Raw genomic sequence first — 57,671 nt, forward strand, 5'->3', positions numbered from 1 at the left:
GCATGCCGGGTGGTGTGGGAGGGGTGGAGCCTCATGGCTCCCCCCTATCCCGATTTTTAGGACATTACATCAACTGTGCTGGACATCCCCTCGCTCAGGCAGAGCGGGAGAAAAGCCGGCGTCTGGCTCCCAGCCCAAGCAAGCCAAGACCCAGCAGTGCCAGGGTAGCAGGCTCCGGTACCGGGGTGGGCGTTACCTGCTCGGCATCTCCAATTACCATGTCGTCGAAGGCGAACAGATCGCCACCGCCGGCGTTGGTAAATTCAATGCTGGTGAAGGACTGCGCCAGGTCGTAGAACCCGAAGAACAGTGTTGCCTGGGCCAAGTTGCCGATACCCAGTGAGTGAGGAACGGTCAGTTCCGTGGTGTCGCCCAGCGTGTTGGTCAACTTGAGCACCATCTGGTTGGTGACAAAGTCGCCAATGTCGATACCGTTAAAGCCGAAAGCGCTCACCGGATCGAGAAAATCGATCACGAACGAGCCGGTGCTGACTTCAAGGTATTTTGTACCGGACGTCGCAAACCGTCCAACTGCCGGGGAACCAGCAATGACGCCAGTACCTGTCAGGGTGGCACTCAGCGAGCCACTGCTACCCGGGAAGCTCAGGTTCAACGGGGAACTGCTCCCCGAGGTGAATGATTCAAAGTCCTCGTTCCCAACACCGGTCAGGTTAGCCAGAAAATCCGTGCGCGCCTGCGCGGAATTCGTTCCAAGGACCCCAGCTGTTGAGGTGTCCTCGCCAAAGAAAGTAATAGGAGCGGCCAGAGCACTGGAAGCTCCCCCCATGAGAGCAAGCGCGAGCGAAGCGCCTACAACGTGTCCACCGATTGTCATATTCCTGTTCATTGCTTTCGTCCCTTTAGTGTTTCCACGGTGTGTTTCTTGAGTCTTTATGGAGCGTCAATGCCCCTTTACACCGGTGCAAGGTGAAGGCCAACTATGAAAAGTGCATTTATAACAATCAGATAACATGTGTCTTCATGAGATCATGCCTGAAAATGTTTAATTTCCTGACATATCCTGTGCCAGCTGGCTCTCAGACTGTCAGCAACTAGACTCTGGAGTAAGCGTCAGGCAACAAGAGGAGGATGGTTCCCATGCCGCAGACCTCAGATTCGAACGAGCGTCCAGACTACGACCAGGTACTGCAGAAAATCGCGGACTATGTGCTGACCTACAACATCGACAGCGAAGAGGCCTGGACTACGGCCAGATATTGCCTGATGGACTCCATTGGCTGTGGATTGCTGGCGCTGAGGTTTCCCGAGTGTTCAAAACATCTTGGGCCCCTGGTGGAGGGCACTCACGTTCCCGATGGCGCCCGTGTCCCGGGCACACCATTCCGCCTGGACCCGGTGAAAGCGGCCTGGGACATCGGCTGCATTATCCGCTGGCTGGATTACAACGACACCTGGCTGGCGGCAGAGTGGGGGCACCCCTCCGACAACCTCGGGGCCATCCTGGCCGTTGCCGATCACCTCTCGCGTAAACGTGTGTCGGCGGGCAAGCGCCCCCTTGCGGTTCGCGACGTTCTCGAAGCGATGATCATGGCCCATGAGATACAAGGCGTGCTCGCGCTGGAGAACTCGTTCAATCGGGTGGGGCTGGACCATGTTGTGCTGGTAAAAGTAGCCTCAACCGCCGTGGCGGCCCGCCTGATGGGCGCCAGCCGGGAACAGATGCTTTCGGCATTGTCTCATGCCTGGGTAGACGGCCAATCCCTGCGGACATACCGTCACGCCCCCAATGCGGGCCCAAGGAAATCCTGGGCAGCCGGCGATGCCTCCTCCCGGGCAGTGCGGCTGGCTGACATTGCCATGCGCGGAGAAACCGGCATTCCGGGTGTGCTGACGGCGCCGCAGTGGGGGTTCTATGACGTTCTATTCAGCAAGACCAACAAGGACCAGCAACTGAAACCCGAAGACCAGCGTCAGTTTTCCCTGCCTCAGCCTTTTGGCAGCTATGTGATGGAGAACATCCTGTTCAAGATCTCGTTCCCCGCGGAGTTCCATGCCCAGACTGCCGTAGAAGCCGCACTGGCACTGCACCCTGAGGTCAAGGGCCGGTTGGCGGACATCGAGCGAATAGTCATTACCACCCATGAATCGGCCATCCGGATCATTTCGAAAACCGGAAAACTCGCCAACCCCGCAGATCGGGACCACTGCCTACAGTACATGACCGCCGTTCCACTCATTTTCGGAAAACTCGAGGCGGAGCAGTATGAAGACAGCTTCCACGAGGCCCATCCGATCATTGATGAGCTTCGGAACAAAATGGAAGTGGTTGAGGACAAGCGTTACAGCCTGGAATATCTGGAGCCGGAAAAGCGCTCCATTGCCAATGCCATACAGGTTTTCTTCTCAGATGGCTCCAGTACACAGCCCGTTGCCGTGGAGTATCCCCTGGGGCACCGGCGCCGCAGGGACGAGGGCATTCCGGAACTGGTGAAGAAATTCGAGACCAATCTGGCGACGCGATTCTCTCGCCAGCAGTGTGCCCGGATTCTTGCTGTGTGTGAGGATCAAAAGGCACTCGAGGCGGTGCCCGTTCACGAATTCATGGATGCTTTGGCTGGCTGACAGGGACCGGGCAAATTGGTGGAATCCTGTCGCTTGCGATTGCAGTAGCCTGAAATTGCAGTAAACTGCTGCTCTTGGCGCTGTATAACGCGGGATGCGTTTTTTATTGCTTGGGTAGCAAAAGGAGTTGGCGTGGCACACGTCAGATTGTTCAGACACTACATACACCTGCCTTTTGTCATTCTCGGGCTGATAGACCTGCTAGTCCTGGCACTGGTCTTCTCGCTTGCTGTTTTCTTCCGGTTTTTTGGTGATCTTCCGTTCTTCTGGGAGAACCTCGTTTTTGTCCTGCCGTCAGCGGTGGTATTCGCGGTTATCTGCCTGATTGTCATGATTGCCCTGGGGGTTCACCAGTCCCGGGTTGAGGAAGGCATGTCGGGCATGATGCTCAGAACCATCATGGCGCTGATACTGGCCATTCCCGCCCATGGCTTCGCCTATGTAATTGCCGACCAATGGCTCTGGTACATGGGCAGCTTCGGCCTGCTTACCACGGCCACGGTGCTATCGGTGTTTGCCCTCGGCGTTGCCCGGGTTCTGTTTTTCAGCATCGTTGGCAAAGAGGCCTTCAAGCGCCGGGTGTTGGTGCTGGGCGCAGGTCGCAGGGCCAACCAGTTGCTGGTGGATCTCGAAACACCCTTTAACCGGAAGGGCTTCACGCTCGACGGCTTTGTGCCACTTCCCGATGAATCGATCGAGGTGGAAGAGCAATACCTCATCAACAACCCTGCTTCGCTCCACGATTACATCCTCAGGCACCCGGTCAGAGAGATCGTGGTAGCGGTAGACGACCGCCGGAAGGGGCTGCCGATGGAAGACCTTCTCGAATGCAAGATGGAAGGTGTCCATATAATTGACGGTGCCAGTTTCTACGAACGAGAGTCCAGAAAAGTGGCTCTTGAGATGATTACCCGGGGCTGGCTGGTCTTTTCTGACGGCTTTACTGTGTCTTCGGTGTACGGCTTCGGCAAGAGAACGCTGGATATCCTGGCGGCCGGCAGCCTGCTCATTGTCAGTGCGCCCATCATGCTGCTCACGGCTTTGGCCATCAAACTGGAAGATGGATTGAAAGCCCCCGTGTTATACAGCCAGGAGCGGGTTGGTCTGAACGACAAGGTATTCCGGGTGCACAAATTCCGATCCATGCGGACAGACGCGGAGAAGGATGGCGCCGTGTGGGCGAGCAAGAACGATACCCGTGTTACCCGTGTGGGCGAATTCATACGCAAGGTGCGGATCGACGAGCTGCCACAGATCTTTAACGTGCTCAATGGCACCATGGCATTCGTGGGGCCCCGGCCGGAGCGGCCGGTATTTGTTCAGCGCCTGACGGAGACGATTCCCTTTTACGGAGAACGGCACCGGGTAAAGCCGGGGCTCACCGGCTGGGCACAGCTGTGCTTTGCCTACGCGGACAATGAAGAGGACACCCGCGAAAAGCTTCGCTACGATTTGTACTACATAAAAAATCAGAGTTTACTACTTGATCTGTTGATTATAATTCAGACAGTAGAAGTGGTATTGTTCAAAAAAGGATCAAGGTAGTTTCGGAAGCACGCCTGGCCCGAAACATGGAAATCAGCACGGACCTCAAGAGAGGAAAAACGATGTCACGGAAGTACTCCCTCCAGGGACTCATAGTCGTCCTTTTCGCAGTGGTACTGGTTTCAGGCTGTGCCACCCAGAGCGCCTCTTCGCCGGAGAAGATTCAACGAGCGCTGGCGGTTGATGCCAGCACAAGTGTCGACCAGTACATACTCGGCGCCACCGATGTTGTAAGCGTGTCGGTGTGGCGCAACGAAGACCTCAGCATTTCTGTGCCAGTGCGCCCGGATGGCAAGATTTCTGTGCCGCTTGTGGGCGATGTACAGGCCAGTGGCCGTACCCCCGAGCAGCTGGCCAGCGCCATTCGCAGCTCACTCTCCGAATACATACGAGAGCCGCAGGTGAGTGTGGTTGTTACTTCCATGGGCAGCCATGAGTTCACAGACCGCGTTCGCGTTACTGGTGCCGTACGGCAGCCGCTGTCTATCCCGCACAGGAGTGGAATGACCGTTCTGGATATTTTCCTGAATGCGGGTGGCGCCAATGAATTTGCCGCTCTGAACAACGCCATGCTGTACCGGAAGTTTGAAGGAGAGGTGGTTGCCATCCCGGTAGAACTGGGAGACATCCTGAACAAGGGGCAGGTGCGGACGAATTACCTGATGAGGCCCGGCGATATCCTGACCGTGCCCGAGCGAAGCTTCTGATATGGCCTTACCTCTTTCGCAACTTCCCGGCGAAATACTCAGGGAAGTGAGGAACCATAAGTGGATTGCCCTGTTGCTCTTCCTGGTAGTGAGCTTCGCGGTACTGGCTGCGGGTTTTGTATGGCCTTACAAGTACCAGTCGGATGTCATTATCTTTGTCGACGACCGGAACATCATAGGCCCTCTGATGGAAGGGCGGGCCGTTACTACCGAAATTAACGACCGTACCTCCGCCGCCCGTGAGCTTTTGCTCAGCAGAAGCATCGTTGAAAAACTGGCAACCGATGACACGGTGTTCCCGAACGCGGCCATGACCCCGGAAGCCGTTGAGAACAGGATTCTGGACATCCGCTCCGGCATCTCTGTAAGGCCCAGGGGCGACAGCTATTTCAGCATCGGCTACTCGGCGACTTCCCAGATGGAGGCATTCCGCGCCGCCCAGCGGCTCGGCCAGCTGTTCATCGAGGAATCCAAGGAGCGCAAGCGTACGGAAAGCCGAAGCGCCTACGATTTCATCGACAAGCAGGTCAAAAGCTACGAGAAACAGCTTGCTGAGGCTGAGGCCCGGTTAAAGCAGTTTCTTTCCGAAAATACCGATGGCACCGAGCAGGAGGCCAATGCCAGGATGGCGCAGCTGAGAAGCCAGCTGGAGCTGGCGGAGCTGGAAAAGGAAGAGCTGCAGACCCGCGTTCGTTCCCTGCAGCAGCAACTGGCGGGCATTCAGCCAACCCTCCGGCAGGGAAAAACCGAAGATGCCTACAGGGAGCGCATAAGAACCCTGGAAGAAAGACTGGATTCTCTCAGGCTCCAGTACCACGACAGTTACCCGGATATCGTGATTCTGCGTGAGCAGATTGCCGAACTTCGCAAACAGCGCGACAAGGCCGCCGAAGAGCAGGAGAGTGGCAATGTTGTCAGCGTTGAGGGTGAGGAAGCCGTCAATCCTCTTTATCAGGAGCTGAGCGCTGCGCTCTCCAAGACCCGGGCTGATGCAGCTACGGTGGATACCCGGATTGATTCGCTGGAGCGGCTGATGCGACAGCAGGAGCAACGGATGGAACGAATACAGGCCAACAAGGCCCAGTATTCCGAACTGACCCGCGACATGGAAGTAAACCGCGAGATCTACGACGACCTCCTGAAGCGTCGCGAGAAAGCCCGGGTTTCCATGCATCTGGACATCGAGGGCCAGGGCCTGAATTACCGCATCAACGAAACCGCGCAGTTCCCTCGCACACCCACCGGACCGAAATTCTCGATGTTTGCCGTGGCCGGTCTGCTGATGGGAATTGCCGCGCCTTTCGGGGCACTCGCGGGCCTGTTGCAGATCGACCCTCGCATTCGGGCAAGGAACCAGTTGGAAGAGGGCATAGGCCTGCCGGTGCTGGCGGAGATTCCCCAGGTACGGACACCCTATGAGAAACGCAGACATCGTAAAGCTACCGTCCTGATTGCCGTCCTGGCCGCTGTGGCCGCGAGCGCCTACGTCACCATCGTTGTGCTGGCGGAGTTGGGAGTGATTTGATGTCTGATTGGCAACGCAGTCAGCCCGGATCAGGGGAGAAGGAGTCCTTGGAGCAGGATCAGCAAAGGGAGCGCGCCGGCGCTTCGGAAGAACACGCCTATTTTCTTGAGCGGAAGGAACGCCTGAAGAGGGAGCTGGGGCACACCGACTCGGAAGATTCCCGCATGCTGGTGCCCAGCTCACTGGAGCTCGGGCCCGGCGCCGTTGACAAGTACGTGATCAGCAAGCAGATCGTCCGCATGCAGGAGCCCCGAAGGCTCACGCCGGATGACCTTGAGGAACGCCGCATCATCTACCCGGAATCTCCCAACCGGGCCCTGGTGAACAAGTTCCGGGATCTGCGCACGAAACTGCTTGAGCTTTCCGGTGGCAACAACTTCACCATGGTGGTCAGTGGTGCCGGTGAGGGGGCAGGCTCTTCCTTCGTTGCCCTGAACCTGGCCGCGGCTTTTGCCTTCGATCAGTCAAAAACCGCGTTGATTATCGACTGCAACCTTCGTGAGCCCTCGCTTCACAGCGTGCTGGACATTATTCCCGATCAGGGGCTTACAGATTTTCTGGACGATCCCGACTACGACATCGCCAGAATTCTGTACCCAACCGGCATTCCCAGGTTGCGCCTGATCCCGGCTGGAAGTCGGCGGGAAACGCCGTCGGAGTTCTTTACATCGTTTCGGATGAAGCAATTCATCCAGGCAGTGCGCAAGCGTTACCCGGACCGCTTCATTGTTCTGGATACCGCCCCGATTTCAGACTCGCCGGACGCCCGGATTCTCACCGAACTCTGTGATTATGGGCTGCTGGTTATCCCACACGGCAAGATTACGCCAGCCGCCGCGGAGCAGGCGGCCACGGCCTTCAATCCGGACAAGTTCGTGGGAGCAATCATCAATGGCTAGCCATGGATGGAGAGGGCGCAGAACGGCAGGCCCGGCCGGGGCGGTGCTGGCGGCAATCGCTCTGCAGGTGCCCGTGCCCGCGGTAATGGCGCAATCGGAGATCATCTACGGATTGGACACCCGCTTCACCGACAACGCCCGGAAGGCGAGCACCAACGAATCCAGCGATCTGGAAACCCGCACCTACCTGACTGCCGGCTATCAGACCGATCCGGGCCGCTGCAATGCCGATTTTCTTGGCACCCTGGGTTACGCCTGGTGGCAGGACGACTCATTCAATAGTCAGATTTTTGCAAGAATGGATTTCAAAGGAGGGTGCGAGCTAACCCGTCGGCTCCGTTGGGAGGCTACCAACAATCTGAAGCAGGTTACCCAAAATAGCCGACAAAGCAACACTCCCGACAATCGTACCCATAAAAACGTCTTCAGTACCGGGCCACGGTACCTTTTGAAACTGAACGACACCAACTGGCTCAACCTCTCTGCCCGGTACGAAAACACCGAGTACGAAGAGCCGGAAGAGACCGACAGCGAGCGGTACACCGGCTCCATAGCCTGGGATCATCTGTTCAGCTCCACCTTCACGGGCGGTGTCAGCCTGGCCCACAGCCAGACAGAGTTTGATTACGGCGCGGAAGTGGACGTAAACAGCGCCCGGCTCACGTTCCAGAACCGTTGGCCCACTACCTCGCTCTCCGGGGCTGTGGGCGTTAGCGAAATCGAGACCGATTACGCCAACACCAATCAATCAAGCGATGGCCTGGTGGGCGAGCTTAATCTTACCCGCGCGATCAATCCCACCACCGAGTGGTACGTGAATGCCTCCCGGGAGCTGACTGACCGCACCTCAACCCTGGACCTGCGTTTCGGTGAGTTTGAGTACAACCTCCGAGAGAGCATCACCGTGGAGAACACGGTGCTCTCAACCGGCATGAACAAACGGTTCTCCGATTCGTCTGCGTTGAAGGTGGATCTTTACGCCTACCGCACGGATTACCTGGATACCGAAGAGACAGAAGACAAGATTGGCTTCAATGTACGTTACTCAAGGCAACTCGCAGAGCTGACCACGGGTTTTATTTCCCTGGGCTTCGACCAGCTGAGCTACGAGAGTGACGACACCGAAGATGAAGTGGCGCGGCTTTTGATTGGTGCGGAGCACCAGGCCACACGGGATTTGAGCCTGTTGGCCAGGATTGGGCACGACACCAAGTCCAGCGATGTGGCCAGCCGGGAGTATGATGAGAATTGGGTGCTGTTAGGGTTGGAATACCGACTGCGCTGATTGACACAGGAAGTGTGAGGCAATGGCTGAGAAAGAACGCATACCGAACGCACTGACCATAGATGTGGAAGACTATTTCCAGGTAGCTGCCCTGGCAGAAGCCGTTCGGTACGACGACTGGTCTTCAATGGAGTACAGGGTAGAGGCCAATACCGACCGGATTCTCGGACTCTTTGACCAGGCAGGCGTGAAGGCCACATTTTTTACCCTCGGCTGGGTGGCAGAACGCTCGCCCCAGTTGGTGAAAAGAATTGCCCAGGCGGGTCACGAAGTGGCCAGCCATGGTTACAGCCATCAGTTGATCTACAACCAGACCCCGGACGTTTTTGCCGAAGAAACCCGGCGATCGAAGGGCATTCTCGAAGACATTCTTGGCACGTCGGTGACCGGGTACCGGGCAGCCAGCTACTCAATCACCAATCAGTCCCGCTGGGCCCTGGATATCCTGGCCGAACAGGGTTTCACCTGGGATTCCTCGATATTCCCCGTTCGCCATGATCGCTACGGCATGCCAGGAACCCCCAGATGGCCCCACAGGCTCACCACCGATAAAGGGCATGAGCTTGCGGAATTCCCACTGAGCACGCTGAAACTGCCGGGCTACACATTGCCCATCGCCGGTGGCGGTTATTTCCGCCTCTTCCCGTACTGGTTCAGCCGTTACGGCCTGGGTTCTATCAATCGCCAGGGCCGCCCGTTTGTTTTCTACCTTCATCCGTGGGAGGTAGACCCGGACCAGCCACGACTGGACGTGAAGTGGCTCTCTCGCTTCCGTCATTACAACAATCTGGACGTGTGTGAGGAGCGCCTTGCTCGATTACTCTCCGATTTCAGGTTCACCACCATGAGTCAGGTGCTGGAGAGTGAAGGGCTGCTGGCGCCAGATCCGCACCATGCAAACACCCGTTCTGTCGCAGGAATGGCATGATGGTCGGACTGTTTTGGCTGTCATTTCTGTTGTTGGCCTACATTTACTTTGGTTACCCCCTCTGCATAAAAGTACTGGCGGCAGCCCGGCCTTGGCCCGTGAAAAAACATGGTGGGTACCAGCCCCGGGTGTCCATCCTCATTGCGGCCTACAACGAGGCCAGGGACATAGAGGCTACCTTGAACAACAAGCTGGCACTCGAATACCCCACCGAGCTGCTCGAGATTCTTGTGGTTTCCGACGAGTCGGACGATGGCACGGATGAGATTGTGAATTCGGTGGCCGCAAAGGCGTCGTGTTCCGTGCGCCTGTTTCGCCAGGTACCCCGACAAGGCAAGACAGCCGGCCTCAACATGCTCAAGGAGCACGCCAATGGCGACATCCTTGCTTTCTCCGATGCCAACTCGGAATGGGAAAAGGGCGCCCTCAGGGCCCTGGTGAACAATTTCAACGATCCCTCAGTGGGCTACGTTACCGGCAAAATGGTGTATGTGAACCCGGACGGTTCGCTGCTTGGCGATGGGTGTAGCGCCTACATGAAATACGAGAACTGGCTCAGAAGCCAGGAAACCCTCGCCGGGTCGGTAGTTGGTGTTGATGGCGGTATTGATGCCATGCGCAAAGACCTCTACCAGAGCCTGCGGCCAGACCAGTTGCCGGACTTTGTACAGCCATTAAAAGTTGTGGAGCAGGGGTACCGCGTGGTCTACGAGCCGCAGGCACTTCTGAAAGAAGAAGCACTGAGTGACGGTGGCAGCGAGTTCAGCATGCGGGTAAGAGTCAGTCTGAGGGCCTTTTGGGCGTTGAAGGACATGAAGCACTTGATGAACCCTGCAAGAGATCCGCTGTTTGCCTGGCAATTGGTGTCTCACAAACTTCTCCGCTACGCGGCTTTTGTACCGATGCTGACGCTCGCCATTGCCGCGCTGTACCTCGCACCGGTGAAGGGACTTTATCTGGTGGCGGCTGTTGGGTATGGCCTATTCCTTTATCTCGCGTGGAGTGGGCACAAAAAAGAAAGCAGAGGCGAATCGCTCTCCACCCTTTACGCCCTGCCGTACTACTTTGTGTTACTCAACCTTGCGTCTTTCAGGGCCTGTATTGCCTTTTTTAAGGGAGAGAAGAAGGTGGTTTGGAATCCAAGGAAGGGGTAGTGCGTTGGAACTTACGAAAGGACCAGGAATGGTATTAAAGGAACTGGCAACGGAATATGATATCGAACCTGCCATATTTGATTCCGGACTAAATGTAACTAAGGTCGAAGCAAAGAAAGGCCATTTATATTCTTTGCGTCTAGCATTTAAGATAAGGAAGTATGATGCTTATCTGGTTTTTAATGGTGGCGTTCAGCAGGCCGCGGCTTCATTAATTGCTAAGGTTCTATTTAAGTCAAGAATAAGGGTTTATTTCTGGGATACAAATCTTCAAAACCCTGGAAAAAATATTAAGTCTACGATTAAAAAAACTATAAAGAAGCTTTTGTTTCTTAGTGTTGACTATTTCCTTGTGATGCATAAATACACATTGCCATATGAAAAAATATATGGGATCAGTAAGAGCAAGATAAAATATATTCCATTTAAAGCAAACGTTTATGATTCTTTGAGTCGATATAATCCATTGGATCATGGGTATATACTGAGTTGCGGGGCAAGTCATCGGGATTATGGTTGTTTGATAGAGGCGTTAAAAAACACCGTTCTTCCTTTAACTATAGTAATGCCTGATCCAAGTTTGGCAAGTTACCATAATACTTTTTTATTCGACAATTCCGACCTGCCAAGTAACATAAGAATCGAATACAGCGATTTTGATCCTTTTAGGTGGAATAAAAAGATTGCGGAATCCAAGTTTGTCGTAATCCCTATAAATAAGGACAGCATTCAGCCAGCCGGTATAAGTGTATATTTGTCAGCTATGGCGCTTGGAAAAGCAGTTGTCATAACTGAGGGTGCGTCTACGATAGGGTTAATTGACAATGAGCGAGCCGTTCTAGTGCCACCTAACGATCCGATAGAGTTACGACATGCAATTGAAAAGTTATACTTTGACGATGATCTAAGAGAAAGGCTTGCTGTAAGTGGAAGGGATTACGCATTATCATTGCAAGGAAACGAAAGATTAAATAGAGAAATTTTTGAATTTATAATAAAGACGCTGTCAGATAAATGAAAAAAATATTATTTGTGGCTGTTAACGTTTGTTTAAAAATATAAGAAGTTTGCTCCCGATAATACAGGGGATGGCAGTGTTTTGGCTGCTGCGCAAAAACCTTCATGCCAGCTTAATAAAATCATGTTAGTTTTTTGTTTCTGTCTGAATTGAATTAAATGGTTTTTTGTTCGTTTAATTGTTGAAAATTATAAATGAGATTGAAAATGGGTTTGAAGGTTTTGCACCTTATTGATAGCGGTGGGCTCTACGGCGCTGAACGTATGCTGATTTCTCTTGTAAGGGCGCAAATCAAACAATCGCTTTCACCAATGATCCTAAGTGTGGGCGAAACGAATTGTGCTGAAAAGGCCATCGAAGTTGAGGCAAGAGAGCAATCTCTCCCTATAAGAGCGTGGCGCATGGAGCCAGGATTAAATCTTCCGGGGGCTTGGAAGATCCTAAAGTGGGCAAAGAAAGAGGGTTTTCAGCTAATACATACACATGGTTATAAATTCAATATTTTATTGGGCTTGATGCCTCGTCTGCTGAGGAATATTCCAGTTGTTTGCACGCTTCACGGCTACGTTGGAACCTCCGGTTTCAACAAACTCTATCTATACAATTTAGTGGACCGAGTTCTTTTACGAAGACTCGATCAAATAGTTCTCGTTAGCGAACAAATGAAGGCCCTTGAAGGAATTCGTTCGCTACCGCTTGGCAAAGTCAGAGTCGTGCCGAATGGAATTTCACCCGAGGTCTCTTCGATGGGTACGATTGACGCTGATATTCAGGAGTTTATCTCTGATGCAAGCTTCAATATTCTATTGGTAGGCCGCTTGTCAGAAGAAAAAAATATCAATTCAGCTATAAAGGCGATTTCTCATCCATCGATTGCCAGCATGAACATAAAGCTCTGTATAGTAGGAGAGGGGGCTCTCCAGGGTAAATTACTTGATATAGCTAAGGAGCAGGGAGTATTAGATCGAGTTTTTTTCGCTGGCTACCGTAAGAATGTTGAAGAGTTAATGCGCTCCTTTGATATTCTGGTGATGCCCTCAATTTCCGAGGGCTTACCTATTACAATTTTAGAGGCTATGAAGGTTGGTTTGCCGGTGATCGCTAGTGCAGTGGGAGGAATACCCAGTGCTTTAGATCAAGGAAAAGCTGGGGTGGTTATTGAAAAGCCTGATGACGAGGCTTTAAAGGAGGCCATCATCGGTGTTATACAGAACGATGTTGATGTTAAAGAAGTCGTGAAACATGCTCAATATATTTTTAAAGAGCGATATACTGACATAGCCATGGCAAAAAAATACTTTGATATATATATGGCTTTTGTAAAATGAGCAAGCCCTTAATTTCAATTGTGTTGTTGACTTATTCGAGACCTTCTGAATTAAAAAGAAACATCGATGGGCTAACTTCGATTAAATATCATCGGAAAGAAATTATTGTTGTCGACAATGCTTCCAATGTCCCGGCGGCGGATGTAATTAAAAGTGCGTGCGTTGATATTGTTCGCTGTGATGAAAATCTAGGTGTTGCAGGAAGAAATGTTGGTATTCTCCGTTGTACTGGAGATATCATCGTTACGCTCGACGACGACGTATTCGGGTTCGACGATATCGCAATTGAACATCTTGTTAGAGTTTTCGATGAATTAGAGGATGTAGCCGCGATTAATTTTAAAGTGGTTGATGATGTAACAGAAGGGCAGATGAATTGGATTCACCATCGTAGGATCGAAGAATATGGAAATTGTTCCTTCGATACTTACGAGATTAGCGAAGGTGCTGTTGCATTTCGCCGCTCGGATCTTTTAAAGACATCGCTTTACCCAGATTATTATTTCATTAGTCATGAAGGTCCCGACTTAGCGTTGCAAATAATTAAGATGGGCGGTCGTATAATTTATTTCCCACAGATTGTTGTGAGACATGCCCATTCATCGGGCGGGAGAGTGAGTTGGCGCAGGTACTACTACGATGCCCGAAACCAAATATGGCTGGCGATTAGGCATTACCCATTTTTCATGGCGCTTAGAAAGTTATTTTTGGGTTTGTCAGCCCTCTTTGTTTATTCCGTAAGGGACGGATATGGAAGATATTTTTGTAAGGCTGTTCTTCATGCGATCATGAGCATTAGAAGACCCCTAAAGGAGCGGTCTCCAATAGAAGGTTTTGCGTTGATAAGGTATAAAGAAATTGAAAAAGAGAACGCGGGCTTTCTTTATATGATTAAAAAAAGGCTATTTGCTAAAGAGGTGAAAATTTAGTTTAAAAGGTACTATGCTCACTAAAAAAACGAAAGTCTTAGATAAAAGTAGGAAGGTATATTTCAAATACCGATCCCTACTCTGGCGAGTTGCGTTTTATTTCCAGAATATTCACTGCACGTTAATGTTTTCTATTCTTGATGGCCTTTTGAATAAAGGAATACCGGAATCATTGGTGATTCCATCTGCACCTGTTAGGTATAAGTACATTTGCTTTATTTCGTCATCTGTGACGGTTGGATACGTACCTATAATTTCCGTCGGTGACCAAGATTCTATTTTTAAAAATTCAAGCTTGGTAACCTCATTCAGAGTGGGGGCATTCCCGACTTCTACCCTTGCGGCGGAATTAGACCCCAAGGCTATGTATATGTCGTCATAGAGTATTCGTGTGCCACCACTCATAGATCGCACCCAACCGGGAAAATTCATTTGCCGATAAGCCTTCGGTGTGACTCCGTCCGCATCAAAAACCGGAACATTATAATTCCGCCGCTTATACCCTTTATCGGCGGATAGTGTCTCAAACATCACCTTGCCTGGAGCAGTAGGGTCTTCGGGGTTGGCTTTCAGCCAGAAAGTAATACGCATCCAATTATCCCAGCTCCACCACTCATTGCCGACATCGTAGACCATGTTGTAGTCATTACCCGCGATGTAAAACTTTCCTTTACTCCCTACGTGTGTTGGGAGGCAGACGTCTGAGCTGTCTCCTCCAACATCCTGATCGAACAACCAAAGCATTTTGTATGAGCTGTCCTCTGAAAAAGTTCGAGGAGCGTAAACCTTATCTCCGGGAAAATACTCTCCATCTAGCAGTACAGAATAGGATACGAAAACCTCTTGAGTGCCATCGAACTTCTTTTGAAGTTGTTGCATCCCCGTACTGGCGACAGCAACCACGCTGCTGTTTCCGGATTTTCCTTTTGACGCATAGGTCGGGGTGTAATAGTTGTGGATCCAAGACCAGTTGCCGGTGATTGAAGCATTCAGCGAAATCGGTTCACCGGCTAGGGCGCCAGGATTCTCGAAGCTATCGTAAAGAACCTGGTTTGGCCCTAAGCCGAAGTTGCTGCCTGTAATCGAAATAGTTCTCGACTCAATGTTTACCGAGACATCGCTTACAGTTGAGGCTGGGGAATATGCGGGAGCACCAGCGAGAACTAGGGTGATTGATGACAAAACCAAGTGCCTGAGCATAGTGGTGCCCTCCTTTTGCGATTCCCATACAGGCATTATTGGCCTTAACCAGTGTTTGTCAATGTACTTGTCCCAGCATCCCCGATACATTCGTTGGTTCAGAGACCCGAAGCACATTTTTCAGATTCGGCCAATCGAGTTTTGAGATTATAGGCAGGCAAAATGGGAGATGTTGAGCAGCCGGGAGACGAGATCGCTTTTGGAAAGCGGGAGGGATTAAAGACCCCACTTTTGTCCAGATTCTCGTTTAAAGTTAAAGGATATTTCTCTATAAATACTGGAAAATCTTACCGCTTAGTCGTGGACAACCCCCCGGTGAGGTGTAAAATTTCCGTCTTGAGGAAAGTTATGGTTTTCGAAAGGGGAATATAGGGTGTCTAAGCACCAACCGCTCGTTACTGTTATCGTCCCAGCATTCAATAGAGTTCAATATATTGATGAGGCAGTATCTTCGATAGAGCGTCAGGACTATCCGTGGATTGAGTTGATTGTAGTTGACGACGGTTCAACAGATGGCACCTATGAAGCGCTTCTAGCAATGGAAGAACAAGGGCGGCTCAAGCTTCTTACCCATTCAGGCCGTGAAAATCGCGGTCAAGCTGCTGCACTGAATGTCGGCCTTCGAGCCGCCAGAGGTGACTTTGTAGCTATCCTCGATAGTGATGATCTGTTTGCCGATGGCAAGGTTCGCGGGCAGATTGATTACTTAGTTGCTCATCCTGAGGTGGACGTGATTTATGGCAGGGGGATGGCCATTGACGAGTCTGGTAATTCGTTATTTCCGACGTTAGACGATACCCATTTTGAAACCGGTGACCCAAGCCGACTTCTACTTGATTGCTACGTAGCCTTGCCTGGCGGCAGTATGGTGAGGAAAAGGCTCTTCGATACGGTAGGCTTTTTTGAAGAGTCTTTTCGTGCTAGCCAAGACCATGATATGGCTTTACGACTGTTCGAGAATGGAAAAGTTGTCTTTTCACCAGAAATCGTATTTTTCTATCGTAAGCATTCGAATTCGATAAGTAACAATGGACTTGAAACGCGTTGGAAAATTGGTTTTGAAATATTGGAGCGCGCACAAAAGCGCTATCCTTATCAAAGGACTGTAGTGAGAAAGCGGGCCGCGGTTCTCAACTTTAGGTTAGGGCAGGTTTACTGGAATACGGATCGACGTATCGCCGCGTTACCTTTGCTGATAAAATCCTTTTGTCTTGATCCCTTCAGGGCGATCAAAGTGCTAACTGGCCAGGAGAAGGTCCAGTAGGCTGCCATCCAACGTGAGTTTGGGTATGTCTGGAAAGGAATCTATCCTCTTTGTTATTGACCAGTTTGTAAATCCTTACGCCGGCACGGAAAGTCAGTTATTCAAACTGCTTGAAAATTTGCCTCGCCTAGGGTTTGAGCCTCACCTTCTTGTCTTACGCGATTCCGAGTTTGTGCGCTCTGGAAGGATTCCCTGCTCCGTTTGCGCTCTGCCTCATCATAAGCTTCTCGACCCGCGTACGTGGTGGCATTTGTGGATGTTTGGCCGACGCATGCGTAAGAACGGGGTCCGTCTGGCCCACGTCTTTTTTAACGATGCATCCATTTTGTGCCCACCAGTTTTTCGAGCTATTGGACTACGAACGCTCATCTCACGCAGAGATATGGGATATTGGTACACACCTTTATTGATCAGATTGCTGCGTTGTACGCGTCGGTGGGTTGCTGGAGTCGTGGTTAACAGTGAAGCCGTTAGTGAGGTGACTCGGAAGAATGAAGGCTTTGGTTTGGAACATATCAGTGTGATTTATAACGGTTACGAACATGCCAAAGATCGCTCTCCCTCAAAAGGAATACCGGATCTTGAATATTTTTCGCGAAGTGGCCCCGTGGCGTTCCTGGTCGCTAACATCAGACCCATTAAGCGAATTCAGGACGCGATATTAGCTATAGCGAAGTTGAAGAAGATTGGCCGGCATCTCAACTTGGTCGTGATTGGTGGCGGGGATGCATATGATCTTAGAGCTTTTGCTCGTGAGCAGGGAATTGAAGAGCAAGTCTTGTTTGCAGGCAGCCGGCCGGACGTTAGTTATTGGCTTGTAAATGGTTTTGTAGGATTGTCGTGTTCTGAGTCTGAGGGGTATTCCAACGCTGTCGTAGAATACATGCAGGCGGGTTTGCCGGTGGTCGCTTCGGATGTAGGTGGGAATTGTGAAGCAGTGTTAGACGGAGAAACCGGCTTTCGGTTTCTTCCGGGCGACGTAGAGAATCTCGCAAAACGACTGGCGGATCTTTTAGATAACCCCGAGCAGGCGTCTAAAATGGGTGCTGCTGGTCGAAGATTAGCAGAAGAAAGGCATGGGCTAGAGAAGATGTTGCGGGCGCATGCTGATCTATACCAACGTTTGCTGGGGCCCTCGGCTGTGACTCCTTCAAAGGCAGGGACTAAGGAGAATTGGACGTGAATTTCTCATCTTTGGTTCGGCTAGCTGGGCGTTGTGGTGGTTACAGAATTGCTCGCCAGTTAACTGCGCGGCATCCGCGTATATTGATGTACCATCGGTTTTCAAAAGAGTCGGGTCATGGAGTTTGTTCAGCAACTTTCGAGCGCCAAGTCGCCTATATGGCTCGTTATTACTGTCCTATGACCGTCACGCAACTCGTTCAGGGGCACTTTCAGGGTGGCGGTGTACCAAAACACGCCGTAGCAATAACGGTAGATGATGGTTACTATGATTTTTATGAAGTCGCGTGGCCCATCCTCAAGCGGTACGGTGTGCCAGCTACATTTTATGTTACTACGGGATTTATTGATGGCGAGTTGTGGCTCTGGCCTGATCAGCTTGGTTGGTTACTCGAACATGCGCCCTCGGAATCAACTCCTTTTGAAGCACCGCTAATTCGTGTTACGCCTCCGAAATCATTGGAGGATCGAGAGCAGACATTCAACGAGCTCGTTTTTTATCTGCTAGGCGTGCCAGATGATACTAAGCACAATTTTCTGAAATCTCTAGCTTCACATTGGTCGCTAGATATCCCCCAAAATCCCCCAAAACGCGCACGCCCTGTGACATGGGAGCAGCTTGCGGAAATGCAGAGAGAGGGCCTGGAAGTGGGGGGACATACAGTTTCCCACCCAACCTTGGGGCAGGTTAGCTTGGAACAGGCCAGGCGGGAGATTTTGGGCTCTAGTGAGACTTTGGATAGACGCCTTGGCAGCCATCCTCGGTCATTTTGTTATCCAAATGGAACGCCATCTGACTTCATTGCAGAGCATGTCCCAATCGTAAAAGAAGCGGGATTTACAGCAGCCGTCATGGCTTTTTCAGACGCCCAGTCGCATGACCAGCGTTACGCGCTACGTAGACACGCCAGTTCAGAGGAAATGTTTCAGTTCTATAAAGCGGTTTCGGGATTAGAGTTGCTGGGTCATAGACTCAGACGCTCTAAGCTGGAGACGTCGTATGAGTGATTCAATGAGGATCCTCCCCGTTGCAGTAGGAAAAGGTGTAGGCAGTGGAGTCGGCAGCTTCACGTTTGTTCTTTTTTGCTACTTCCTTGTAGATTTCTTTCTTCACTTATCTGCTCGTATTCCGGGTTATGGTGCTATTCGGCCTACTTTGCTTTTGGTGCTCTCGTTAACCCTGCTTCTCTTTTTTCAGAGAGAAAGGTTTAAAGGCTGGACTAATGATTCCGTGATTAAGGCCATGTTGGCCTTTATAATATACCTTGCTCTTTCATTACCATTTGTAGAGTGGCCGGGGAGTGTTTTACGAAACAATCTCTCTGATTTTGTGAAAGTAGTGGTCTTCATTTTTTTTATTGTATTAATTATTGATAGTGATAGGAGGCTTAAAATATTTCTGGCGGTCTTTATAGGCTGCCAGCTAATACGGGTCTTTGAGCCTCTTTTTTTGAATATTACAGAGGGATACTGGGGAAGTAAAACGCATTTGGGGCATGGTGAGTTTTCGAAACGGCTTTCTGGCGCGCCATCCGACGTAATTAACCCTAATGAGTTGGGCTTTGTTATTGTCACTGTTATTCCGTTTCTTCATTATCTAGTATGGTCCGGGAACGCAAAAGCAAAACTTTTCTATTTGTTGACGATGCCGGCTCTTTTGTATGCATTAATTCTTACTCAGTCCAGAGGTGCATTACTGGCTCTTTTTGTTGTCGGATGGATGGTGCTCAAAGCCTCAAAAAATAAGGCCGGGCTCATTGCTTTGGTAATTGTGGTTGCAATTGCTGGTTGGAGTGTGATGTCGGGTGAGCAGAAAGATCGGTATCTTTCCCTAGTAGGAATGTCCGACTCTGCGAACACCGCTACGGCCGAGGGTCGCCTTTCTGGAATTATGAATGAGTTCCAATTGGGGCTGAATCGCCCGATTGTTGGACATGGACTGGGGACGACGCCAGAGGCAAAAACTAACGTCTTGGGAAAAACGCAAGCTGCTCACAATTTTTATGCTGAGTTACTGATTGAAACAGGTATCTTGGGACTAATCTTTTTCATTCGGTTTTTGGTAAAGGTCCACAATAAATTAAGGAAAAATGGGCGTTTTCTGAAAGCGGCCCCAGACGATGATCGAATTGCGTTTTACCGAAGGTTAAATCAAGCGTTAGTTGCTGTTTTCTGGATGTACGTGGTTTACAGCAGCAATTATTGGGGGCTTTCACAGTACTATTGGTATCTTTTTGCGGGTTTGACAATCGTTTTCTCTAATCGGCTTACCCAAGTGATGGGCAATAAAACTTCACAAACCTCAGTTGACATTAATGAGCATGCCGTTGGGAAACACGGCAGGCTGAAGTATGGACAGGTTCATCGTAAAAGGGAGTTGCAGTGAACATCCTCTTAACCGCGTTGCAGCCAAGTGGGGGTATTCGGACCTATTTTCGCTACATTTACGGCGACCAATGTTTTGAGAATTACCGCTTCACTTTAGTTGCGCCGGATGATGGCTTAAGTAATTTTTTGGGTCGAGTTTTACCGAAAGAACGTCTTCTAGTTGAACCTGCGAAGGCCGGTAAAATTGCCTACGTTCGGCAGATGCGGAGCCTTATTTGCTCAGGAAACTATGATCTTGTACAAGCGCATGGATTTTCAGCCGGTCTACTCACTGCTGTCGCTTGTATTGGTTTGCGTATTCCATTCGTAATCACAACCCACGATGTATTCTTGAAGGGGCGGTTTCCTGGATTTAAGGGTTGGCTCGAAAAATCACTGATTGGCAAACTACTGTCAAAAGCATCCGCGATTAATCCAGTGGGACGTGATGCTGCGGAGAACTTGGCGTCGAACTACCCAGCGCTGGAGCGGAAGATTTTCCCAGTCAGAAACGGTATTCATGTTGAGTCTTTTGAGACCTCTAATAGACGCCGCCTAAAGAGAGAATTGGAGCTCCCCAGCGATGCTGTTCTTCTTGGATTTTTTGGTCGCTTTATGGGACAGAAGGGATTTTCGACCCTCCGGGATGCAGTGGAGACATGTCTTGAGGACTCGAGCTTGCGAGGGCGACTGGCGGTTGTTTGTTTTGGCTGGGGCGGGTTTATTCGTGAAGAGCAGGCTGAACTGACGCAAAGGGGTCTAACCCCCTGGTTCCATTTTGTGGACCACACAGACGATATGGCGGAAGCCTTACGTGGTGTAGATATCGCGGTAATGCCTTCCCGTTGGGAAGCGTGCCCCCTTCTACCGATGGAAGCCATGGTTTCGGGAGTGCCTGTGATCGCTAGTGATTGCATTGGGATGAAGGAGGTAACTGAAGATACACCCGCTTTAAGTTTTGCGGTGAACCAAGTTGATGAATTGGCCTCAGCAATAAAATATTCAGTCGACAACCTTCAAGAACGAAAGCAGAGAGCGGAAGCTTTCCGCGAAACCGCAGCGCGGCGTTTTGATGCAAAAGACACTGCTAAGGCGCTACGGACCCTATTCGAATCTACTCTACGGCGTGAATGTGCCGATTCGCAGCCCGAAGGCGTTTGAGTGCAATGTTGCGCTTACTTCTAATAAATACAGGATCCAACGTCCTGCTGATGGTCGTGAAGATGGCGCTGACCTTCATCATGACTCCCATCTTGATCCACAATCTCGGGAACTACGATTACGGTCTCTGGGAGATGGTAGCCGCCGTGTTGGGTTACATGGGTATGCTGGACTTGGGCATCAAACCGGCAATCAGCCGGTTTGCCGCTAAATATAAGGCTGAAGAAGATCAACTGAATCTTCAAACTGTATTTGCTTCCACGCTGGTTTTCATGGCTGCAATTGGATTCTTGATTGCGCTGGCCTTGGCGGGTTGGGGAGTTCTCTTCAGCGGGGCAATGGCGCCTGAGGGAGAAGATCCGCTCAAGTACACTCTTTTTCTTCTGATACTCGCTGGGCAGATGCTTATCGTATTCCCCGGGTACGTCGCTGAGAGCTATCTGGAAGGTTTTCAGCGCTATAACATCAAGAACAACATCACGATAGTAAACAGTCTTATCGGAGCCGTGCTCTTCATTGCATTCGTAGCCCCTGATAATGCTCTATTACTGTTAGCAGCCGTCAATGCAGTAGGGCTGAGCGTAAAATTCCTTATTTACGGTTTCCTGCTCACCCGAGCCTCCTTTGGGCGCATTGTTTTCAATTTGGCGCTTTTCAACGGACGCAAGCTCCGTGAATTGATGGCTTTTGGCTTCAAATCTTTTGTTCAGGGCGTGGCGACACGCATGGAGAACGCCACAGACACCCTCGTAATTGGTTCCTTCCTCGGACCTGCGGCAGTGCCATTTTATAGCATTCCTCAGAACCTGGTGCGGTATATCCAGACGCTGGGATGGACACTGTCCCATGCTTTCATGCCGCTTTTCAGTGATCTCGCAGCACGCTCTGAAAACGACAAGATTCAAGGGATCTACCTGGTGGCAAGTAAGATAGTCGTTGGATTAGTGATGGCTATGGGCATCGGCGCTGCAATCGTCGGGACGCCGTTTCTGGCACTTTGGATTGGGACAGAGTACACCGAACAATCCGATATTATCTTGCTGTTATTGGTGAGCTTTACCGTTCTACCGCTGATTAACCCGTTCAGCAGTCGCTACCTCACTGCTATTGGGAAACACGGTATTTTTGCCCGGCTGATGCCTATTTCCGCGGTCGTCAATCTGGGGCTGAGTCTTCTCCTCGTTCAGTATTATGGGGTGGTGGGCGTAGCGGTGGCGTCTTTATTACCCTCACTCGTCCTTCAACCCGTGCTTCTCGTCTACTCATGTCGACAGTTGGAAGTCCCGGTAGCTACCTACCTCCGGGAAAGTCTGTTGCCCAATGTATTGCCCCTTTTGCTGATGGGCGCGGTGACCGCCTGGATGCGTTGGGGTGTTGGTATCAATAGCTATTTGTTGTTAGTGATAACCGTTCTGCTCGCTATCGTAGTATTTTGCTTGTCGTTTTGGTGTCTGTCATTTAATCCCCAGGAGCGGTCCTTTGTGCTTGAGCGCTCGCCGTTGAGAAGGAGTACTTGAGGCCATGTGTGGGATAGGCGGCATGTTGTCAACCGGTGCTCTGAGTGAAGCGGCGGAAAAGATTCTGATCGATATGGGGCAGGCTATTCATCACCGCGGGCCAGATCAGGAGGGCGTCTGGCGAGAGGGGCGGCTTGGGCTTGTTCACCGGCGCCTTTCTATTCAGGATCTTTCGTCCGCGGGCGCCCAACCGATGGCTTCGAGCTCTGGCCGTTTTGTAATGGCCTTCAACGGAGAAATTTATAACTTCCTGACCCTGAAGCAGGATTTGGAGCTACTGGGAGTCACTTTCAGGGGGCATTCCGACACCGAGGTAATGCTGGCCGCCTTCGAAGCCTGGGGTGTCGAGGAATCGCTTCATCGGTTCAATGGCATGTTTGCCTTTGCGTTAGTCGACCGTGAAGTGGAACAGCTTGTCCTGGCCCGTGACCGCATGGGCGAGAAGCCTCTCTACTATGGTTGGCAAGGCGATACTTTGCTCTTTGGTTCGGAGCTGAAGGCCATGCGTGCCCACCCGGCCTGGCAAGGGAAGATTGACCGAAATGCGCTCGCCCTCTTGCTGCGGCACAACTTTATCCCGGGGCCACACAGCATTTACCGGGATATTCGCAAGCTGCCGCCAGCTACATTGGTCCGATTTGATTTCGACGGAGAGCTCGGAAGTTGGCCCGAGCCGGAGACCTACTGGTCTCTGCCTGAAGCTTTTGCAGTTAGAAAGATCCCGACGCTTGAAGAGGCGGCGGACGAACTTGAGCGCCATCTTGCCACAGTGATTGGTGAGCAGATGATCTCCGATGTCCCCCTGGGAGCGTTTCTCTCCGGCGGCATTGATTCGTCCACCGTGGTCGCGATGATGCAAAAGCAGGCCACCCAACGGGTACGCACCTTCAGCATCGGCTTTAAGGAAGCCGGCTTCAACGAGGCGGAGCACGCCAAGGCCGTGGCAGCCCACTTGGGGACTGAGCATACAGAGCTCTACGTCTCTCCGGAGGACGGCCTGGCGCTTATCCCGAAATTGCCAACGCTTTACGATGAGCCCTTTGCCGATTCTTCCCAGATCCCAACCTACCTGGTCAGCGAGATGACACGCCAGCACGTAACCGTTGCGCTGTCGGGAGACGGTGGCGATGAGCTGTTTTGCGGTTACCCCCGGTATCCGGGCAGCGTTGACGCCTGGAATCGTCGGGGGCAGCTCAGGGCCCGCATGCGCCAATGGGCTTCAAGTTTGCCTCCGGAATTGATGGCTGGACTTGTTCAGAAACTGGTTCCGGGGCAGGGTGGGCGGGCCCGCGCCTCCCTCGAGGAACGTTTGCGTCAGGAAGCAGCGGTGGCGGGCGCCGGAACTCTGGCGGAGCGTTATCGCCAGAGCGTGAGCTTTTGGGCGGCGCCGGAGCGTCTCGTCAAGAACGGGCAGGAACCTGACTATGCTCTTACGAAGCCCGTTCCCAAAGCTGTCTCGAGCGACCCTCTCAAGACCCTGATGTGGTTGGATCTCAACTGGTATCTGCCGGACGATATCCTTGTAAAAGTGGATCGGGCTGCCATGGCATGCAGCCTCGAAACACGTGTGCCTTTGCTGGACCGACGCATCGTGGAGTTCGCTTTGGGGCTTCCGAGCGAGCTTAATTATTCGGGGGGAGTAGGGAAGCGGGTATTACGTGAGGTTCTCTACCGGTATGTTCCCAAGGAGCTGGTGGAGCGCCCCAAACAGGGATTTGCGGTGCCATTGGGCCACTGGTTGAGAACCAGCTTGAGAGATTGGGCTGAGGAGCTTCTGAGCGAGCGTCGACTCCAGGAGGAGGGTTATTTCCATCCGGAGCCCATTCGACGGCTTTGGGAAGCGCACTTGAAAGGCAAAGACGACCACGCCTATCCGCTGTGGGGTGTTTTGATGTTTCAGGCATGGCTTGGGCATGGAGGCTAAAACAGTGGAGGTTTCCGGCCCGATTGTAAGCATCGTAACGCCTACGTTTAATCGGGCGAAATACATTCGCCTTGCCGTTGAGAGCGTGCTGGCCCAGACCGAACGGCGCTGGGAGTTACTCATCGTGGATGACGGATCAACCGACGATACCGCTACCGTTTTGCAGCCTTATCTCAGTGACCCTCGCATCAACTATATTTATCAGAGCAACAGAGGCCAGAGTGCGGCAAGAAATGTGGCATTGAATAATGCCCGTGGTGCCTACGTCGGCTTTCTGGACTCTGACGATATCTGGTTTCCGGAGAAATTGGAGCGTCAGCTGCAGCTCTTTGAGCGCCACCCTGATGCGCACATCGTTCACGGTGATGAGATAACGATTGATGAAAAAGGGGACGAAATCAGCCGCAAGAATATGCGCAGGTATTCGGGCCGGATTACACCGCAACTTCTGGCCGACAACAGCGTGAGTATTACCACCGCTCTGGTTCGGCGTGAATGCTTTGATGTGATGGGAGGCTTCGATCCTAAGTACGGAGTGGCTGATGATTACGAGTTGTGGTTGCGTTTTTCTGCCCGGTATTTATTCCTTTATGACCCAGGACTGGTCGCGGGTTATCGGGTAATGCCCGATCAGATTTCGTCCGACAAACGTCGTCGCTTTGCCGCGAATGAGCGGATCATTCTGGATTTTCTGGAGCGGCACGGTGACTGCCTGTCTTCCACCGAGAGGCGTAAGGGTCTGGCTATGTTTTTTACTCGAAAGGCCCGATATTTTGCGTCCGTTGGAGAGTTCCGGACGGCCGTGAAGGCGATCTCACGTTCACTAGTCTACGCTCCCACCAACCCTGTGGTGTGGCGGGGCGTTTACCGGGTTATTCGCCCACAGAGCATTGGGTGATTGACTGCTAATGAACAATGATCAGAAAAAGTCCCCGGTTCCAGAAGACTCAATTGGCTCGATAAGGTCTGTCTCCTGGCACCCCAGGTACCGGGAGGGTGTTCTGGAACTCTTTTCAAACGTGCCGCACAAGGCGCAGCTGTGGCAATGGGAGTTCGAGAGTAACCCGTTCGGGAAAGCCTTCGATCCCGTTCTTCTCGTCGACCGGGAGGATCAGGTCGTTGGCTTTAACGGCGTGATGCCTATCGAGGCCACCGCCTATGGTGAGCCAATCGACGCGCTCTGGAGTTGTGATTTCCATGTTGTGGAATCGTGGCGAGGCAAGGGATTGGGGAGTCAAATCAAGAGCGTATTGCACGGCAAAGCCAAAGAGGTGATGGCATTTGGTATAAGCGACCATGCAAGCAGGGTGCTTCTTCATTTGGGGTGGAAGCCCGACCTCAGGGTGCGTAATTATCGTTTGCTGAGAAGTTCCCGTGGCATTCGGGAATGGGCGTTCAGGGCAATTCAATGGCTCAACCGGAGCCTTGGATTATTGGGCCCCCGCCTTTCCAATTGCACGATAACCGTACAATCAACCTTGCCTGACCAAGCTTCGGTAAATGAGTTATGGGAACGGGAGAAGAGCGGCTACTCAAGAATCGTCAAACGTTCCTTTGAGTACCTAAACTGGAAATATCAGCGCCACCCGCTTGCTCGTTACGCCTTTGTATGTGCCTGGGAGCATCAAAAGCTTGCCGCAATCATGGTGGTTCGGTTCCATGGGGAAACGCTGAAAATTGTCGATTATGCCGGCCCGGCCTCCAATGCCGCGCTTAAAAGGGCGCTGGTACGTCGTGTTCGAGACCATTGGCGACATGCTCTGCAGTTAACTGTGGTTACGTCGGATGCCCAGTTGGGGCAGTGTTTACGCAATGAGGGTTTCTTCTCTCCTCGTACTCGCCCGAGATTTTATATCCATGATTCAGTTGCTTCAGAGAACGAACCTTCCCGAAGTTGGTTCATTATGGCTGGAGACTCGGATGGGGAGTTGCTGGGCGCTGCTGCAGAGTTCTGCAGGGGTTATACAGTGTTGAATGAAACGGAATTCAATTGAAAGGGACAAACATGACCGAGGGTGCTCCAACCGTCAGCGTGATCACACCTACGTTTAATCGCGCGGATTTTATTGGCGAGACTGTCGAGAGTATTCTCGCCCAGACGTTCGGTGATTTTGAGTTATTGATCGTTGATGACGGCTCAACGGACAACACCAGGGAGATTTTGTCTCCCTATCTGTCGGATAAGCGTCTGCGTTATTTCTACCAGGAAAATCAGGGCCAAAGTGTAGCCAGGAATCGAGGGTTAACCGAGTCCAGGGGTCAATTCCTTTGTTTTATTGATTCGGACAATGTGTGGCTTCCCAACAAACTGGAGAGCCAGCTCAATTTTTTACGTGAGCATCCAGAGGTCGACATCGTTTACGGAGACATTATTACGATTGATGAGACTTCAAAGGAGATCGGGCGGGAGAACATGCGGCGTTTTAGTGGCCATATTGCCGGGGATTTGCTGCGCGATAATTTCGTGAGCATCAATACAAGCATGGTGAGACGCCATTGCTATACAGAGCTCGGAGGGTTCAACGAAAAGGATCGGCTGGCTGAGGACTATGAACTCTGGTTGAGGTATTCAACGCGTTTTAAATTTCACTATATGCCTGAATATTTTGCCAAGTACCGTGTCATGGATGATCAGATCTCCAGCGACAAATCCGCACGTTTCTGGGCGAATGAGCGAACGCTCAGGTTATTCCTGGAGGCATACCCTACGGCGGTGGATTGGAAGACCCAAAGAAAGGGATGGTCGACCTTTTTCGCCCGCAAAGCCAGATATCTGGCTGGCCAGCGAAGCGTAACCAAGGCATTGCTCACTTCCTTGCAGTCATTGGCGCAATGGCCCTTTCACAGTACCGGTTGGCGCGCCCTTTTCCGGGTCTTTTTTCCAGGCTTGAAAGATGTCCGCTGACAGAACTCTGCGTGTTTGCCAGCTCAGCGAGTCTCAATTCCAGTCTATGGCTGACGATTGGCAGGCATGTCTGGCACGCTCAGATGCGCACCCCCTGTTTATGGGTTGGCCCTGGCTTTACAGCTGGTGGCAACGATGGTCTCAGGTACTTGGGCTGCAACTCCTGCTCCTTGGCGTATATGATCGAAGCGGAGAGCTCGTTGGTATTGGCCCATTTTATCGGCGCGACCAGGTAACGCCGACCGGCCTGCGAGTGCGCCGGGTTCATTTGATTGGCAATGCCTGGCATGTTGCCCCTACCGTTCGCACCGAATATTGCAGCCTGATCACTGCCAACGAGAGATCCGATGACGTTTACCAAGCGTTGCTGGAAGCCCTGCATACGCTGCCGTGGGACGAGTGGGTTTTGTGCGATGCTCTGGAATCGGAACTTCAGCGCCTGGAACAGAACGATGGTGAGCTTGGGCCTGAAATCTACAGAGTTAACAGGGTGCGGGACGAAGGGGTGCGTATCGAGACCAGTGGCAGTTTCGACGACTGGTTAGTTGGGTTGGGTTCCAACACTCGCCTGAAAGTCTTCAATCGCCGAAAGTACCTTGAGTCCAGGGGAGACCTCAAACTGACGTCTTCCCCAACCGGTGACAGCGCGCAATTTCTGTCGAGACTGAACGCGTTCCATAAGGCTCGCTGGGGAAAGCCGGCATTTGATCACGAGGCACTGCTTTTCCACCAACACATGATAGAACGGCTAGAAAAGTTTGGCGGCCGGGTGCATCTCTCTGAGCTTTATTTTGAGAACGAGTGTGTTTCGGTTCTCTATGATGTAACGGTGGCCGGCCAAAGGATAAACCTTCAGGCCGGGTATCAGGAGGACCTGGACCCAAGGGTGGCCTTAGGGTCCTTGCATCTTGGCTATGCCATAGAAGACGCTTTTGGCGACCAGGAAACCGCCTACTACGATTTGTTGGCGGGTGGTGGGAAGAACCACGATTACAAGAAGCATTACCGCGGCCAGATCGTGGTCTTCCAGACTGTGCAGCTGGTACGCAACCCGTTTTTGAGCTCTGTATATAGGAAACAGCATAAAATGCCCGCGACTTTGAGGCGCTTCGTAAATCGCTGGTTGAAGTTGTAGTAGAGTGTTGGTTGCGATGGAATTGGCAATGTGCAAAGGGCACAATAGACACGTGCAGTTACTTCATAAGGATTGTGAAAATGGCAGCTCACCGAGGGGACATGGTAGGTGTAAAGTACCAATGGATGTCTTACCTGGTTGGATTTGCTTCACTCCTTTTGGTTCTCTGGCCCACTCTTGCCGACATCTTTGGTCGCTGGCTCAAACTGGATGAGTCTTACTCCCACGGTTTCCTGTTAGCCGCTGTTTCGCTCTTCCTTACTTTCAGGGCAGCCCGAAAGCATCCAGCCGTTCCGGGATTCTATCCTTCCTGGCTTTTACCCTTTGTGATTTGCCTGTCCGCTTACTGGGTCGGAGGGCTCATTCGCTTGCAGGCGCTTCAGCACCTGGCCCTGATTCCTCTGTTACTGAGCGCCTTTGCCGTGCTCGTGGGATGGCGGCAGGGCAAGTGGTTCCTGGTACCTTTGGGCATACTCTTTCTGGCGATACCGGTTTGGGATTTTCTGTCCTGGCCACTGCAGTTGGTTACCGTTGCGGTTAATCAGGCATTGCTGGGGCTATTCGACATTGAATTTGAGGTCGAAGGTGTATTTGTTTACCTGATCGGTGTTGGTGCCTTTGAGGTGGCAAACGGCTGCTCCGGGCTTCGCTACCTTCTGGTGGGTCAGGCGCTGGTTTTGATCTACGGGGAGCTTTACCTCACCCGACTTCGGTCGAAGGTTTTTCTCTATTTATTGGGATGTGGCTTCGCCCTCGTTGCCAACTGGATTCGCGTATTCGTCATTATCTACATGGGTTATGAAACCAATATGCAATCCAGTCTGATTGAGAACCACGATAATTTCGGCTGGTGGGTGTTTGCCGGCACCCTGGTGCCCCTTTATTTCCTGGCGCGTCGTCTGGAGCTTCGGGACGAAAGGGCAGAAACTGAACCGGGGCAGAGGGTCGAAGAGGCGCGCCCTCAGGGCGAGAATGGCAGCGCAGTCTATGGTGTCATCGCCCTGGTGGTGCTTGCTTTGGGAGTCTGGTCCGCGCTTCCGGAAAAGCGATCAAAGATAGCAAACCATCCAGAAAACTATGGTGTGGATTTAGGGAATCTGTATGCGCCCGTCTTCGGTTCCCAGCTGGCGGGTTGGAAGCCCAATCTGCGAAACCCCGACCGGGTTTATGTACAGACAATGTTCGATCGTAGCAGGGCCAGGGTAGGCGCCAGTCCCGACAGCGTGTTCTATCTCGGCGTGTTCACTTACGACTACCAGAGGAATGGCGCAGAGCTGATCCAGTACAGCAATCGCTTGTATGATCGTGACCTTTGGATGCCGGAGGCCTTCTTTCCGGTTGATACACCTCTGAATATCCCGATTCAGGGCCTTACCCTCAAACACCGGTTGTCTGGGAAGCGTGTTCACCTTGGATACACTTACTACGCCCACGGCCAATGGGAAACCGATCAGTGGCGTGCGAAACTGGCGCAGGTGTCGGGATTCTTCAGCAATCGTGATGATGCGTCTTTGTTGATAGGGGCGGTTCAATGCCTGGAATGCGACGTACCGGAAACACTGTCCGGTTTCATCAGTGATGCTTTTCCGGCCGCATTGTCTCGGATAGAAGCGACGGTTGGCGAGCCTGCTCGTTGAGGAAATTGCCCAGCCGCCGCAGGAAATTGGAGTGATTGGTAGTGCTCCACTCCCGGGCAAGCTCCGCGCGTTTGCCGAGCATATCCAGTGGTTCCGTCAATGCGCCAGCGACGACTGTCTCAAGATCGGCGTCGGCTACCCTGAAACGGGTTCCCAGGCGGAACTTTTGGGTTGCGGTTGGGCGTGCCAGGAATCCGAACGTTGGTGATACCAGTTCGTTCATTGGGGGCGCATCGGTTGTGATGGTTACGCAGCCGTTTGCCAAAGCTTCTGCCAGTACCTGCCCGTAACCCTCCACCTCTGAGGGCTGAATAGCGAACCCGGCTTTGCCCCACAGAGATGAGAGTTCTTCTTCTTTGATGTTCTTCCTGATTTCTACATTGGGCAAGTGAGCGGGAAGTTCCGGTGCCTGTTCAGAAACCACCACAAGTTTTGGCCACTCCGGGTGGCGTTGCCAGCAATTCAGTACGGACTGGGTACCCTTGAGTTGGCTGGTGCCGGCGACATGAAGCGCCAGCCCGTAGTTCTTTTGTTCTTGTTGCATGCCGTGCCCCGCCATGTCCCCTGTAAAACCGAGAAACTCGGTGGAAGAGTGCAGCTTTTCAAAGATCTCAGCCGCATGTCTGGTTTTGCCAAGCACTTTATCGACTTCTGCCAGGTAGGGAAGACGCGACTCAATAAACCATTCCTGGTTGGGGATCAGCCAGTGGTGCTGTCCCTTCCAGAGTTGCGTAGGCTGGATGTTCTCCAGGTGAACGACAAGGTCTTCAGGGCTGGTAGCTTTCAGCAGTTTTGAAAACCGGACAAGTGTACGGAAATACAGTCGCCGAAAACGTTCCGAGGTGAGCCGCTGGAGCAGGGCAAAGAAGCGTTTTTCGAGGTTCCTGCGCCATTGTCGGAGGGGAGCCAGTTGCAGAATAGCGCATTCATGCCCATGAGACTCGACGGCGGCCTTGAGTATCTGGCTATCCTTTTTCAAACCTCGACCACTGCCGGAATAGACAATCAGTACGCGCATACACCTGAACCAAAAAATAAAAAGCCCTGCCAGGGCAGGGCTTTAAAGACTAGCACAGATTCTGGTGTCAGGCTTTTTTACGGCCTTTCATCCGCACTGCAATGCCTGCGAGGCCAAGGCCAAGCAGAGCGAGGGTGCCAGGCTCAGGTACCTTCGAGGCGCGAACCATTACGAGCATGTCGTCGTGGTTGTCGTCCACCTGGTTGTTGTCGTCTAGGCTCAGAATGAACCAGTCTTCGCCAACTTCAAAAATAGAGAAGTTATAGCCAAGCGCCTGGTTGCCAGTTCCTTGGTTGGAAACTGATCCCATAAGGTTTAACCCCGACACCGAAGAAAAGCCAAAGTCCAACTTGCCAAGTCCCGCAGAGTAGATCGTGCTGAATGTTTGGCCAAGGGCGCTGGAACCGGTGTTGAACACCTCTGAACCCTCGTACAGGAAAGACCCGGTATAGCCTGCTTCTTTACCGAGATAGGTAAAGGTCAGCTTGAATGGATCGGACGACACGGACTCAATGGAGTGAGACAGCAGAACAGAGTCTGTGGTGTCGTAGTACTGAGGGCCTGTGAACAAACCGGCTGGTATGCCGATTCCGTTTGCATAATCATTGTTGCCTGGAACTGCGGTGGGCGTCGCGGCAGGCGCGGTGTTAGCCACCGTGCCGATGAAGGCGGCCTGTGCTGCCCCTGCGAATCCTACCGCTGCAGCCAGCGCAACGCATTGAGTCAGTTTTTTCATTTGAATCACTCCTCCGGTGAGTGGTCTTGAGTACACCATGCTATTCCTTGCAGGTGTCGTGCCATCATTTAAGTTTATGAAATTGCGTACTTTTTTATAGGGTCTGTTTCTCCAGTGTAAAAAGTTCCGACAAAATACCCTTTACTCCACTGCGTGCTGTACTGGCGCCGATGGTTCACTGCTTAATCCGTTGGTATCGATCACCTGAATGGTGAAGTACCACACGCCGGGCGCCAGGTCGGTAATGGTGGTGGAGGTTGTGCCGGCAGGAACGCTGAGCACTTCCGTGAGGTTGTTCGAGTCCTGCCCGTAGTTGATGCGGTAGGAATCGATCTCGCTTAGCGAAATGCTGCTGCCATCCACCCGTGTGCCGGGGGGAGTCCATGAGAGCGTAACGCTGCCTGTGCTGCTGGTGGTTTCCTCCGGTGAGCTGGTGGCTGGCGACTGGGGCTCGGAAACGGGTTCAAGAGTGTAGGGGTGCAATCCGGATTGATAGGCTTCAAGCACGGTTACGCCGCTGCTATTGAATACGCTGTCTGCCACCGGTTGCATGAGGGGCAGTCCGTAGCGGAGCTTGTAAAGATCATCGACGCCGTCATTCAGAGAACTCTCGGCAAATTCACTGGTAAGTGCCAGGTGCGAGACGGTGCTGGCGGGCGCCAGGACTTCTCCGCTGGCCGTGTCGGAAATGGTCAGCACGGCGGTGGCGCCCCAGCCGTACTCGAAATACTCCATGGTTACCGCCACCGGCGCGCCGGCTTCCAGGCTGGCCGTGGCACTGTAGGTGGTTGGTGACTGGTTTTTCCACTGGTTGATGATTGGGGCACCGTTCAGTAGCAGGCGCACGCCATCGTCAGTGGTTGTGGTGAAGGTGTATTCGCGCATTCCGTCACTGTGGGGAGGGGTAAACCAGCCCTGCCAGCGAATGCTGAATCGGTCTTTCGGTAGGTCAGCGGCGGGGCTCCCGCTGCCCCAGTTGAAATTGATCGAGGCGTTCTCCTCAGCCCGGACAAAGGTGCCGAAGTCTGTCCCGGTGAAGTACTGGCCAACAAACCCGGCCTCGTAGACTTCCTCGGGCGCCGGGGCATCCTCTAGATTGGTCGGATCGGTGCCGGCCTGGTATTCCTGGAGTGCGGAATAGCCGTCGCCATCCACGTCTGAAGTAGCATCGGCCGGGTCTGTGGGGTCAAGCCCGTAGGCATACTCGTAGCCATCCGGCAGGCCGTCGGCATCGGTATCCTCGGCAATGGGGCTGGTGCGGGCCCAGAATTCGTCTGTGGCGCTCAACAGGTCGTTGTCGGTGTCTGAGGTAGCGTCTGCGGCATTGGAAGGATCCAGTCCGAAGATGATTTCCCAGTTGTCGTAGAGGCCATCCTTGTCCTGATCCAGGGGCGGGTAGCCCTTGTTGAACGAGAGGTTCTGCTGGGCATCAAAATAGCCGATGTGATATCCGAGGTGGTAGGCCTGTTCCGGCGTTAATTCCGGGGCAGCGCCGGGTTCCTCAACGGCCCAGGTATGCAATGCGGAGCTGCCGATGGTTTGTTGGGAAAAGCCCGGCCCGGACCAGGCCACCGTAAAGTGGTCATCCCAGCCTCCCTCTTTGTGCCGCAACTCAAAGTAGTATTTCTTGCCTGCTTCCAGAAACTGGATTGGCGAGGTCTGGGAGCTGTAGCGGTTGAAGCTGTCCAGTGGCACGGCCATGGTGGACGCAATCTGAACGAGGGATTCCGGCGCCTGGGAATCCGAGAGCCAGAACTGGGTCTGGTCGTCGCCGCTGATAAAGAAGGTGTATTCCCCGGTTTCCGGCGGTTCAATAAAGCCCCGTATGAGGGTGCCGTAGTTATTTGCGCGGCTGGTGGCCCGTCGCAGCTCCGTCAGCTCGGTAATTTCGTCGGGATTGTCCGGATACTTCTCGGCATCCAGCAGTGACTGCACGTAATTGCCGGAAATGGCATCGTAGTACCAGACATCGACCTTGCCTGGTTCACTGGTCTGCGGGATAGAGGCGGTGGGGGGGAGCTGTTCTATATCGCGATATTGCCAGCTTTGACACCCGGTGATCGCCACCAGGGCGGTACCGAGGCCGAGCGCTTTGATGGCAGCCATACCAAACCTTCCTTGTGCGCCAGAACGATACATGAAGTATTGATGCGCGATTTGGAGGCTGCCAGCGTCTGCTAGGAACGATTCGCTATGTCAGCTTGGATATTATGCCGTGCCGATATTCTAGCTATTGTTCCCCTGTTCAAGGCCCTTCAGGATTCTTTGCGCATCGTTGTCGCGACCTTCCGTGCGGTAAGCCTCCACCAGGTGCATGGCAATCTCCGATGACTCCGGCGCCAGTTTATGGGCTTTTTCAAGGAGCTTGATGCCTTCTGCCTTTTTGCCGGACTGGAAGAGAATCCATCCGTAGGTGTCCGCTATGGCGCCATTCTCGGGGCTGGATTCGTACGCTCTGCGAGCGATGTCGAGAGAGCGGGAATCCCCAATCTGGTGATACAGCCAGGCGAGGTTGTTCAGTGCAACGCCGTTCTCCGGATGGGTTTCAAGCAGCGACTCGTAAGCAGCGACTGCTGCGTCATTCTGTTCCAGCTGTTGGTAGAGGATGGCAAGGTTCAGGGTAATGGCAGGGTTGTTCGGGAAGTCACTTGCTGCTCTTTCCAGGACCTCGCTCGCTTCCCTGGTTTGCCCGGCATTGCCGAGGGCTCTTGAGAGCGCCAGATAAAGCTCGGGGGTTGCTCTTTTGCTCAAGGCGAGCTCATACAACTCGGCGGCCTGGCGGAACTCACCCTGGCGTTCGTAGTGGGAGGCCTCAACCTCATAGGGCAAAGGGGAATTGGGGTGATGCTGTTTCACATCCGCAAGAGCGGTTCGGGCCTTGCTGGTATTTCCGTTCTGGAACTCGATCGCCGCATACTTGAGTGCGATCTGCTCGTTCTCCGGGAACAGCACCCGTCCGCGATTCAGGATCTCAAGCGCACGTTCGCCCCGGCCTCGTTGCGCCATCTGCGTGGCAATACCTTCGTATACTGCCGCCACGTATGGCTCTGCCGGGCTGGGAGTGCGTTCGTCCGAGCGTTCCATTAACTGGGCCGTGAGCTCATCAACGCGGGCTGAGTCGCCCTGAATCAGAGCCGTCTCCAGAAGTATCAGCCGGGGCCCGATAGCTTCTGGGTTCTCCTGGTTTAGCTCGGCCATAAAGCCGGTAAGCTCTTCACGCGGGATCGCCCCGGCCAGCGATTGCAGCGCCATCCGGTCGTTCGGATCGGCCTTCACCGCCTGCTTGAACAGGGTGATCGCTTCGGTAGTGTTGCCTCTCAGGCGTTGAAGGTTACCAAGTCCTACCATTGGCGCTGGCGATTCTGGAGCGAGTCCTCGCGCCTTCTTCAGTGCTGTCTCTGCGGCATCGTACTGGCTGCTCTGGGCCAGGAGATTTCCTTTCAGCACCAGTGCTCTCACGTTCTCCGCATCTTCCTTGAGTGCTGCATCGAGGGTGTTCAGCGCTCCATTCACGTCGCCCGCCCTGTTCTGGGCATTGGCTATCAACAGAACGGCCTGGCTGCGCTCGGCTGCATCTGTCGGGATCTTTCTGGCCTGGGTGATGGCCTCCTGAAGGTCCCCCGCCTGGAACAGGTAGGATGCATATCTCAGCCGCAGGTTATGATTGTCCGGGTTGATCTCCAGGGATTTTTCAATCAGCTGGCGGCCACTCTGATCATCGCCTCCGGCCAGCGTTGCAATCCCGACAAGCGCGAGTGTCTGGGGATCGTTGTCGCGGTTATCCAGGTCTTTGAGCAGGTCCCGGGCGCCAAGAGGGTCTCTCATGGAGATGCGCGTGGCTGCCAGCAGCTTTCTGATTTCTCCGGATTCTTCCAGGTCGGCAAGCGGCTCGAGAAGCTCTTCTGCCTCGGCGGCGCGGCCTTGCCTGAAGCGGATAACGCCCAGCATCAGGGCACTCGGGCGATGGCCAGGCACCTGGTTCAGTGTTTCTTCGAGGTATCTGGCGGCGGTATCCAGATCGTTCTGTTCAAGTGCCTGGCTCGCCGCCTCCATGTTACTTTTGATCGTGCCCGGCCCTGATTTTGCGAGAATTTCTTCATAAACGAAGGCCTCTGCCGACTTGCCCTGTTCCCTGAGGGCCGTCACTAGCGCGGAAATGGTTTCGTACTTGCGGAAGGTCATCACATCGTACTGGCCGATAGTCTCCAGGGCCTCGATGTAGGCCTGTTCCGCAACCGCCCAGTTACCTTCAAGGTGGGCAATCTGGCCCTTCAGCAGCTGAACTTCTTCATGCTGTGGCGCCTTCTCTTCGGCCACCGCCAGTCGCTCCTTGGCCAGTTCGGCGTTTCCTGAGGCCATGGCTGAGCGCGCAAGCCCGACCAGAGCCTCAATATTGCCATTGTTGATCTCAAGAACGTCGCGATAGGCCGCTTCGGCCCGTTCGAAGTTGCCTGCCACCAGCCAGGCCCGGCCCAGGAGAATGCCCCTCTTTTCGGCCGTTTCCTGAACGGGTGAAACAACCTGATCAAGGGCTTCGCGGGCCTGTTGAATGTTGCCCTGGAGAATCTGAGCCTCGGCCCGAATAAGTGCAGCTTCATTTCGCTGGCTCTGGGTCAGGCCCTGTTCCGGAATTTTTTCCAGCAACTGATCGAGCTGGCGTTCGGCATTGACGGCATCGCCTGCAGTAAGCAGGTTGTTGATGATGATGAAGTAGGGCTCTACCCGCTCCGGCTGAAGTTGTATGGCGCTGCGGGCTTCAATGGTGCTCGCCTTCAGCTCACCCTGTCGCTGGAAGAAGCGCGCCTGGTCGACGTGGCTGATGTATTGGATGTCGTCCTGTGTCATTTCCGTTTCGTTGCTGCAGCCGGCAGCAAACAGGGTGATTGCTGCAGTGAGCAAAGCCAGCGGTAACAGTCGTGGTAGATTCATGCCCTGGTCCTTCTTCGGGTCTTGTCCTTCGCCTTCTCTCAGGCACTTGTTGTTTGTGACGTCTCGATTCGGTACTTGTCCGTCAGGTTATACAGGGTAGGGCGCGTCACACCGAGCAGTCGGGACGCCTGCGCCATATTGTAGTTGCAGGTTTGCAGCGCCTGTATGATCGCCTGCTTTTCTGCGTTTTCCCGCACCTGTCTGAGGTTCAGCTGATTGGGCGTGCCAGAGGTGTCGCAGGAAAGCTCCAGATCTCCGGCGGTTACGCGCTTACCTTCTGCCATGATGGTGGCCCGTTTAACCTTGTTGATCATCTCGCGCACGTTCCCGGGCCATGCATAATTGCTGATGGCATTCACCGCATCCTCGCTGAACGAGAGGTTGGGGCGGTCCATCTGGTCGCCCAGGGATTTCAGGAGCGACCGGGCGATCACCAGCGGGTCGCCGTCCCGTTCACGAAGTGAGGGCACGTCGAGAGTGATCTCGCTGATCCGGTAGTACAGGTCTTCCCGGAAAACGCCCTCGGTGATCAGGTTTCTCACATCCCGGTGCGTTGCACACACCACGCGAACGTCGACGGGAATGGGGTTAACCGAACCTACTCTGTCAATCACGCGTTCCTGGAGAAAACGCAGGAGCTTTGCCTGCAACGGCATGGGCATATCGCCAATTTCATCGAGGAAAAGGGTGCCTCCGTTGGCGCTTTCAATCTTGCCTTTCTTGGTCTGGGTTGCACCGGTGAACGAGCCCTTCTCGAAGCCAAACAGTTCGCTCTCCAGCAGGTTCTCGGGAATGGCTGCACAGTTTATGGCAGCAAAAGGCTTGGAGGCTCGATGGCTCAGATCGTGTAATGCCCGGGCAAGAAGTTCCTTGCCGGTGCCGGTTTCTCCGGTGATCAGCGTGGTGACATCGGTGGGAGCGACTTTTTCGAGGGTTCGGCAGATCGAGAGCATCTGGGGGCTGGCGGCAACAATGCCCTTGATGTTGGTGCCGTTACGTTGTTGCGACAGAACCTGATTTTCCTGTTCAAGCTCTGCGATCCGGAACGCCCGGTTGACCACAAACGAGAGAATGTCGGCATCCAGCGGTTTCTGGTAAAAATCCGAGGCACCCATGCCGATGGCTTTGACGGCGTTTTCCTTTTCTTCGCGACCGGTAACAACAATGACTTTGGTCATCGGGGCGAGCTGGATGATTTCCTCAAGCAGCCGGAAACCTTCGCTGGCACCTCCGGGATCAGGGGGCAGGCCGAGATCCAGAGTGACGACTTGTGGCTCTTCCCGCCGCAGGCAGGTCAGGGCCGAGTCCCTGTCGGAGGCTACAGATACCTGCAGATCCTCACTGAAACACCACCGCATCTGGCTCTGGAGGCCGGGATCATCTTCTACTATCAAGAGTCGTCTGGTCACAACAGCAACAAGTCCTTTGTTTTTTTATTTCCACAGCCTAGATTCTCAACCGAACATTGACACTTTGCAATGCTGGCTTAATCCTCCGTTAAGAAACGACGATTAATTGGCGTTTTGTCTGGCCTCTTCTGTTACGGAATTCGGTCGCACCTCTGGCACAGTGGTCACTTTGGGTTGCTCACTGGCGAGCGGAATGCGTACTGAGAAACACGAACCCACCCCGGGCTCGCTGGTCACATCGATGTCACCACCGATTCTCCGAATGTATTCCCTGGCCTGGTATGCGCCAATGCCCATGCCGGTAAGCCCTTTGGTGCTTTCGAACGGTTTGAAAAGCTGGCTGGAGATGAATTCCTTGGTCATTCCCGTGCCGGTGTCCTGGATGAACAGCACCACCTTGCCCTTCGCGAGCTTCAGCGCGATCGAGATGTCACCGGTTGGAGGCGTGGCGTCCTGGGCATTCTGAATAAGATGACCCAGCACGCTGCGGAGCTGCTCTTCGTCTGCTTTTATCAGCGCGGTTGGTGTGTCCCCGTCGATTCGTGGTGCCGGCGCCTGCCTCTGGTGGTGTTCAACCAGCTTGCGGGTGAGATCCGCCAGGTTCAGCAATTTGAGCTGGGAATCGTCGTCATCGCCGGGTCGGCGAATGTGGTCGACCAGGCCGGACATTTTACGAACGGCGTGGTCGGTGGTGTTGATCATGTCGTCGATGAAAGCCGGATTGTTCCGGTGTTTCGGGGCGTTTTTTACCAGCAGGGAGAGCTGGGCAATCACGGTTTTCAGGTCGTGCACCATAAATGCTGAAGCTTTGCTCACCGCCTCAAACTGCATGGCCCGGGACAGGCGGTTCTGGGCATCGGCCTGCGCCAAAAGATTGCAGGTTTGTCTGGCCACCACTTTGATCAGATCAAAGTTTTCCCAGTTGAGTTCAACCCGCGCATAAGGGTTGCCGACCAGTGCCATTCCGTAGAGATCGTTTCCAAGATACAGCGGTATCACCAGCCAGCCGTCGGCGGTTTTGGCGATGGCGTCCGGAATTTCCAAGAGGTTATAGCTGACGGGGTCGGACTTGTATTCGTGCAGGTCAACGATCCATTCCCGGTCTGTGAAAAAGCGGACCAGCTCGGCGTCGTCGTCGATCATGGTGTGCTTGGGCGTGGTAAGGTTCACGGCGGCCTTCAATACGTAGGCATCACGCTCTCCTTTGAGCCAGATCGCGCCGCTGTTGCTTTCCACAAGGCCCGCGAGAATCCGGATGATCCGTTCTGGCAGGGGGGGATCGTCGCTGAGGTCGGCCAGTTCGCGGGTCATTCTCAGCCATTCCTCCCGGTAGTCATATTTGTAATCGAAGAAGTTCTGGCTGATCAGAACCATGAGCCGGGCCCGAATACGGCGCGAGAGCAGCAGTGTGGCAAGAAAAACCAGGGAAATGGTGAGGAACAACACCTGGAGCGCCTCGCCCCAGTTGCCCCCCAGAACGCGCACGTAGTAGCCGCCCATGGCAAGGAACAGCAGATAACCACCGGCGAACACCAGCGTGCTGGCATGGAACACCGCGGTTCTTGAAAGCTGGAAGTCGATGGGCTGCTTGCGGGTGTTGATTACGTTTACCGCAAACAGGGGCACCATGGCGGCGTTGATAAACCCCCGGGCGTTCCAGAAAGAGTCGGATATCTGGCCAAAAAGCAGGGCGTCGGTGTACATGAAAAAGTCAAAGGCAAAAATGGTAATGATGCCGATGCACAGGTACTTCATGCTGGTTCGGCCAAGGCCGCTGGAATTGCGCCAGATCTGCTCAAGTACAGTCAGGCCGAGCAGCGAGAGGCCAATCTGTCCGAGGACCTTGGCTTTACCTCCGATTGATTCCCACTCAAACAGATATTCGGCAATAGCCAGTATCATCAAGCCGGCAATCAGAATGCCGCCCGTGGCGACCATGAGGGTACGGGCGCGTACACTGATGCCTGAAGACTTGAAGGAGTCCTTCAGAATGGCAAAGAGCAGAAGTAGCCAGGTGGCATCGCGAAGAAGTTCAAGAAGGTAGCGAATCAGGAAGTCCGGCTGGCCGAACAGGCTCTGGGTAACGAGAGAGACAGCCCAGAGACAGGACACGAGGGCAGCAAGAAACAGGGCCCGATCTACGTTCCTTCGAAGGTAACGAGTGCCGACCACCAATGCGAGAAGCAGAAAGCAAGTGGCTGCCGCACCATGACTTAAGACGCCCAAATCCCTGAACATCACCTGAATCCTGAATATCCGTCCCAGCCTAGTTTGGGAGGATTGTGAAAATCGATCAAGTCTGCTGACTGTATCGAAAACTTAACACTTTTGGCCAGGCATGTCGGTATGTTTTACACATTTCTTGAATCTATTCAGCCGCAGGTCGGTCGACAATATTTAAGTGTCTAACATGCCGACACTTTTCATGTTCTGGCCCCAACCCTGCTTTTCTGGCCACACGTTGCGAATCACTGGATTCGTTGTTGTAGGAAGCAGTCAGGGAAGTAGGTGTTATGGATATGAGAAAGGCATGGCGGTCGCTGGGTGCAGGGCTGATGTTAGCGGGGGCGGCCACGTTTGCCCAGGCGGTTCCTCTCACCATGGACCTGGATTTTGATGGGTTCAGCAAGGGTTACAAATCCGGAACCATTACTGATGACGGGTCCGGCATGTCCGTACGGGCTGGCATGTTTCAGTTCGATGTGAGCAATGTCTCCGGCTCCAGCTCGTTTTCGATTAGCTCGAACGATGTGCTTGAAGCCTTTTGCGTTGACATCGACACCTATCTCGATACCCAGAACATTGTTTCCTACACCCTCCTGGGCGCCGGTGATTACTTCGGGGATGCTGGCAAGGTTGATCGCATCGGCCGGCTTTACACCGGATACGAATCGGCGGTAACAGACGCTAAATCGTCGGCGGCGTTCCAGTTAGCGCTCTGGGAGATCATTAATGAGGATAATGGATCTTTAAACCTCTATGCGGACGGCACTTTTTGGTCAAGCGATTTCTATTCGGCTCGAACACTCGCGAATCAGTGGCTTGGATCGCTTTCTGGATTCCAGAATGCCTACAGCCTGTATGTCCTCTCATCCGATACCGACGAGCAGCAAAGGAAACTCTCGCAGGACCTTCTGGTGTTTTCGCCAAAGCCGCCTGTACTGGTGCCGGAGCCCGGCACGCTGGCGCTGCTGGCACTGGGTATCGTGGGCCTGATCCTGCGCAAGGCCTCCCGGCGTAGCAGAGACTGAAAGGCGGTTTCCGGTCTATGCAGGATCGCGAGCCCTGAGGCGCAAGTCTCGGGGCTCTTTGTAACTGACCTAGACCGGCCGCTTATTCTCCCGATAAAACCGGAAAATCTCCTTCAACGGTCGCTTTGGCTCAAAGCCAAATTCCCGCGCAAACGCCCGCCCATCAATCACCACCGGATACTTGAAGAACGCCATCAGGTACGACGGAAAACTCTTTAGTTTCAGAGTGTTCAGAATCAGCTTGGGTACTACCGGCGGGATCGAGAGAATCGGGAAGCGTTTGCAGCCGCAGAGTTTCAGTGCGTGCTGGTAGGCCACCCAATCCTGCGGGGCGACGTTGTACACGCCACGTGTCGGTTTTTTATACGCCAGCACAATGGCATCCGCCATGTCATCAATATGGATGAACTGCATCATCGGAGAAAAGCCGGCCAGCACTGGCGCCCGCTCGCTGCCCAGCAGGGTACTGATGGTGTTACGCACGCCGGGGCCCACGATATTGCAGGGCCGCAGGATGGTGATGTTCAGTTCCGGGTAGCGCCACAGATAGATGTTGGCGAGGTTTTCCAGTTCCACCGAATCAATCAGGTCGGCGCTCAGGCCGGCGCTCTTCAGGGGCGCGGATTCGTCTATGAGCGCAGGATTGTAGGCCACGGCACCGTAGACGTGGAATGTGGAAAGCACCACTACGCGCTTGATGCCGTACTTGTGGCTCAGGTCCAGCAGCTTCTGGGTGCCCAGCACGTTGGCGTTGTAACGGCGCATTCGGGTGAGCTGGCTGGACATGATGCGGCCCAGGTGAATCACGCCGTCGAACTGATAGCGGCGGAACAGGTCCTCGAATACCCGCTTGTTGAAGTCGATGCAGTAGCTGGGAATGTCGTCGCCCAGATACACCTGTTCGCGGAAGTCCACGGCCACCAGGTCGCAGGTGTCTCGTAACTGCTCGATGACTTGCTGGGCGAGGGCGCCAGCGGCGCCGGTAATCAGGATGTGGGGTCTGCGTTGCTGGGTCATCAGAAGAGCCTTTTCCTCTCGCTCAGTCCTTTGTCGATCAGTCGGCTGATCTCCGATTTTACCTTTTCCACCCGCTCGGTGACTTTCTCTTCCGGTATTTCGAGGTCGTCAAAATACATAGGCTGGCCGAAGTTCAGGTGTACTTTGGCCGGCAGTACCACGGGCAGGGCGACGGGCGCGTAGGGAATGCCCAGTGCCTTGGCCAGTGGCTTGATGTTGGCGATGGCGGGAATGGTCTCCTCGCAGCCTACAACGCCTACCGGAACGATCGGCGCGTTGTATTTCATGGCCAGGTGCATGAAGCCGTTGCCAAAGCGCTTGAGCTGGTAGCGATCCTGGTAGAGCTTGCCGGAGCCGCGCACACCCTCGGGGAAGACGATGACCGCTTCATCGTTGGCCAGCATCTTGGCGCAATTTACCGGATCGCCAAGCACCGCGCCCACTTCGTTCAGCAGGTTACCCAGCCAGGGCACGGTCGGAAAAAAGCGTTCAATCATGGCCCTTGGGATTCGGGGATTCTCCTGCCGCGAGGCCAGGGCGTAGCCGATCAGCAGGCCATCAATGGGAAGCTGCCCGCTGTGGTTGGCTATGATCAGTACCGGGCCTTCGGCCGGTATGTTCTCGACGCCGTGGGCCTGTACCCGGAAGTATTTCTCGTAGATCTGTTTGGTGATCGACAGGCCGTATTTGATGGCCTCGTTGTTGTAGCCCCAGGGGTCATAGCCCAGCGTGCCAATGGGCTTGCGGATGCGGTTGACGTGCTCGTCCAGCGCCGCCGGAACCAGACGGGATTTCAGAATCGATACCAGGCTCATGCTTTCCTTCCGATGAACACACCGAGGGTGTGGCTTTGTCCTTTATTGAGCACTCTGTAGTCGCCACCGGCATTGGCGGTTTCGACGCAGAGCATGGTCTTCCAGGCCGCGTCGGGGAAATCGGAAAGCCGTGCGGCCTTTTCCGGCCCCGGATTCCACACAACGGTGGAGTCGCTGCCCACGGGAGAGAGCTTGCGGCTGCCGCGGGGCGTTACCACGTTCAGCGGCTCCCCGCTCTCGTAAATGCGGTCGGTTTCGCCGTCAAAGTACACCGGGCCTTCCTGCCGCTTGTACTCCCAGTTGTCGAGGGTATCGATGTACTGGCTGTCGCCCAGGCCCGACACCCGGGTGCGGGCAATGTCGCTGGTGGGCAGGTACGTGTGCAATGCCTGGCTGAACGCGAGCGGATCATTGGCCAGGTTGGTGGTGGTCAGCGCCAGCTGGCAGCCACGGATGGAGAAGCTGAACGTTAATAGCGCCAGGGCATGTCCGCTCCAGGCGTCTGCAAAGTCCTCGTTGGCGTCCAGCGAGAGGCTGATTTCCACCTCGTGGGCGCTTTCCCGAACGTCTTCCAGTTTCCACAGCGCGGTACGGGCAAAGCCGTGGGCGCTGTCGGTGTGGATGCGCTTTCGTACCTCCGGGGCATTTCTGGCCGGGTCTCCAAACCAGGGCCAGCAGATCGGGATGCCGCCGCGTATGGCTCGGCCAGGCTCGTAACGCGCCGTGGGGCTCATCCAGAGCCAGTCGGCTTCGTCCTGGGGAATGAAGCTCGCCAGATGCGCTCCCTGGAGGAAGAGCGTGGCCTGAAAAAGAGGGTGGTGGACCTCAAGGGCTTCCAGTTGCCCGATGGTTTTCCAGCGCGTGAAGGACCATTGCCCCGGAGACAGTGAAATCGGAGGCCTGTTACTGCTTTCTGACATGGTGAATTACTGATTGATTAAGTGTATTCGCTTACCTAGAGAGTAAATTAAAACTGCCGCTCCGGCGACATTTGCGCCTAAAATATGGCCAAAATTTAAACGAGGCCCGTCCATGGAAACGTCGGTTGTCACCCCCATTCACGAATCGCTGACCGCGCCGGCCGAAGGGCTCAAAGGGCGTGCGGAGCGCTGGCTTGACGACCTTGCCGAGGGTTTGACCGAGTACGGCTGGATGTCGCTGGATGTGCGGGACATGCTGGGAAGCGACCTGTTGGCGGCCCTCAAACAGGAGGTGCAAATCCTGGATCGGACCGATGCCATGCAGAAAGCCGGCATCGGCCGGGGCAATGACCTGGTCCGCGACCGCTCAGTGCGCCGGGACCGGATTGCCTGGCTGCAGGGCATTACCGCACCCCAGGCCGCCCTGTTCGAGTTCTATGAGGGCATTCGTGCGGGACTGAACCAGCGCCTGTTTCTGGGGCTGAAGCGATTCGAGACCCACTACGCCACCTACCATCCAGGGGATTTCTACAAGCGTCACCTGGACAGTTTCCAGGGGCGTGCCTCCCGGGTAGTGAGCCTGGTGCTGTACCTGAATGACGGCTGGCAGCCTGAAGACGGCGGTGCTCTTCAGGTTTTCAACCGCGACAGCGTACACGAGGTGTGCGGAACCGTAGTGCCCGAGATGGGCCGCATGGCGGTGTTCATGAGCGAGGAGGTGCCCCACGAGGTGCTGCCCGCCAATCGCACGCGCCACAGTCTGGCCTGCTGGTTCCGCCAGGATGAAGTGCCGCTGCCCCTGTGAAGCCGGCCGATTTCTCATTGTAGTCCGCAAACCCTTTTGCTAATATGCGCGCCGCTTTCGGGGAATTGTCCCGGAACGCCGTTATGGTGGCTCCATTGGTGCCTCCGCAACATGAAACCGTGAACCCGGTCAGGCCCGGAAGGGAGCAGCCGCAGCGGTGGATTTGTGTGCCGGGGTGTCGCTGATGGAGTCACCCCCAGTTTTCTCCCCCCGTCTTTTCCTAGATCCCTGATTTTTCTCGATACTGACCGTCTGGGCCAACCATGGCGAGCGGTGCCCTTTGCTTCTTATTGGGCACTGGTCCGTGGTAAGGTTAAGGCCATTTTTCAGAGCGGTTGGCGGAACATGAGCTACCAGGTACTTGCCCGTAAATGGCGTCCACGCACGTTTGAAGACATGGTGGGCCAGGAACACGTGCTCCAGGCGTTAATTCACGCCCTGGAAAGCCAGCGTTTGCACCACGCCTACCTGTTTACTGGCACCCGCGGGGTGGGCAAGACCACGATCGGGCGTCTGCTGGCCCGCTGCCTTAACTGCGAAACCGGAGTAACGCCCAACCCGTGCGGTGAATGTTCCAGTTGCCAGGAAATCCAGGAAGGACGATTTGTTGATCTGATCGAAATCGACGCCGCGTCCCGAACTGGTGTGGACGACATGCGCGAACTCACCGATAACGTGCAGTACGCGCCAACCCGTGGGCGATACAAGGTGTACCTGATCGACGAGGTGCACATGCTCACCAATCAGTCGTTCAACGCCTTCCTGAAGACCCTCGAGGAGCCGCCGGAGCACGTCAAGTTCCTGCTGGCCACCACCGACCCCCAGAAACTGCCGGTAACCGTGCTGTCCCGGTGCCTGCAGTTCAACCTCAAGCGGATGACCCCGGAGCACATCGCCGGCCACCTCCGCAATGTGCTGACCGCCGAGAATATTCCCTTTGAAGAGCCCGCCCTGTGGCTGCTTGCCCGGGCCGCCGACGGCAGTATGCGGGATGCCCTGAGCCTCACTGACCAGGCCATTGCCTTTGGCAACCAGAAGCTGGCGGCCAGCGACGTCAGCAACATGCTGGGTACCATTGACCAGCGAGATATCGAACGCATGGTTGAGGCCCTTGTGGAAGGCGACGGGCCGGCCCTGCTGGCGGAGATCAACCGTATCTCGGATTTTGCCCCGGATTACAGCGTGATCCTGGCGGATCTGCTGTCGCTGTTCCATCGAGTGACCATGGAGCAGGTGGTACCGGGCAGCGCCGATAATGCCCTCGGGGACGCCGAGCAGGTACAGGCCCTGGCCCGGAAACTCAGCGCCGAAGACGCCCAGTTGTTTTACCAGTCCGCGCTGATTGGGCGGAAAGACCTGTCGATTACCCCGGACGCCCGGATGGGCTTTGAAATGACCCTGCTCCGGATGCTTGCATTCCGGCCCGGTGCTGACCGCCGGGAGCCTCCGGCGTTGGGTTCCGGTGACAAGGCAGCGGCGCCAGAACCCAGGGACGAGCCCGACCCGGCGCCAGCGCCAGAGCCACAAACCCCGGCCGCAGAGCTGGGAGCGGCGAAACCGCAGGTGGCTCAGCCTGAACCCGAAGCACCGGAGCCGCAGGCTCAGGTTTCTGCCGAGGATGATGCGTGGCTTGCCAGCCTGGACGCCCAGGCCGAGTCTGCCGGCGATCCCTATGAAGAGGCGTTGACAGGTACGGATGAAGCGCCCGTTCAGCCGTCAGCACCGGAGCCGGATTTCGCGCCGGAACCCGAATCGGCTGCGACGCAAGAACCGGTAGCGGAGCAGGAGCCGGTCTCACCGCCCGTACCGGAACCGGCACAAGAGGCAGAACCGCAAGAGGCGCCCGCTTCGGCTGAATCCGGCGAGCCGGACAACGGGGAGTTTGTCTGGCATCGGGATTTCCGCAGTCTCGGTATTGTTGGTATGCCCGGTAATCTGGCGAGTTACAGCGCCCTGAGCCAGGAAGGTGAGACTATTGTTCTCACCATTGATGAGGGCCATGCCCGCCTGCTGAACAGTCGCCACGAGGAGAAGATCCTGGCGGCCTTGAGAAACCGCTTCGGCGACTCCATTCAGTTACGGGTAGAGCAGGGCGACCCGGGCCCGGACACGCCCGCCGCCTATGAGGAGCGTCGGCGCCAGGAGCGACAGCAAGCGGCTGAGGCGTCCATTCGACGGGATCCCGTCGTACAGTCTATCGTTGAACGATTCGAGGCGCGGGTAGTCGAAGACAGTATCCGGCCGGCCGACCCTGGCCAGAAGCAAGCAGGAGACAAGGCATGATGAACAATATGGGCGACCTGATGAAAAAAGCCCAGAAGATGCAGGAAGAGATGCAGAAAGCCCAGGAAGAGATCGCCAAGGCCGAGGTAACCGGCGAGGCGGGCGCAGGCCTGGTGAAGGTGACCATGAACGGTCGCCACGATGTCCGCAAGGTGGATATTGATCCGTCCCTGCTGACTGAGGAAAAGGAGATTCTCGAAGATCTGCTGGCTGCCGCCGTGAACGACGCGGTGCGCCGTGTGGAAGAGAACCAGAAGGAAAAGATGTCTGGCATGATGTCCGGGATGGGTATGCCGCCCGGTTTCAAGATGCCGTTCTGAGTTTCGTTGCCCGCAGTTTGAGGACATTTCATGGCGTTCAGCCCCCTGGTTGATGAGCTTGTAGATTCCCTTCGTTGCCTTCCTGGCGTCGGGCAGAAAACCGCCCAGCGCATGGCCTTCCACCTGCTTGAACGCGGACGCTCCGGTGGAACACGCTTGTCTGAGGCCCTGAGCCAGGCCATGACCGGCGTCCGCCGATGTGAGTGTTGCCAGAACTTCTCAGACACAGAACTCTGCGGGATCTGCGAAAACCCCCAGCGCCGCACCGGTACCCTGTGCGTAGTTGAAAGCCCCTCCGATCTCCTCGCCATCGAACAGGCGGGCGACTATCGCGGCGGTTATTTCGTGCTGATGGGTCACCTGTCTCCGATTGATGGCGTTGGCCCCGAGCAGATCGGCATCGAGCGCCTGCTCAAGCGGATCCGCGAGGAGGGCGTGACCGAACTGATTCTGGCCACCAACCCCACGGTTGAAGGCGAGGCAACCGCCCACTATATTGCCGACCGACTCGACGGCCAGGGCATCCTCATAACCCGGCTTGCCCACGGCATTCCTGTGGGAGGCGAGCTGGGCTACGTTGACGGCTTTACGCTCACGCACGCCTTCCGGGGCCGCAAACCACTCTCTGACTGATTCAGGCCAGGCACGTTTATGACCGCTGTAATGGAAGGCTCTAATGGATAGCTCTAATGGATAGCTCTCATGGATAGTTCGAATGAATAGCCCGGCCCAGGCTGCGTTGGCAGCCAGGGTTCCACCGGCACCCGCCGAGATTCCCTGGATACACGAGCCGCAAGAGCTTGATCGTTGGCTGGAGCCCGCGCACGGCAGGCTGCTTGCCCTCGACACCGAGTTCGAGCGGGTGAACACTTTCTATCCCATACCCGGACTGGTCCAACTGGGGATCGGTGAAGCGTTCTGTCTCGTGGATCCGTCGGTTGCGGAGCAATCGCCACGTTTCCGTGAATTGCTCGCCGATCCTGCTACTCCGAAACTGCTCTACGCCATGAGTGAAGACCTGGAGCTGTTCCGGCAATGGCTCAAGCTTGAACCGGCAGGGGTAATTGATCTTCAGATCGGGGCCGCCATGGCGGGCGCCGGCTTCTCCCTGGGTTACGCCAAATTGGTGGAAACCCTGTTCGGGGAAACACTCGACAAATCAGCAACCCGTTCGGACTGGCTGGCGCGCCCCCTGAGTGAGGCCCAGCAGCGCTATGCCATCGATGACATCCGGTTTCTGGAACCCATGCACCAGTGGGTCATGGGCCTTCTGGAAAAGCGCGGTCTGGCAGAGGCATTGGATGAGGAATCCATGCGCTTTGCCAATGAACTCGCCAGCCAGGAAGACCCCGACAATCACTACCTCAAGCTGCGGGGCGGCTGGACCCTGTCGCCCCAACAGCAAGGTGTACTGAAAGAGCTGGTGAAATGGCGCGAGCTGGAATGCCAGAAACGGGACCGGCCGCGGAATCGCGTGTTGGCGGATGCCCTGCTGATCGCGATTGCCGAAAGACTGCCCCGGTCGGTGAGGGAGCTTTCCAACATCCAGGGTGTGCCGGGGGGCGCCGTCCGCCGTTATGGTGAGACCCTGGTGGAACTTGTGAGTCGGGGTTCAACTGCGGATAATTCGGGCCTTGAGCGCATCGCACCGCCACTCTCGAGGGATCAACAGGGCTTCTACAAACAGTTGAAGCGCCTTTTCAAGAAAGCGTCGGAAGACGCTGATATTCCAATGGAATTGTTGGCTCCACGCAAGCGCCTCGAGAAAGTGGTCCAGGATCCGGACCTGGCCAGACACGATTTTTTCCAGGGCTGGCGGGCCCGTATCCTTGCGCCCGTGCGCACCGAGATTGAGGAATTACTGACATCATGAAAGACCGGGCGTTTGTCTCCGTATTCCGCAGCAGCAAGAAGAACGATACCTATGTGTTCGTTCGGCGCGACCAAAAGTGGGAAGACCTGCCCGAAGGGCTGCGGACCATCTTTGGCCAACCGGTTCATTCCATGGACCTGTTGCTGACACCTGACAAAAAGCTTGCCAGGACGACCGGCAAGCAGGTGCTTGAGGCGATTGCAGAGAAGGACTTTTACCTGCAGATGCCGGAAGAGCAGGAAAGCTACGTGGTGGACTTCAAACGCAAGCTGGAACGGCACAGCCCGTGATAGCCCAGGTTCCGTTCTGGCAGCGCAAGCGTCTGCACGAGATGACCCCACGGGAGTGGGAATCGCTCTGTGACGGTTGCGGCAAATGCTGCCTGAACAAGCTCGAGGATGAGGACACCGGCGAGGTGTACCACACCGATCTGGTGTGCCGGTACATGGACGACGAAACCTGCCAATGCACGGTTTACGAACAGCGCCTCGAGAAAGTGCCCGGTTGTACGGTGCTGACACCGGAGACCGTCAACGACTACCATTGGCTACCGTATACCTGTGCCTATCGCACGCTGGCCGAGGACCGGCCATTGGCGGACTGGCACCCGCTGCGCAGCGGCGATCCGGAATCGGTGCACGAGGCGGGCGTGTCTGTTCGCCATCGGGTTCTGTCTGAGGATCGTGTGCCGGAACAAGACTGGGAAGAACACATCATTCACTGGATTCTGTAATGATCGATACCGATGCACAACTGGCCTATGGCATTTTCTGGGCCGCCTACGCCCTCGCGTTCGTGGTGTTTTTTTACATGGTGAAGCGCTTTGTGCGCTTCCTTCCACTCTACGGTCTGCGAACCCTGCTTCTCGCCGCACTGGTGGCCCTGCTGCTGACGCCGGTTGAGTCACCGGAGGTGGCGGGCTGGTGGATTCCTGCGTGGCTGTTTGGCGGTTACGAGATGATTCTTGGCAACGTTGACGCGGCCGGGCGGGCGGCGTTCAACCTCGGGCTTGCCGGGCTGGTAATGTTGCTGGTGTGGTTGCTCGACCTGGTGCGTTATCGCCTGGTTCGACGGTAAATCCGGCCGGGACTGGCCAGGCAGGAAATCACAACAAAAAGACCCCAACCGATAAAGGGACGAATGGCTTGAGAGTGAAATCATCTGGTTTTATAGCCCTTTTTGCTCTGCTTCTGGCGATGAGCCTTTCCGGGCTGGTGACTGCCCAGGAAGCAACCGGGGAGGTTCGGTTCCCGGAGAAGTCCGATGTCCGGATCATCGTTGATATTTCCGGCTCGATGAAAGAGACCGATCCGGAAAACCTTCGCCAGCCGGCGGTTCGCCTGCTCGCCCGTCTGCTCCCGGAGGGCTCGACCGCAGGCGTGTGGACCTTTGGCCAGTACGTCAACATGCTGGTTCCGCACCAGGAAGTGACCGATGCCTGGCGGGACATGGCCATTCAGCGCTCGGCCCAGATCAACTCCGTCGCGCTTCGGACCAACCTCGGTGCCGCCATTCAGACGGCCAGTGACGATTATGTCACCGACGGCGATCTGAGCCGCACCCACTTCATTCTGCTCACCGACGGCAAGGTTGATATATCTGACAAGCCGGAAGCCAATGCCGCCGAAGAACAGCGCATTCTCGATTCCATTGCCGCACGCCTGATCGACAGGGGTGCAACCTTCCATCCGGTAGCTCTGTCCGAGGCGGCGGATACCGATTTTCTGAAAGCTCTGGCAAGCCGGTCTGGCGGCCGCTTCCAGGTGGCCCAGACCGCCGATGCGCTCAATCTGGCCTTCCTGGAGGCGCTGAATACCGCCGTGCCCCAGGAGCAGATTCCCATTGAAGGGGACGGATTTACGGTGGATTCCGGGGTTCAGGAGTTCACAGCGCTGATCTTCTGGGGGGAGTCCGAGACCGCAGCAACCCGTGAACTCACACTGGTTCGGCCCGATGGCCAGGCTCTCAGCCTCAATGACGTGCCCGACAACGTGCGATGGGCCAGGGAAGCGGGCTACGACCTCATTACCGTCACCGGCCCCCAGGCAGGGAAATGGGGTATCCAGGGTGAGCTCGGTGAGGGCAGTCGGGTTACCGTGGTCAGCGACCTGCGTATGGTGGTGAGCCCCATGCCCCCGACTTTTTCGGCGGAAACGCCACTGGACGTTCGCGTCGCGTTCTTCGAGGAACAGGAAAAAATCACCAATCCGGATTTTCTTGGGGTACTCGAGGTCACCCTGAGCATTACCTCGGAAGACGGCCGCAGCGGTACCAAGATTCTCTCCGGAGAGCAGCCGCCGGAAGATGGCACCTACCGCGATACCGTCGGCAGTTTGCCCGCGCCGGGGCTGTATACCATTGACGTGGTGGCGGACGGCCAGACCTTCAGCCGGAAGTTCAGCGCCACTGTGGGCTTTACCGTGCCCGAGGGCGCTGAAGCGACGACCCCAACGGAAGCCATGGGCGAGCCATTGGCCGAACCGGAAAGTGAGGAGGGGGCCGTTTTACCGGAGGCGGAGCCATCCGGAACGGCGCCCCAGGCCGAGGCAGAGCCCGCAGCGGAGCCGGCCATCGAGTCTCCGATCGATGTCAGTCAGGTCGAGTCTGCTCCGGCAACCGCAGAGGAGGCGCCAGTAGCGCCCGAAGCAGTAGCGCCGGAAGAACAAGCGCAGACGCCTTCCGTGGCCGGTCCGGACGAGGCAGAGCCGGCGTCCGGACTTCCAGTCTGGGTCTACGGTGCAGCAGGGGGTGCGGTTGCCATGCTGGCGGGTATCGTCTGGTTTGCATTGCGCCAGCGTCGCAAACGTCAGGAGGCTCAGGCCCAGGCGGCCGCTGAGCGGGAAACCCTGGCGGACCTCGATGAAGAGCCAGAGGCTGAACCAACGGCTGAGGCGATTCCCGAACCGGAACCTGAGCCCGAGCCTGAACTGGAATCAGAGCCAGAGCTCGAACCCGAACCCGAAGACATTCCCGAAGTCACAGAACCTCCGACTGAGGACGAGTTTGCCGATCTTGAAGCGGAGATTGATGAATCCGAGCCGCCAAAGGTGGAAGAGGAGTGGCCCGCTGAAGCCGATGACCTGGCCGACGAGGATGTGGAGATCCCGGTAGCCGATACGCCGGTGGATGAGGAACCGGCCGGGGACGATGACGAAGAGGAGTTCGGGCTGGAGGATTTCGATCTGTCGGAGTTCGACGACCTGCCGGATTACGATGAGGAGCAGTCCGGCCTGCCGGATGACGACTCCGACGAAAAACGCAATCAGAAAGACTCGAAAAAGTAACCAACAGGAACCAGACCATGAAGTTTACCGGTACCGAGAAATACGTAGCCACCGATGACCTGCAAATGGCCGTCAACGCCGCCATCGGGCTCCAGCGCCCGCTACTGATCAAAGGCGAGCCGGGCACCGGGAAAACCCTGCTGGCCGAGGAAATGGCCGCGGGGCTCGGCATGAAGCTGATTCCCTGGCACATCAAGTCCACCACCAAGGCCCAGCAGGGCCTGTATGAGTACGACGCGGTCTCGCGCCTGCGGGACTCCCAGCTGGGCGATGAGAAGGTCAAGGACATTCGCAATTACATCGTCAAGGGCAAGCTGTGGGAGGCATTTGAGTCGGACGAGCAGGTGGTGCTGCTGATCGACGAGATCGACAAGGCCGATATCGAATTCCCCAACGACCTGCTGCTCGAGCTGGATCGGATGGAATTCTATGTCTACGAGACCCAGCAGTTCGTAAAGGCCAAGCATCGGCCGATCGTGGTGATCACCAGTAACAACGAGAAAGAGCTGCCCGACGCCTTCCTCCGTCGCTGTTTCTTCCACTACATCAGCTTCCCGGACCACGACACCATGAAGAACATCGTGGATGTGCACTTCCCGGGGTTGCAGCAGGCCATCGTTCGCGATGCCCTGGAAGTGTTCTTTGATGTGCGCAAGGTGCCCGGGCTGAAGAAAAAGCCGTCAACCTCCGAGCTGATCGACTGGCTCAAGCTGTTGATGGCCGACGAGCTGTCCGCAAAAATGTTGCAGGAGAAGGACACCAGCTCGGCGTTGCCGCCACTGTACGGCGCCCTGGTGAAGAACGAGCAGGATGTACACCTGCTGCAGAAGCTTGCCTTCATGGCACGTCGCCGCAGCTGATTCAGGGCATGAGTCCTGGCAAACGTCCTGGCAAGAGTCATCGTTTATGTTGATTGATTTTTTTCTCGAGGTAAGGCGCGCGCGGGTCCCGGCCAGTCTGCGGGAGTTCCTGGACCTGCTGGAGGCTCTCCAGAAGCGGCTGGCCTTTGCCGACATGGAAGAGTTCTATTACCTCTCCCGGTTGTGCCTGGTGAAAGATGAGCGTCACTTCGACAAGTTTGACCGCGCTTTTCAGGCTTACTTCGAAGGTATCGAGAACCTCGACGATCTGCTTGAGGCCCTGATTCCGGACGACTGGCTCAGGGCGGAGTTCGAGAAGCACCTGACCGAGGAGGAGAAAGCCAAGATTGACTCCCTCGGTGGTCTTGAGGAGCTGATCGAAACCTTCAAGAAGCGTATGGAAGAGCAGCAGGAACGTCACGCCGGTGGTAACAAGTGGATTGGCACTGGCGGTACATCGCCGTTCGGTGCCAATGGCTACAACCCGGAAGGCTTTCGTATCGGCCAGAAGAACGGTCGCCATGGCCGCGCCGTGAAGGTGTGGGAGAAGCGTGAGTTCAAAGACCTGGACGACAGCGTCACCCTGGGTATCCGGAACATCAAGGTGGCACTGCGCCGGCTGAGAAAGTTTGCCCGCCAGGGCGCCGCGGACCAGCTGGATATGGACGACACCATCCGTTCTACCGCCCGCAACGCCGGTTACCTTGATCTGAAAATGGTGCCGGAGCGGCATAATGCCGTAAAGGTGCTGATCTTCTTCGACGTGGGAGGCTCAATGGATCCCCACATTCGGGTGTGTGAGGAGCTGTTCTCGGCGGCCAGGCTCGAGTTCAAGCATATGGAGTATTTCTACTTCCACAATTTCATCTACGAGAGCGTTTGGAAGAACAATATTCGCCGGATGAATGAGACCACCAGCACCTGGGACATCCTCCACAAGTACACGCCGGACTACAAGGTGATCTTCGTGGGTGATGCCACCATGGCACCCTATGAGATTTCCCACCCTGGCGGATCCATCGAGCACTGGAACGAGGAAGCCGGTGCCACCTGGTTCCAGCGAATTACCGAGCACTTCCGTAAAGTAGTCTGGCTGAACCCGCTGCCGGAGAGCTATTGGGGCAACGGTGGATCGCTGGGCATGACCAGGCAACTGGTCAACGACCATATGTACCCGCTGACGGTAGAGGGCCTCGAATCGGCCATGAAGCAGCTGAGCAAGTAAAACAGCGGTCCAAAAAAAGCCGATGCGGTTGAGGGCATCGGCAAAGCTCGGCATATCAAGCGGGGTTGCCGCAATGGCAGTCCCGCCATCATGTTGAGAGCAATTACAGGGCCAAATGCTCAAATGTGCCATAAAACAGTTATTTAAATACTTCTCTCTGGTCTTGTCCGAGAGGCAAGGTACCCCTCGATTCGCCACGCCTGTCAAAGAACTCGACACTTCCGAGACCCTCCGTTTTTAATTTGGTGATCTGGATACCGTTCTTGGCGGTTACCAAGTGTTACGCTTTCTGCCGATCTGTTACAGAAGATTGCTTCGGTTACAAGGCACGACGGAGTAGGCAGGAGGCTTATGTTCGGCTCAAAACAACCACAACAACGCCGGATACACGGGTGGATTTCAGTCTTGCTGGCCACAGTGATCCTCGCAGGCATCGCCGTCCCGGTCAGCGCTGCGCCGACACTCGATGAACAGATCGCGGAGCTGAACACGCAGGTAGCGGAGCACGCCACCGAGGTGTTGGCGCTTGAACAGAAGCTGCTGCACCCACCCAATACCCGACTGGCAGTTTTCCTGACACTTCAGAACCGCAATGCCCTGAATCTCGATTCGGTGGAGCTGTTTGTCAATGACCAGCCGGTAGCCGCCCATTACTACACCGACCGCGAACGGGCCTCCCTGGAGCAGGGTGGTGTTCAGCAGCTGTTTATCGGCAACCTGGAAAATGGCGAGCACGAACTGCGAACGGTGATTACCGCCCGCTCTGCTGATGAGGATTTCGTCCGTCGAGAGGCAAGTCATCTTTTTCGCAAGCGCCCGGGTGTGCTCAGGCTTCAGATGAGCCTCGACGCCCGCGCCCCGGACTATGAGCCCAGAGTGGCATTCCGGGAGTGGGAGTAAGCCGGCATGGGATTGCGTGCGTTTCTGCTGGTAGCCGCTGTAGGGTTGGGTAGTACCTGTGTCAGTGCGGCTTCGCCTCTGCCGGAGGAGATCCGTTCCGGGCTGGCATCCTTCCGGGCCGCCGAGGGTGCGGGTATACACCTTGGAGAAGCCCGGCAGCAGGCGCTGTATCGAGAGGCCGAATCGGCGCGCGCTGACGGCAGAACGGACGACGCGGGCCGTATTCTCGCCAGTATGAAAGACGGTTACTGGGCCGCCCTCGGTTACCTGAACCTGGCCACCGATTACGCGAGCACTGACCTCAATCCCGCCCGCGCTCTGGTGGCCCTGAGAGTTGCCCTGGCCATGGCGGAGGGCGACCCGGTAGCCGAGCGCCGGGCGCACCTGCGCAACAACCTGCTGGTTCGCGCGGGCTACCTTGCCTACCAGCATGGAGAATTCGACAAGGCCATCGGCTTTCTTGAAAAGGTGGACCTCGACAGCTTCAGCACACCCCGCGCGCTCTACCTCCATGGCCTCGCCCTGGCCGAAAAAGGCAATCATCGGGCGGCCATGCAAAGCTGGCACAGGGCCCGCAAATACCCTCTGGCCTATCCCGGGGTGGCCGACGCCTGGATCGGTATGGGGCGGGGTTACGATCTCTCCGGCTATCTTGGCCAATCCGGGGAAGCTTACCTGGCCGCCAACGCCGCTTTTGAGAGCGAACGGGTGACCTTGCGAAAGCTGGCGGAGAAGATCGGGCGGGAAGGCGCCTACAAAACTTTGATTCTTGATGCCCGTGATACCGGCGTTGACTGGTTTCTTGCCGACAGCCGCACATTGACCCAGCCCAGGATGGCTTACCTGCTGGCGTTCATGGAACAGCCAGAAGCGCAGCATGCGGCCGGTCGGGTTGCGGAGCTGGAGTCACTCAGAGGGCAGCTCGAGGGGTTCGGGCGTGACCTGCAGGTTTTCGAGAGGGCGCTCGAGGCCGCCTTGAGGGATGTGTCCTCAGGGTCGATCGGGAATGGTGATGGCACCGAACGCTTGATTCGGGAGGGAGAGGCGCTTCTTGAGCGGATAGAGCGCTTCTCTGTTGGTGCGGGCAAGGAACAGGCCCTCCGCCTGCGGGCACTCAGGACCACCATTGCAGATGCCCGAAGCCGCCTTGACCTTCTGGATCAGCGGGCAACCATCCGGCCGGCCGTGCTTGAGTCTCTCGCTGACCAGGCGAGGTCACTCCACCAGCGAAACGAGCGGTTGTTAACCGCAGTGCGCGAACTCTCCGGGAAATCCTCCGAAGCCCTCGACGAAATGGCACTGACGTTTGTTCGGCAGCAGGACCAGAGGATGACCTACGCCCTGGACAAAACCGAACAGCAGGTCGCACATCTGTACGAATACCTTGCCCTTCAGAATCTCGGGGAGAGCAGCCAATGAGTGCGTGGCCGCGGAACCTGCCATTTGCTGCTTTTATGGGACTGGTCCTCGTTACAGGGGCGACAACTGCCCAGGAGTCATTCCGGGTGGAGCTTGGAGGCGAGGGCGAAACCCTGGGGGATATGCGGCCCGTGTTCCTGCCATTTGAAAGCCGACCGCTTCCGGCCATTTCGCCGTCGGAGGTTGCCCGGCGGTATCAGCGCTTGTTCCAGTCATCCGATGAACCGGAAGTCCGGATAGATGCCCTGAACCGGCTCGGCAATATTCGGGATCGATCCGGTGAGGACGTGGGTTTTTCACCGGCGGAGGAAGAGCAGGCCTACCGCGAGGCAATAGCCAGTTATGAAGCGATCCTGGAGCGGGGCGCCTACGCCGGTCGCCTGGATGAGCTGCTGTACCAGATGGCCAAGGCCC

General features: G+C 55.1%; 48 protein-coding genes, 1 other RNA gene and 1 pseudogene (1 of these 50 running past the window's edge). 39 read left to right on the plus strand and 11 right to left on the minus strand.

Annotated features, from left to right (window positions below; genetic code table 11):
- Positions 1 to 94: 94 nt before the first annotated feature.
- Positions 95 to 190, minus strand: a pseudogene (locus ACFC20_RS09740) (PEP-CTERM sorting domain-containing protein); the annotation flags it as partial.
- 908 nt (positions 191 to 1,098) lie between these two features.
- Here ACFC20_RS09740 and ACFC20_RS09745 point away from each other — a divergent pair.
- The 11 genes from ACFC20_RS09745 (at position 1,099) to ACFC20_RS09795 (ending at position 13,901) form a co-directional block, all read left to right on the plus strand.
- A complete protein-coding gene (locus tag ACFC20_RS09745; protein ID WP_375192830.1) occupies positions 1,099 to 2,583 on the plus strand; it encodes a bifunctional 2-methylcitrate dehydratase/aconitate hydratase in 1,485 nt (494 codons plus the stop codon).
- Between the two features lie 132 nt (positions 2,584 to 2,715).
- A complete protein-coding gene (locus ACFC20_RS09750; protein ID WP_375192831.1) occupies positions 2,716 to 4,128 on the plus strand; it encodes a TIGR03013 family XrtA/PEP-CTERM system glycosyltransferase in 1,413 nt (470 codons plus the stop codon).
- 62 nt (positions 4,129 to 4,190) lie between these two features.
- A complete protein-coding gene (locus ACFC20_RS09755) occupies positions 4,191 to 4,835 on the plus strand; it encodes an XrtA/PEP-CTERM system exopolysaccharide export protein (protein WP_375192832.1) in 645 nt (214 codons plus the stop codon).
- A 1-nt stretch (position 4,836) separates the two neighbouring features.
- Positions 4,837 to 6,360 (plus strand): XrtA system polysaccharide chain length determinant, encoded by a 1,524-nt coding sequence (locus tag ACFC20_RS09760; RefSeq protein WP_375192833.1) that lies wholly within the window; start codon positions 4,837 to 4,839, stop codon positions 6,358 to 6,360.
- Positions 6,360 to 7,259 carry a polysaccharide biosynthesis protein gene (locus ACFC20_RS09765; protein WP_375192834.1) on the plus strand — a complete coding sequence of 300 codons (900 nt, stop codon included), beginning with the start codon at positions 6,360 to 6,362 and terminating at the stop codon, positions 7,257 to 7,259. The genes ACFC20_RS09760 and ACFC20_RS09765 overlap by 1 nt, the downstream gene beginning before the upstream one ends.
- Entirely contained in the window at positions 7,252 to 8,544 is a 1,293-nt protein-coding gene (locus tag ACFC20_RS09770) for a hypothetical protein (protein ID WP_375192835.1), read from the plus strand. Before ACFC20_RS09765 ends, ACFC20_RS09770 begins: the two co-directional genes overlap by 8 nt.
- A 22-nt stretch (positions 8,545 to 8,566) precedes the next feature.
- Entirely contained in the window at positions 8,567 to 9,472 is a 906-nt protein-coding gene (locus tag ACFC20_RS09775; protein ID WP_375192836.1) for an XrtA system polysaccharide deacetylase, read from the plus strand.
- A gap of 98 nt (positions 9,473 to 9,570) precedes the next feature.
- Entirely contained in the window at positions 9,571 to 10,626 is a 1,056-nt protein-coding gene (locus ACFC20_RS09780; protein WP_375192837.1) for a glycosyltransferase, read from the plus strand.
- Positions 10,627 to 10,630: 4 nt separating this feature from the next.
- Positions 10,631 to 11,644, plus strand: coding sequence for a glycosyltransferase (locus ACFC20_RS09785; protein ID WP_375192838.1), 1,014 nt, complete (start codon positions 10,631 to 10,633; stop codon positions 11,642 to 11,644).
- 206 nt (positions 11,645 to 11,850) lie between these two features.
- On the plus strand, positions 11,851 to 12,972 hold the full coding sequence (locus ACFC20_RS09790) for a glycosyltransferase (protein ID WP_375192839.1): 1,122 nt from the start codon (positions 11,851 to 11,853) through the stop codon (positions 12,970 to 12,972).
- Positions 12,969 to 13,901 (plus strand): glycosyltransferase family 2 protein, encoded by a 933-nt coding sequence (locus ACFC20_RS09795; RefSeq protein ID WP_375192840.1) that lies wholly within the window; start codon positions 12,969 to 12,971, stop codon positions 13,899 to 13,901. Before ACFC20_RS09790 ends, ACFC20_RS09795 begins: the two co-directional genes overlap by 4 nt.
- A gap of 111 nt (positions 13,902 to 14,012) precedes the next feature.
- Here ACFC20_RS09795 and ACFC20_RS09800 read toward each other — a convergent pair whose 3' ends face one another.
- A complete protein-coding gene (locus ACFC20_RS09800; RefSeq protein WP_375192841.1) occupies positions 14,013 to 15,101 on the minus strand; it encodes a hypothetical protein in 1,089 nt (362 codons plus the stop codon).
- Positions 15,102 to 15,474: 373 nt separating this feature from the next.
- On the opposite strand from ACFC20_RS09800, the gene ACFC20_RS09805 reads away from it, so the two are divergent.
- The 12 genes from ACFC20_RS09805 (at position 15,475) to ACFC20_RS09860 (ending at position 30,193) form a co-directional block, all read left to right on the plus strand.
- Positions 15,475 to 16,365: a glycosyltransferase family 2 protein gene (locus ACFC20_RS09805; protein ID WP_375192842.1), complete on the plus strand. Its 891-nt coding sequence runs from the start codon at positions 15,475 to 15,477 to the stop codon at positions 16,363 to 16,365.
- Positions 16,366 to 16,390: 25 nt separating this feature from the next.
- Positions 16,391 to 17,548 carry a glycosyltransferase family 4 protein gene (locus ACFC20_RS09810; protein WP_375192843.1) on the plus strand — a complete coding sequence of 386 codons (1,158 nt, stop codon included), beginning with the start codon at positions 16,391 to 16,393 and terminating at the stop codon, positions 17,546 to 17,548.
- On the plus strand, positions 17,545 to 18,555 hold the full coding sequence (locus tag ACFC20_RS09815; RefSeq protein WP_375192844.1) for a polysaccharide deacetylase family protein: 1,011 nt from the start codon (positions 17,545 to 17,547) through the stop codon (positions 18,553 to 18,555). The genes ACFC20_RS09810 and ACFC20_RS09815 overlap by 4 nt, the downstream gene beginning before the upstream one ends.
- On the plus strand, positions 18,548 to 19,933 hold the full coding sequence (locus tag ACFC20_RS09820; protein WP_375192845.1) for an O-antigen ligase family protein: 1,386 nt from the start codon (positions 18,548 to 18,550) through the stop codon (positions 19,931 to 19,933). The genes ACFC20_RS09815 and ACFC20_RS09820 overlap by 8 nt, the downstream gene beginning before the upstream one ends.
- Positions 19,930 to 21,075 carry a glycosyltransferase family 4 protein gene (locus ACFC20_RS09825; RefSeq protein ID WP_375192846.1) on the plus strand — a complete coding sequence of 382 codons (1,146 nt, stop codon included), beginning with the start codon at positions 19,930 to 19,932 and terminating at the stop codon, positions 21,073 to 21,075. The genes ACFC20_RS09820 and ACFC20_RS09825 overlap by 4 nt, the downstream gene beginning before the upstream one ends.
- A 5-nt stretch (positions 21,076 to 21,080) precedes the next feature.
- Positions 21,081 to 22,592, plus strand: a complete 1,512-nt coding sequence (locus tag ACFC20_RS09830) for an oligosaccharide flippase family protein (RefSeq protein WP_375192847.1) — start codon at positions 21,081 to 21,083, stop codon at positions 22,590 to 22,592.
- 4 nt (positions 22,593 to 22,596) lie between these two features.
- The gene (asnB, locus tag ACFC20_RS09835) at positions 22,597 to 24,516 is read left to right on the plus strand and encodes an asparagine synthase (glutamine-hydrolyzing) (RefSeq protein ID WP_375192848.1); all 1,920 of its coding nucleotides are present in this window, start codon (positions 22,597 to 22,599) and stop codon (positions 24,514 to 24,516) included.
- Positions 24,506 to 25,414, plus strand: coding sequence for a glycosyltransferase (locus ACFC20_RS09840; protein WP_375192849.1), 909 nt, complete (start codon positions 24,506 to 24,508; stop codon positions 25,412 to 25,414). The genes asnB and ACFC20_RS09840 overlap by 11 nt, the downstream gene beginning before the upstream one ends.
- A 10-nt stretch (positions 25,415 to 25,424) precedes the next feature.
- Positions 25,425 to 26,510 carry a GNAT family N-acetyltransferase gene (locus tag ACFC20_RS09845; RefSeq protein ID WP_375192850.1) on the plus strand — a complete coding sequence of 362 codons (1,086 nt, stop codon included), beginning with the start codon at positions 25,425 to 25,427 and terminating at the stop codon, positions 26,508 to 26,510.
- 11 nt (positions 26,511 to 26,521) lie between these two features.
- The gene (locus tag ACFC20_RS09850) at positions 26,522 to 27,421 is read left to right on the plus strand and encodes a glycosyltransferase (protein WP_375192851.1); all 900 of its coding nucleotides are present in this window, start codon (positions 26,522 to 26,524) and stop codon (positions 27,419 to 27,421) included.
- A complete protein-coding gene (locus tag ACFC20_RS09855) occupies positions 27,411 to 28,556 on the plus strand; it encodes a GNAT family N-acetyltransferase (RefSeq protein ID WP_375192852.1) in 1,146 nt (381 codons plus the stop codon). The genes ACFC20_RS09850 and ACFC20_RS09855 overlap by 11 nt, the downstream gene beginning before the upstream one ends.
- Positions 28,557 to 28,636: 80 nt before the next feature.
- Positions 28,637 to 30,193, plus strand: a complete 1,557-nt coding sequence (locus tag ACFC20_RS09860) for an exosortase/archaeosortase family protein (protein ID WP_375192853.1) — start codon at positions 28,637 to 28,639, stop codon at positions 30,191 to 30,193.
- Here ACFC20_RS09860 and ACFC20_RS09865 read toward each other — a convergent pair.
- The 6 genes from ACFC20_RS09865 to prsK form a co-directional block, all read right to left on the minus strand.
- Positions 30,129 to 31,211: a glycosyltransferase gene (locus ACFC20_RS09865; protein WP_375192854.1), complete on the minus strand. Its 1,083-nt coding sequence runs from the start codon at positions 31,209 to 31,211 to the stop codon at positions 30,129 to 30,131. The genes ACFC20_RS09860 and ACFC20_RS09865 overlap by 65 nt on opposite strands.
- A 67-nt stretch (positions 31,212 to 31,278) precedes the next feature.
- A complete protein-coding gene (locus ACFC20_RS09870) occupies positions 31,279 to 31,947 on the minus strand; it encodes a PEP-CTERM sorting domain-containing protein (RefSeq protein WP_375192855.1) in 669 nt (222 codons plus the stop codon).
- Positions 31,948 to 32,088: 141 nt separating this feature from the next.
- Positions 32,089 to 34,053, minus strand: coding sequence for a PA14 domain-containing protein (locus ACFC20_RS09875; RefSeq protein WP_375192856.1), 1,965 nt, complete (start codon positions 34,051 to 34,053; stop codon positions 32,089 to 32,091).
- A gap of 120 nt (positions 34,054 to 34,173) precedes the next feature.
- A complete protein-coding gene (locus ACFC20_RS09880) occupies positions 34,174 to 36,876 on the minus strand; it encodes a tetratricopeptide repeat protein (protein WP_375192857.1) in 2,703 nt (900 codons plus the stop codon).
- 38 nt (positions 36,877 to 36,914) lie between these two features.
- Positions 36,915 to 38,285, minus strand: coding sequence for a PEP-CTERM-box response regulator transcription factor (gene prsR / locus ACFC20_RS09885; RefSeq protein WP_375192858.1), 1,371 nt, complete (start codon positions 38,283 to 38,285; stop codon positions 36,915 to 36,917).
- Between the two features lie 102 nt (positions 38,286 to 38,387).
- Positions 38,388 to 40,523, minus strand: a complete 2,136-nt coding sequence (gene prsK / locus ACFC20_RS09890) for an XrtA/PEP-CTERM system histidine kinase PrsK (RefSeq protein ID WP_375192859.1) — start codon at positions 40,521 to 40,523, stop codon at positions 38,388 to 38,390.
- Positions 40,524 to 40,798: 275 nt separating this feature from the next.
- Here prsK and ACFC20_RS09895 point away from each other — a divergent pair, with 275 nt between their 5' ends.
- On the plus strand, positions 40,799 to 41,536 hold the full coding sequence (locus ACFC20_RS09895; protein ID WP_375192860.1) for a PEP-CTERM sorting domain-containing protein: 738 nt from the start codon (positions 40,799 to 40,801) through the stop codon (positions 41,534 to 41,536).
- A 69-nt stretch (positions 41,537 to 41,605) separates the two neighbouring features.
- Here ACFC20_RS09895 and ACFC20_RS09900 read toward each other — a convergent pair whose 3' ends face one another.
- Genes ACFC20_RS09900 through ACFC20_RS09910 form a run of 3 tightly spaced genes read right to left on the minus strand, consistent with a single transcriptional unit; the run spans position 41,606 to position 44,288 of the window.
- A complete protein-coding gene (locus ACFC20_RS09900) occupies positions 41,606 to 42,553 on the minus strand; it encodes an SDR family oxidoreductase (RefSeq protein WP_375192861.1) in 948 nt (315 codons plus the stop codon).
- A complete protein-coding gene (locus ACFC20_RS09905) occupies positions 42,553 to 43,368 on the minus strand; it encodes a lysophospholipid acyltransferase family protein (RefSeq protein ID WP_375192862.1) in 816 nt (271 codons plus the stop codon). Before ACFC20_RS09905 ends, ACFC20_RS09900 begins: the two co-directional genes overlap by 1 nt.
- The gene (locus tag ACFC20_RS09910; protein WP_375192863.1) at positions 43,365 to 44,288 is read right to left on the minus strand and encodes a D-hexose-6-phosphate mutarotase; all 924 of its coding nucleotides are present in this window, start codon (positions 44,286 to 44,288) and stop codon (positions 43,365 to 43,367) included. Before ACFC20_RS09910 ends, ACFC20_RS09905 begins: the two co-directional genes overlap by 4 nt.
- Before the next feature lie 232 nt (positions 44,289 to 44,520).
- Here ACFC20_RS09910 and ACFC20_RS09915 point away from each other — a divergent pair, with 232 nt between their 5' ends.
- From ACFC20_RS09915 to bamD, 15 genes are all read left to right on the plus strand, one after another.
- Positions 44,521 to 45,093, plus strand: coding sequence for a 2OG-Fe(II) oxygenase (locus ACFC20_RS09915; protein ID WP_375192897.1), 573 nt, complete (start codon positions 44,521 to 44,523; stop codon positions 45,091 to 45,093).
- 93 nt (positions 45,094 to 45,186) lie between these two features.
- Positions 45,187 to 45,283, plus strand: an RNA gene (gene ffs, locus ACFC20_RS09920) — signal recognition particle sRNA small type.
- Positions 45,284 to 45,438: 155 nt separating this feature from the next.
- Entirely contained in the window at positions 45,439 to 47,376 is a 1,938-nt protein-coding gene (gene dnaX, locus ACFC20_RS09925) for a DNA polymerase III subunit gamma/tau (RefSeq protein WP_375192864.1), read from the plus strand.
- On the plus strand, positions 47,373 to 47,696 hold the full coding sequence (locus ACFC20_RS09930; protein WP_091985637.1) for a YbaB/EbfC family nucleoid-associated protein: 324 nt from the start codon (positions 47,373 to 47,375) through the stop codon (positions 47,694 to 47,696). Before dnaX ends, ACFC20_RS09930 begins: the two co-directional genes overlap by 4 nt.
- 30 nt (positions 47,697 to 47,726) lie before the next feature.
- On the plus strand, positions 47,727 to 48,329 hold the full coding sequence (gene recR / locus ACFC20_RS09935) for a recombination mediator RecR (protein ID WP_091985634.1): 603 nt from the start codon (positions 47,727 to 47,729) through the stop codon (positions 48,327 to 48,329).
- Positions 48,330 to 48,411: 82 nt separating this feature from the next.
- Positions 48,412 to 49,569 carry a ribonuclease D gene (gene rnd, locus ACFC20_RS09940; RefSeq protein WP_375192865.1) on the plus strand — a complete coding sequence of 386 codons (1,158 nt, stop codon included), beginning with the start codon at positions 48,412 to 48,414 and terminating at the stop codon, positions 49,567 to 49,569.
- Entirely contained in the window at positions 49,566 to 49,859 is a 294-nt protein-coding gene (locus tag ACFC20_RS09945; protein WP_375192866.1) for a YcgL domain-containing protein, read from the plus strand. Before rnd ends, ACFC20_RS09945 begins: the two co-directional genes overlap by 4 nt.
- Positions 49,856 to 50,302: a YcgN family cysteine cluster protein gene (locus tag ACFC20_RS09950; protein ID WP_375192867.1), complete on the plus strand. Its 447-nt coding sequence runs from the start codon at positions 49,856 to 49,858 to the stop codon at positions 50,300 to 50,302. The genes ACFC20_RS09945 and ACFC20_RS09950 overlap by 4 nt, the downstream gene beginning before the upstream one ends.
- Positions 50,302 to 50,646 carry a hypothetical protein gene (locus tag ACFC20_RS09955; RefSeq protein WP_375192868.1) on the plus strand — a complete coding sequence of 115 codons (345 nt, stop codon included), beginning with the start codon at positions 50,302 to 50,304 and terminating at the stop codon, positions 50,644 to 50,646. The genes ACFC20_RS09950 and ACFC20_RS09955 overlap by 1 nt, the downstream gene beginning before the upstream one ends.
- Before the next feature lie 74 nt (positions 50,647 to 50,720).
- Positions 50,721 to 52,853 carry a VWA domain-containing protein gene (locus ACFC20_RS09960; protein ID WP_375192869.1) on the plus strand — a complete coding sequence of 711 codons (2,133 nt, stop codon included), beginning with the start codon at positions 50,721 to 50,723 and terminating at the stop codon, positions 52,851 to 52,853.
- A gap of 17 nt (positions 52,854 to 52,870) precedes the next feature.
- On the plus strand, positions 52,871 to 53,713 hold the full coding sequence (locus tag ACFC20_RS09965; RefSeq protein ID WP_375192870.1) for an AAA family ATPase: 843 nt from the start codon (positions 52,871 to 52,873) through the stop codon (positions 53,711 to 53,713).
- A 46-nt stretch (positions 53,714 to 53,759) separates the two neighbouring features.
- Entirely contained in the window at positions 53,760 to 54,938 is a 1,179-nt protein-coding gene (locus ACFC20_RS09970) for a VWA domain-containing protein (RefSeq protein WP_375192871.1), read from the plus strand.
- 405 nt (positions 54,939 to 55,343) lie between these two features.
- Positions 55,344 to 55,838 (plus strand): AraC family transcriptional regulator, encoded by a 495-nt coding sequence (locus tag ACFC20_RS09975; RefSeq protein WP_375192872.1) that lies wholly within the window; start codon positions 55,344 to 55,346, stop codon positions 55,836 to 55,838.
- 6 nt (positions 55,839 to 55,844) lie between these two features.
- Positions 55,845 to 57,257: a hypothetical protein gene (locus ACFC20_RS09980; protein ID WP_375192873.1), complete on the plus strand. Its 1,413-nt coding sequence runs from the start codon at positions 55,845 to 55,847 to the stop codon at positions 57,255 to 57,257.
- Positions 57,254 to 57,671, plus strand: the 5' end (the start) of a protein-coding gene (gene bamD, locus ACFC20_RS09985) for an outer membrane protein assembly factor BamD (protein WP_375192874.1). 2,405 nt of this gene lie beyond the right edge of the window; 418 of the gene's 2,823 nt are visible here — the first part of the coding sequence; it begins with the start codon at positions 57,254 to 57,256; its stop codon lies off the right edge, out of view. Before ACFC20_RS09980 ends, bamD begins: the two co-directional genes overlap by 4 nt.

Origin of the sequence: Marinobacter sp. (assembly GCF_041984545.1) — a bacterium.
Classification (GTDB): domain Bacteria; phylum Pseudomonadota; class Gammaproteobacteria; order Pseudomonadales; family Oleiphilaceae; genus Marinobacter.

Excerpts from the sequence above, each read along its gene's own strand:
- ACFC20_RS09745 (WP_375192830.1), top strand. The coding sequence starts at position 1,099 with ATGCCGCAGACCTCAGATTCGAACGAGCGTCCAGACTACGACCAGGTA.
- ACFC20_RS09755 (WP_375192832.1), top strand. The coding sequence starts at position 4,191 with ATGTCACGGAAGTACTCCCTCCAGGGACTCATAGTCGTCCTTTTCGCA.
- ACFC20_RS09760 (WP_375192833.1), top strand. The coding sequence starts at position 4,837 with ATGGCCTTACCTCTTTCGCAACTTCCCGGCGAAATACTCAGGGAAGTG.
- ACFC20_RS09765 (WP_375192834.1), top strand. The coding sequence starts at position 6,360 with ATGTCTGATTGGCAACGCAGTCAGCCCGGATCAGGGGAGAAGGAGTCC.
- ACFC20_RS09770 (WP_375192835.1), top strand. The coding sequence starts at position 7,252 with ATGGCTAGCCATGGATGGAGAGGGCGCAGAACGGCAGGCCCGGCCGGG.
- ACFC20_RS09775 (WP_375192836.1), top strand. The coding sequence starts at position 8,567 with ATGGCTGAGAAAGAACGCATACCGAACGCACTGACCATAGATGTGGAA.
- ACFC20_RS09790 (WP_375192839.1), top strand. The coding sequence starts at position 11,851 with ATGGGTTTGAAGGTTTTGCACCTTATTGATAGCGGTGGGCTCTACGGC.
- ACFC20_RS09795 (WP_375192840.1), top strand. The coding sequence starts at position 12,969 with ATGAGCAAGCCCTTAATTTCAATTGTGTTGTTGACTTATTCGAGACCT.
- ACFC20_RS09800 (WP_375192841.1), bottom strand. The coding sequence starts at position 15,101 with ATGCTCAGGCACTTGGTTTTGTCATCAATCACCCTAGTTCTCGCTGGT.
- ACFC20_RS09810 (WP_375192843.1), top strand. The coding sequence starts at position 16,391 with ATGTCTGGAAAGGAATCTATCCTCTTTGTTATTGACCAGTTTGTAAAT.
- ACFC20_RS09820 (WP_375192845.1), top strand. The coding sequence starts at position 18,548 with ATGAGTGATTCAATGAGGATCCTCCCCGTTGCAGTAGGAAAAGGTGTA.
- ACFC20_RS09830 (WP_375192847.1), top strand. The coding sequence starts at position 21,081 with ATGTTGCGCTTACTTCTAATAAATACAGGATCCAACGTCCTGCTGATG.
- asnB (WP_375192848.1), top strand. The coding sequence starts at position 22,597 with ATGTGTGGGATAGGCGGCATGTTGTCAACCGGTGCTCTGAGTGAAGCG.
- ACFC20_RS09840 (WP_375192849.1), top strand. The coding sequence starts at position 24,506 with ATGGAGGCTAAAACAGTGGAGGTTTCCGGCCCGATTGTAAGCATCGTA.
- ACFC20_RS09845 (WP_375192850.1), top strand. The coding sequence starts at position 25,425 with ATGAACAATGATCAGAAAAAGTCCCCGGTTCCAGAAGACTCAATTGGC.
- ACFC20_RS09850 (WP_375192851.1), top strand. The coding sequence starts at position 26,522 with ATGACCGAGGGTGCTCCAACCGTCAGCGTGATCACACCTACGTTTAAT.
- ACFC20_RS09855 (WP_375192852.1), top strand. The coding sequence starts at position 27,411 with ATGTCCGCTGACAGAACTCTGCGTGTTTGCCAGCTCAGCGAGTCTCAA.
- ACFC20_RS09860 (WP_375192853.1), top strand. The coding sequence starts at position 28,637 with ATGGCAGCTCACCGAGGGGACATGGTAGGTGTAAAGTACCAATGGATG.
- ACFC20_RS09865 (WP_375192854.1), bottom strand. The coding sequence starts at position 31,211 with ATGCGCGTACTGATTGTCTATTCCGGCAGTGGTCGAGGTTTGAAAAAG.
- ACFC20_RS09870 (WP_375192855.1), bottom strand. The coding sequence starts at position 31,947 with ATGAAAAAACTGACTCAATGCGTTGCGCTGGCTGCAGCGGTAGGATTC.
- ACFC20_RS09875 (WP_375192856.1), bottom strand. The coding sequence starts at position 34,053 with ATGGCTGCCATCAAAGCGCTCGGCCTCGGTACCGCCCTGGTGGCGATC.
- ACFC20_RS09880 (WP_375192857.1), bottom strand. The coding sequence starts at position 36,876 with ATGAATCTACCACGACTGTTACCGCTGGCTTTGCTCACTGCAGCAATC.
- prsK (WP_375192859.1), bottom strand. The coding sequence starts at position 40,523 with ATGTTCAGGGATTTGGGCGTCTTAAGTCATGGTGCGGCAGCCACTTGC.
- ACFC20_RS09895 (WP_375192860.1), top strand. The coding sequence starts at position 40,799 with ATGGATATGAGAAAGGCATGGCGGTCGCTGGGTGCAGGGCTGATGTTA.
- ACFC20_RS09900 (WP_375192861.1), bottom strand. The coding sequence starts at position 42,553 with ATGACCCAGCAACGCAGACCCCACATCCTGATTACCGGCGCCGCTGGC.
- ACFC20_RS09905 (WP_375192862.1), bottom strand. The coding sequence starts at position 43,368 with ATGAGCCTGGTATCGATTCTGAAATCCCGTCTGGTTCCGGCGGCGCTG.
- ACFC20_RS09910 (WP_375192863.1), bottom strand. The coding sequence starts at position 44,288 with ATGTCAGAAAGCAGTAACAGGCCTCCGATTTCACTGTCTCCGGGGCAA.
- ACFC20_RS09915 (WP_375192897.1), top strand. The coding sequence starts at position 44,521 with ATGTCGCTGGATGTGCGGGACATGCTGGGAAGCGACCTGTTGGCGGCC.
- dnaX (WP_375192864.1), top strand. The coding sequence starts at position 45,439 with ATGAGCTACCAGGTACTTGCCCGTAAATGGCGTCCACGCACGTTTGAA.
- ACFC20_RS09930 (WP_091985637.1), top strand. The coding sequence starts at position 47,373 with ATGATGAACAATATGGGCGACCTGATGAAAAAAGCCCAGAAGATGCAG.
- recR (WP_091985634.1), top strand. The coding sequence starts at position 47,727 with ATGGCGTTCAGCCCCCTGGTTGATGAGCTTGTAGATTCCCTTCGTTGC.
- rnd (WP_375192865.1), top strand. The coding sequence starts at position 48,412 with ATGAATAGCCCGGCCCAGGCTGCGTTGGCAGCCAGGGTTCCACCGGCA.
- ACFC20_RS09945 (WP_375192866.1), top strand. The coding sequence starts at position 49,566 with ATGAAAGACCGGGCGTTTGTCTCCGTATTCCGCAGCAGCAAGAAGAAC.
- ACFC20_RS09955 (WP_375192868.1), top strand. The coding sequence starts at position 50,302 with ATGATCGATACCGATGCACAACTGGCCTATGGCATTTTCTGGGCCGCC.
- ACFC20_RS09965 (WP_375192870.1), top strand. The coding sequence starts at position 52,871 with ATGAAGTTTACCGGTACCGAGAAATACGTAGCCACCGATGACCTGCAA.
- ACFC20_RS09970 (WP_375192871.1), top strand. The coding sequence starts at position 53,760 with ATGTTGATTGATTTTTTTCTCGAGGTAAGGCGCGCGCGGGTCCCGGCC.
- ACFC20_RS09980 (WP_375192873.1), top strand. The coding sequence starts at position 55,845 with ATGGGATTGCGTGCGTTTCTGCTGGTAGCCGCTGTAGGGTTGGGTAGT.